Below are 41611 nucleotides of genomic sequence, written 5' to 3'. Positions count from 1 at the left end.
GGGCGGGCTGCCGGGAGCCACCCGGGCCGGGGACTGCTGGGGCCTGGTGGGGGCGTCGGTGTCGTCGGGCGTCGTCGCGGTCGGCCGCGACCATCTCTGCCGGGCGCTCTCTCCTCGGCGCGCGGGCGTGGGGGCGCGGGCGGAGGAAACTCCCCGGCCACAATGACGCGGTGAACGCCGATCACGCCGGGCCGGGGCGCGAGCTGGTGACGTTCGGTCATGGCACGGCCGGGCCGTCGGAGCTGGCCGCACTGCTGGGGGCCGCCGGTGTGACCGCCGTGGTCGATGTGCGGGCCGCGCCGGGCAGCCGTCGCCGGCCGGATCTCAGCCGGGACGAACTCGCCCGCCGGCTGCCGGAGCACGGCATCGCGTACCGCTGGGAACCGGCGCTGGGGGGCTTCCGGAAGGCTCCCGCCGACTCGCCCGACGTGGTCTGGCGCAATGCCTCCTTCCGCGGCTACGCCGCGCACACCCGGACGCCCGGCTTCGTCGCCGCGATGGACACCCTGCTCGACCAGGCCGCCGCCGTGGCCGGGACCGCGGTGATGTGCGGCGAGGCGGTGTGGTGGCGCTGCCACCGGCGGCTGATCGCCGACTTCGCCGAGGTGGCGCGCGGCGTGCCCGTACGGCATCTGATGCCCGGCGGGGGCCTGGCCCGGCACCGTCCCACGCCGGGCGTGCGGCTGCGCGACGACGGGCTGCTGGTCTACGACGACACCGAGGCCGCCGGCCGCCGCGGCTGAATCCCGGTCCGGCACGGTCCGCCACGGGCCCGCGCTCCCCCGGCGCCCGGTGACCGGCTGCGATGCCCCACCGCTGTCCGTTGTCCGTCGCTGCCCCGGCCCCGGCCGCCGGGCAACCGGGGGGACCTCCGGCGCCCCCCGGGAGGGGCGGACTCCGGCGCAGGTCCACGCGGGCGACGCGCGACGGAGCGCGGCGTCCGGGGCCGCCTCCGTGCTCACAGCGTCCTGAGAACCGCTTCGGTGGTGTCGCACAGCGCCTGCACCGCGCGGCGCAGGGACTGCCAGGAGGCCAGCCACAGCACGGCCCCGACGGGTGCCGCCGGCCACCACCACGCGCCGAGGAGGACGACCGCGGCGCTCCACGCGAGGGCCTCGCAGGCCGCGTCGTAGGCGTCGCGGGCGTCGCTCAGCGCGGCGCGGGAGGTCTCCGGGGCCACGAGCAGCAGCGCGGTCCACTCGCCCGCGATCTCGACGCCGGTCTCCGCCCTGACACGGGCCTCGGTGGCGCGGAACCGGTCGCCGGACCAGGTGGGCGAGCCGGGCCGGACCGGCGCCGTCCGGGCCCGGCGCGCGTCGAGGCGGTCGGCGCGCAGCTCCCGTCCGGCGGCCCGGGCCCGGACGGCCTCCCGCCCGATGTCGTCGGGCGGCATCCACCGCCGCTCCCGCCGGGCGGTCAGCCGCCGGCCCAGCGGCATCAGCCACCACGGCCAGGCCCCCGACGCGAGCGCGCCGATCGCGTTCGCCGCGAACGGCACCGCGAGCGCGGCGGCCACCACCGCCACCGCGACCAGCACCAGCGACGCCGCCGCGTCGGCGGACAGGCCGCCGCCGTTCCGCAGCGCGCCGGCGATCCGCTCCCGCGCGAGCCCGAGGTCGTCCCAGCGGCGGTGGCCGAGCTGCCCGCCCGCCACGATCGCGACCACGACGAAGAGCGCGGCGGGCAGCAGGCGGCGCAGGAACCACCGGTCGGGGATGCGCTTCTGCAGCTCGACGAGGAGACCCACGGCCCTCAGCCGCCGACCAGGCGGAGCGGCCGGCCGGCCAGGGCGCAGGTGGGTGTCTCCCGGGCGGAGTCCTCGCGCAGGTCCACGCGGGCGCAGCGGCCGGTGGGACAGACCCAGCCGACCGACCGCGGCGTCGGGGCGGACGGCCAGTCGCCCACGCCCATCGTCGCGCCCAGACCGAGCCCGCCGGGGATCCCGGCCGCCTCGGCCGCGTGGTGCAGCTCGCGCACCGCGTCCCGCCACGCGGCGGTGGCGGGGTCGCCGGTCCGGACGACCGCGAGGGGAGCGTCCAGGAGCCCGGGGCCGATCAGCTCGCGCAGCGCGTCGACGTTGCGGCACAGGTACTCGACGGCGTCCTCGTAGACCCGCCGCGCCTTCGCCTGGTTCCCCACCGCGGACTCTCCCACGTCCCGAGCATCACCGAATCGTTGCCCCCCGTGGCCGGGGATCCGATTACCCTACCGTTTGATGACTGAGCTTCAGGAACGCGTGGTCGCACGGCTCGTCGCGGCCCGGAATGCTCAGGACCCCGCCCCGCTGCGCGGTGAGGACGCGGTGCGCGACGCGCTGGCACTGCTGCGCGAGGCCGCGCCGTCGCCCGGGGCGGAGATCGGCCTCGACGCGGTCGCCGCCGTCTTCTGGACCTTCTGGATGCGGCACCAGGGCCCGGAGGACCCGGAGGCGCAGCGGAACACGACAATCGCGCTGAGCACCTTCGGGTTCCTGTGCCCGCGGGTGCCCGCCGGGGCCGCGTTTCCCCAGCCGCTGCGCGACGGCTACGACCCCGCCGACCCCTCGCACGAGGCGCGGTTCGCCTACCTGGTCAGCTCGGCCCACGCCGAGGCCGTCGGCGAGGCGGTGGCGGCCGGGGAGCCCGTCCCGCCGGCCGCGCTCGACCGCGCGCTGGCCTGGTCCGACACGGCGCACCGCCTCCTGCCGGACGGCCACGAGGGGGCCGTCGAGCTGGCGTTCCACGCCCACGAGCTGTACGTGACGCGGTTCCAGTTCGCCGCCGACCCGGACGCGCTCGCCGCCGCGGCCCGCCACGCGCGGGTGCTGTGCGAGCGGCTGCGCCCGACCGGTCCCGAGGAAGCCCAGGTGGCCGCCGGCGCCCTCAGGACCGTGATCGACGCCGCGCGGCTGCTGGGCGAGCCCCGACTGCCCGAGGTCGACCGGCTCGTCGCCGCCGCCCCGGCCGGCACCCTCACGCCGGAGGCGGCCGAAGGGCTGCGCGGCCTGCGGGAGATCCACGCCCTGCCCGTCACCTGGCCGGGAGAACGCGACCTGCGCGTCGGCTCGCTGATCGCGGAGGCGGGCGCGCGCGAGCACGACGCGGGCCGCATCGCCTGTGGCGTCCGGCGCCTGCGCGCGGCCCTCGCCCGCACCCCCGACGGCCACCCCGCGCGCCCCGGTGCCACCGCCGCCCTGAGCCGGGCGCTCGACGCGTTCGCCCGGGAGCGCGGCGACGACGCCGCGGCCCGGGAAGCGGCCGAGTTGGCGGCGGGCCTGCTCGCCGCCGCCGACGGGGCCCGCCCCCCGGACCAGGGCGACGCGGAACTTCTCACCTCCTACCGGGAGCTGGCGGAGCTGGCGGCGAGCGACGACCCGGCGCACGCGGAGCGCGCCGGGCCGTTGCTCCGCCGCGTCATCCAGCAGACCAGGGCGCGTGCCGCGCGGGACGGCGCGGCCCCGGACATCGACCTGGAGGTCGCCGACCTGGCCCTCGCTGCCGACTCGGGCGCCCTTTCCGACGTTTCCGGGGAACGGATCGCCCGGTACCGCGCCGCCCTGGCCGGGCTGCCCGCCGACCGGCCGCTCCGCTACGCCTACGTCGCCGTGCTCGCCGCCCTCACCGGGGTCCGGGCGCAGACCCTGCGGGCGGCCGACCCCGCGAGGGCGGCCGAACTCGCCGCCGAGGCCCGGTCGTTGACCGACGAGGCGGCGGCCGGAGCGCCGGCCGGGTTCCCGCCGCTCGGCCTGCTGCGCCTCGAACTCTTCGAGGCCGCACTGCCCGTGGCCGCCATGGTTGCCCTGGCCGGCGGCCGGGACGGCATGCCGGAAGGGGAATGGGCGGAGCTGTCCGAGCTGGTCGCGCTCGTCTCCCGCATGCACGACGTCCGCCTCGACGGCCCCGAGCACCTGGACTCCGACATCGCGATCCTGCGGGAACTCCTCGCGGGCACCGGGGAGATCACGGGGGAGGACGCCGGGGAGGACGGTGGTGGGCATGCCGGGCGGGACGGCCTCGTCCCGCGGGCGCTGCTGGCCGCGTCGCTGGGCGGCGCGCTCTCCGCCCGCGCCGCCGAGCAGGGCGACCCCGCCGCCTTCGAGGAGGTCGTCACGCTGCTGCGCTACGCGCGCTCGCACGAACCCGACCTGCCCGCGTCGTTCGACCGGATGCAGGCGTTCGCGCTCACCATGACCTCGCTCGGGCGCTTCGACGCGGAGGCGGCGCGCGAGGCGTCCGTGCTGCTGGCCACGGCGACGGCCGGGGAGGCGGGCAAGGGGGCGGGCGAGGGGACGCCGGCCGGGCCCGGCGAGGTGGTGCTCGCGGTCCGGACCGAGCTCCACAACGCCCTGCAGAACTACCTGTTCGGCCACGAACCGGGCCAGCTCGCCCGCGCCCGGCGGCTCGCGCGGCACCTGAAGGAGCTGACCGGCGAGGCGGCCACCGGGACCGGGGAACTGCCGCCCGGCTTCGACGTGATGGGCGACTACTACGTCAACCTGGTGGAGACCATCGGCCCGGGCGGCGGCCCCCGGAGCGACCTCACCGACGCCCACGTCGACGCGTGCCGGCGCACGTTCGCGGCCTGCCCCGCCGGTCACCCGGCGCGGTTCCTCCTGGCGACCACCCTCCTGCGGGCGCTCGTGCAGCGGGCCGTGGCGGTGCGCGCCGCCGACCCGGAGCGCGCGGCGAGCCTGGTGGCCGAGGCCGGGGCCGTGGTCCGCACGGCCGAGCAGGGCGCCCCCGACGGCTGGGCCGACCTGCTGCGTCTCCTCACCGGCCTGCCCGGTGTCCTGGCGGCCGGTGCCACGGGGCAGGGACGCCCCCTGCCTCTCCCCCAGGACCCGCCGTCCGGGACCCGCCCGGCCGCGATGCGGGCCGTCGAGGACATGCTGGCGCCGCTCCTCACCCGCCTGTCCGCCGGGCCCGCCGACCCCGCCGCCTGGCGCGACCGCGCCCTCCCGCCGTGGATCCGGGCGCACGGGGCGCTCGCAGCCGCCGCCGGCGCGGTGGGCGGACCGGGCGGCACCGGCCTGGCTCTGGCCCACCTCGACACAGCCGTCGAGGCCATGGCCGCCGTCACCGACCGGGGCAGTGACCAGCAGTCCGCCGAGCACGGCCTGACGACGTTCGACGGCGACATCCGCGCGGTCGTCGAGCTGGTCCTCACCCGCCTCCTCGTCGACGCGGGAGCCGCCGTGCTGACGGACCGCCTGGCGGCCGTGCGGCGCGCCCTCGCGGCCTTCCGCGACGCGGGGCGTCCGCCGGACTCCCTCCCTGCCCTGGCCCCGGCGTCCGACCCGGCGTCCGACCCGGCCGGGCGCCCGCGCACCGTGGACGGACCCGACGTCGACCGGGCCGCCGCCCTGCTGGAGCGCGGGCGCGGCCTGCTGCTGTCCCGGCGGATCGAGGCGCGGGCCGACCTCGGCGAGCTGCGGGCGGCCCACCCCGAGCTGGCCGCGGAGTTCGAGCGGCTGACCGACCTGCTCGCCGCCGAGCCCGGCCCGCCCGGGCCCGCCCCCGCCGGTCACGCCGAACGGACCCGGCTCGCCCGGCTCCGCGCGTCGCGGGAGCTCGACGCCCTGGTCGAACGCGTCCGCGGCCACGAGGGGTTCGGCGGCTTCCTGCGCCCGCTCTCCGCCGGGCAGCTCCGCGCGCTCGCGGCCGACGGCCCGATCGTCGTGCTCAACCACGCGCGGCGGCACTGCCACGCCCTCGTCGTCACCGCCCGGTCGATCACCGCCCTGCACCTCGACGCCACGGCCGACGACGTCACCGGCCGGGCCCGGCGGCTGCGCGAGGCCATCGCCGCCATCAACGCGCACGGCCCGTCGCGGCCCGCCCCCGCCCAGCTCGTCGCCGCGGCGGCCACGGTGCGCCGGACGCTGGAGTGGACCTGGCACACGGTCGTCCGCCCGGTCCTCGACCTGACCGGGCTCGCCGGGCCCGTTCCGGAGGGCGGCGTGTGGCCGCGGATCTGGTGGATCCCCACCGGCGCGTTCAACGCCCTCCCGCTGCACGCCGCCCAGTGCGCGCGGCCCGACTGCCCGCTCGACGGCTGCGGCGCCGCGCTCGACGCGGTGGTCTCGTCGTACGTGCCCGGCTTCCAGACCCTGGCGCACGCCCGCACCCGGGCCCGGCACCGCTCCGCCGCGGACGGCGGCGGCGTTGCCCTGCTGGTCGCCGAGCCCGACGAGGAGCTGCCCGGCGCCGCGGCGGCGGCCGGCTACGCGGCCGGGCTGCTGGGCGCGCCCGAGCCGCTGATCGGCGCCGCGGCGACCCGCGAGGCCGTCCTCGCCGCGCTCGGCACCACCCGGTGGGCCCACTTCGGCTGCCACGCCGCCACCGACCCGCTGGAGCCGTCCGGCGCCCTGCTCCACCTGCCGAGCGGCGAACCGCTCTCCGTCCTCGACATCTGCCGGGCACGGCCACGGCTGGCCCGCCTCGCGTTCCTCACGGCCTGCGGCACCGCGCGCACCTCCGACCGGCTCGCGGACGAGGCCATCCACATCACCAGCGCCTTCCTCCTCGCCGGGTTCCCCACCGCGGTCGGAACGCTCTGGGAGATCGACAGCGCCCACGCGGACCACGTCACCCGCGACTTCTACCGCCGCACACCGGGCGACGGCACCGCCGCCGCCCGGGCCCTGCACGACACCATCCGCGCCCTGCGCCGCCGCCTGCCCGACCGCCCCCACATCTGGGCGGCCTACGTCCACGCGGGCACCTGACGGCACCGACCGGGACGACCACGCGGATGGGTCGCCGTGCGCCGCGCCCGATGATTTCGCGGCTCGGGCGCGGTCCACCCCGCACGACCGAACGCTCACGACGCATGCCCGGAAGGGATTCGACGATGCGCAAGCTGATCGTCTGCAACGTCATCTCGCTCGACGGCTACTTCGAAGGCCCGGGCAATGACGTCATGGCCATGCCATTCGACCGGGGATTCTCCGAGTACAAACGCCGAGCGCCTGCGGGCGGCCGACACCCTGCTGCTCGGCCGCACCTCCTACGAAGGGTTCAGGAGCTACTGGCCCGCGATCGCCGACGATCCCGACGCGCCACCGCTGGAGCGCGAGATCTCCCGCCGCAACAACGCCATCGACAAGGTCGTCGTCTCCGACACCCTGACGCCCGACCCGGCGGCACCATGGCAGAACACCCGCGTCATCGGCCGCGCCGACGCACACCAGCGGATCGCCGCGCTCAAGCGCGACCCCGGCCGCGACATCCTCGTCTTCGGCAGCCACACCCTGTGGAACGACCTGCTCGCCCACGGCCGCGTCGACGAACTCCACCTGATGATCGGCCCCGGCGTGCTGGCCGCGGGCACCCGCGCCTTCGAGAGCCGACCACCGGTCTCCCTGCGACTGCTCGGCACCCGCACCTGGGACGGATCGGGGCTCGTACTCGTCCAGTACGCCGTCGAACCCGACCGGGCCGAGTGACGCACGCCGCGTCAGCAGGAAGAACGCGGATACGGGCAGACCGGTCCGGCGAGATCACCGCCGACGTGTCATGGACGCCGAGGCCGCACCTGACGCCCTTTCCGTCCACGGGAGGCCGGGCGGGTGGCTAGCAGCCGTCGAGCGGGTCCACCCGGTAGATCAGCGAGGACGACACCCAGCCGGTCACCCCGGTGGTGTTGTCGGTCAGGTAGTACCAGGCGTGGTTGGGCTCCGGTGCCACAAAGCAGTGGACCGTCACCGAGTGGTCGCGGTAGCCGAGACCGGCGACCGCGTACTGGGTGCCGGGGCCGGTGCGGATCCGGACACCGTCCTCCCGGAACTCGCCCCAGATCGCGGCGGACACCTCCGTCGTGGAGACATCGGCGGTCACCGCGGTGGGCGCGGCGGGAGTGGCCGCCTGCCCGGTGCCCGCCGTCAACAGCACGGTGGGCACGGCCAGGCCGATGGCCAGCAGGAGACGCGAGACATGGCGTCGCATGAAGAGACCCCCAGAGTGATGCGCAGAGCCGGTCGGCCGGATGAAGCCGCTCGCGGGACGGCGCCCCCCTGAACCCCTCCTGGTGCGCCATCGCGACGGCCGCCAGGCCGGACGGGTCGGAGTCTATGGATCACACCAGTTGAGTGCCACACCTTTCGGCCCAGGCTGAATTCACCTCACCCTCATGAACGCTCGGGAAGTGGGCCGTCTTCTTCCCTTCCCTGCGGAGCCGGCATGCGCGATCCGGGCAGCCTCGGTGACGGCGCCTTCCGCGCCGGTCGCGGCGGGCGCTGGTCCGTGGGCCGTGGCCCGGACAACGGGGTGTCGCGTTCGAGGACGTGGATGGTGCCGCCCCCGGCGCATCGGGGGATGCGTCTGGAGGCCAGTCACTCCCGGCTGCCGGTGGAGGACGCCCCCGCCTCGCCCGGCCGTGTCACCGATCGGCAGCACGTCCGAGTCAGCTTTCGCGCAGGACCAGGCGGGTGGGCACCGGGGACTCGGCCCGCATCTGGCGCACCACGACCGCCACCAGCAGTTCGCCGACCTTCGCGAAGTCCTGGTGGACGGTGGTCAGCGGTGGGAGGAACGCGCCATCTGGTCGTTGGCCGTGAACACCGCCGTGCAGCCCCGCTCGCCGGCCAGCCGCAGGCCCGGCCCGGTACCCGGACTCCGCCGTCCGGTCGCCGCGCACCAGCGGCGGCACCCCCGGCCCGGCCTCGCGCAGCGCCGCGTCCCACGCGTCGACGCGGACCGGGACCGGGCCGGCGTCGTCCGTGTGCCGGGCCCCGGCCGGGCGTGTGACCTGGGTCTCGGTGCGAACGGGCGTGCTTGTTGGTCTCTGAAACCGCTTCCATAATGAACACGTCTTCATCACTCCGACGGCACGACCCCGCCGTGGCGATGTGAGCGCGGAGCCCCCATACCCGCCCGAGAATGAACGACTCTGGCCGACGGCGTCCGGATCACCACCACCGGTACTGCCAGGAGAGAACATGACCATCCGTGACGTAGCGGCCCGCGCGGGAGTGTCGCCCGCGACCGTATCCCGGGTCTTCACGCAGCCGCACGCCGTCGCGGGCGCCACCCGGCAGCGGGTGCTGGCCGCCGCCGAGGAACTGCGGTACACGCCCAACCCGGCCGCCCGCTCGCTGGCCCGGGGCCGGTCGGGCAACCTCGGGCTGATTGTGTCGGACATCGCGAGCCCGTTCCAGGCCGAGGTGATCAAGGCCGTCCAGCGACAGGCGCGGTACGAGGGCTACGCGCTGTTCGTCGCGGACCCCGACGAGACGGCCCGGGACGAGGCGCGGATCGCCGCGGCCATGGCCGGACAGGTGGAGGGACTGCTCCTGTCCCGGCCCGGCATGGCCGACGAGCAGGTGTACGAACTGGCCGCGCACACGCCCCTCGTGCTGATCAACCGCGAGGTCGACGGGATTCCCGCCGTGCTCACCGACCCGACCGACGCCACCGTGCACGCCGTGGAGCACCTGCACGCCCTGGGGCACCGCGAGGTGGTCTACCTCTCCGGCCCGGCGGGCTACTCCAACGAGATGCGGCTGTGCGCGGTGCGCGCCACCTGCCGGCGGCTGGGTGTCGGGCTGGCCGAACGCGGCCCGTTCGAGCCGACCCTGGCGTCCGGGGTGCGGGCCGCCGACCTCGCGCTGGGCACCTCCGCCACGGCGATCGTCGCGTTCAACGACGAGATCGCGGTCGGGGTGCTGGGCCGGCTCGCGGACCGCGGGCGGAGTGTGCCGGGGGACATCAGTCTGGTCGGCTTCGGGGACACCTCCCTCGCCGAGGTGGTGACGCCGAAGCTGACCACGGTGCGGTTGCAGAAGTCCGCGGCCGGCACCGCGGCCGTGCGCATGCTGCTCGACATCCTCCGCGGCGATGCCCCGGGGACATGGGCACCGGTCACGCTGCCCGCCGAACTGGTGGTCCGGGCCAGCGTGGGCCCGGCCCCGGCCGGAGTGCCGGTCGCCTGAGCGGCCCACCCGGCCGCCGCGCCGTGCGGTGAAAACGGTTTCAGCATCACTGAAAACGTCCGCGAATTCACTGGAACCGTTTTCGCGCACAAACCGGAGATTGACGAATATCACATCGCGCGCATAGTCTTGCCCGCAACCGAACGGACTCCTTTCGGAAATGTGGCGCCAATGGAGGTGCCCCGCGACGGCATGCACCATGCGGCGTGCGCCCTCCATGCGCCGATTGCCTGCTGGTTTTCGATTTCGTGGAAGCGGAAGGAGCACGGTAAATGATGGACGTCTCAAGTGTGCTCGCCATCGTCCTCGCCGGCGGGGAGGGGAAGCGCCTGATGCCGCTGACGGCCGACCGCGCGAAGCCGGCGGTCCCGTTCGGCGGCACGTACCGGCTGATCGACTTCGCGCTGTCCAACCTGGTCAACGCGGGCCTCCGGCGGATCATCGTGCTGACCCAGTACAAGTCGCACAGCCTCGACCGGCACGTGTCGCTCACCTGGCGGCTGCCCGCGCTGCTCGGTGACTTCGTGACCCCGGTCCCGGCCCAGCAGCGGACCGGTCCCCGCTGGTTCGAGGGCTCGGCCGACGCCGTCTATCAGTCTCTCAACCTGATCTACGACGAGCGGCCCGAGAACGTCATCGTGTTCGGCGCCGACCACATCTACCGCATCGACCCCAGACACCTGCTGGCCGCGCACGCGGCCTCCGGCGCGGCGGTCACCGTCGCCGGCATCCGCGTGCCGCGCGCCGACGCGCACCGCTTCGGCGTCATCGAGACCGACCCCGGCGGGCAGTGGATCACGTCGTTCCGGGAAAAGCCGGCCGATGCCGCCGGGCTCCCGGACGCGCCCGACGAGGTCTTCGCCTCCATGGGTAATTACGTGTTCCGGACCGACGCCCTGGTGCGTTCGGTGAAAGAGGACGCCCGGAATTCTTCGTCGCGGCACGACATGGGCGGCGACATCATTCCGTCATTCGTCGAGGAGGGCACCGCCGCCGTATTCGATTTCGCGGACAGCACCGTGCCCGGCGCCACCGAACGGGACCGTGGCTACTGGCGCGACGTGGGGAGCATCGATTCCTATTACGAGGCCAGCATGGACGTCATCGCCGACGATCCCGTGTTCAATCTCTACAACCATCGCTGGCCGATCCTCAGTTACCAGCCCTCGCGGCCCCCGGCCAAGATCGTCCCGGCCTACGGCCTGACGCCCGACGTCCAGAACTCGGTGCTGTCGCCGGGCGTCATCGTGGCGGGCGCCCGCGCCCATCGCTCCCTGCTCTCGCGGGATGTCCGGGTCGCTCCCGGCGCCGACATCGAGGGATCGGTTCTGTTCGACAATGTGCAGATCGGCGCCAACGCGATTGTCCGCAACGCGATTCTCGACAAGAACGTGATCGTTCCCGAGGGGGCCAGGATCGGCGTCGATGGCGAAAAGGACAGCGCCCATTACTCCGTGAGCCCGGGCGGCGTGGTCGTGGTCGCCAAGCACCAGACGATCGTGCCGAGCTGACAGGCAGGAGAGCCCCCATGCCGATCCATCCACGGGCGGGAACGCCCGCGCTCGCCGGCGACCTTGTCGACGTCGCGAGCCTCACCGACGCCTACTACCGCGGCCCCGACCCGTCGGCGCCCGAGCAGCGCGTCGCCTTCGGGACGTCCGGGCACCGCGGTTCCAGCCTGCGCGGCGGCTTCAACGAGGCGCACATCCTGGCGATCGCGCAGGCCCTGTGCGACCACCGGGCGGCGCAGGGCATCACGGGCCCGCTGTTCCTGGGCCTCGATCCGCACGCCCTGTCCGAACCCGCCGGGGTCACGGCGCTGGAGGTGTTCGCCGCCAACGGCGTCACCGTGCTGATCGACGACCGGGACGGCTACACCCCCACCCCCGCGGTGTCGCACGCCATCCTGTCCCACAACCGTGGCGGCACGGCCCACCGGGCCGACGGTGTCGTCATCACCCCGTCGCACAACCCGCCGTCCGACGGCGGGTTCAAGTACAACCCGCCGCACGGCGGGCCGGCCGACACCGCCGTGACCCGGTGGATCCAGGAACGGGCGAACGCCCTCCTCGACGACGGTCTCGCCGGTGTCCGCCGCGTGCCCTGGGCGCGCGCCAAGTCCGCCGATACCACCGGACGTTACGACTTCCTGGGGCACTACGTCGACGACCTGCCCGCCGTGGTCGACCTGCGGAGCGTCAAGGAGTCCGGCCTGCGCGTCGCCGCCGACCCCATGGGCGGCGCCAGCGTCGCCTACTGGGCCGAGATCGCGAGCCGGCACGGCCTCGACATCACGGTCACCCAGCCCACCGTGGACCCGACATGGCGGTTCATGCCCCTGGACCACGACGGCAGGATCCGCATGGACTGCTCCTCGCCGTGGGCCATGGCGGCCCTGGTGGAGCGGTCCGCCGGCTTCGACCTCGCGGTCGGCAACGACCCGGACGCCGACCGGCACGGCATCGTCACGCCCGACGCCGGGCTGATGCGGCCCAACGACTACCTGGCCGTCGCCGTCGACTACCTGATCGGGCACCGGCCCGACTGGCCGCCGGCGGCGGTCGGCAAGACCGTCGTGTCGTCGTCCCTGATCGACCGGGTGGCCGGGCACCACGGCCGTCCTCTCGTCGAGGTCCCCGTCGGCTTCAAGTGGTTCGTGCCCGGCCTGCTGGACGCCACGCTGGTGTTCGGCGGCGAGGAGAGCGCCGGCGCCGCCATGCTGCGCCGCGACGGCACGGTGTGGACCACCGACAAGGACGGCATCGCGCTGTGCCTGCTCGCCGCCGAGATCACCGCGACGACCGGGACGACGCCCGCCGAGCGGTACGCGGTCCTCGCGGAGCGGCTGGGCTCCCCGCTGTACGAACGGACCGACGTCCCCGCGACCGCCGACGAGAAGAGGCTCCTCGGGCACCTGTCGGCGGACCGGATCCCCGCCACCGAGCTGGCCGGCGAGCCCATCACCGCGATCCTCACCGAGGCACCGGACTCCGCGGCACCCATCGGCGGCCTGAAGGTGTCCGCGCCGTCGGGCTGGTTCGCCGCGCGGCCGTCGGGCACGGAGGACGTCTACAAGATCTACGCGGAGTCCTTCCGCGGACGCGACCACCTCCGGCAGATCCAAGACGAGGCGCGGACGTTCGTGTCCGCCGCCCTGAACGACAGGTAACACCCGTGCGAGCTCATCGACTGATCACCGTCCCGCTCGACCTCCCCGCCGGGCTCGCCCCGCTGCGGGAGCTGGCGACGAACCTGCGCTGGACGTGGCACCCGCCCACCCGCGACCTGTTCGCCGAGGCCGCGCCCGAGCTGTGGACACGCGTCGGGGAGAACCCGGCGCGTCTGCTGACGGCCCTGTCCCCGGGCGAGCTCACACGGCTGGCCGGCGACGAGACGTTCCTGGCGCGGATGCGCGAACGCGCCGCGGACCTCGCCGCATACCTCGACCGGCCCCTGCCGTCCGGGCCCACCGTGGCGTACTTCTCGCCGGAGTTCGGCATCACCGCCTCCCTGCCCCTGTACTCGGGCGGGCTCGGGATCCTCGCCGGCGACCACCTCAAGTCGGCTTCCGACCTGGGCATACCGCTGATCGGCGTCGGCCTGCTCTACCGCTCCGGCTACTTCGCCCAGTTCTTCGACGACGACGGCTGGCAGCGGGAGCGCTACCCGCGGTTCGACGCCGAGGCGGCCGGTCTCAGCCCGCTGGCCGACGCCGACGTGCACCTCGCCCTCCCGGACGGCGGGGACCTGTTCGCCCGCGTCTGGGTGGCGCGGGTCGGCCGGGTGCCGCTGCTGCTGCTCGACAGCGACGACGAGCGCAACACCCCGGCGGACCGTGCCCTCACCGACCGGCTGTACGGCGGGGACACGCTCACCCGGCTCCGCCAGGAGCTGCTGCTCGGCATCGGCGGAGTGCGGGCCGTCCGCGCCTACTGCGATCTGAGCGGCAGCGTCGAGCCGGACGTCTACCACACCAACGAGGGACACGCCGGCTTCCTCGGCCTCGAACGCGTCCGCGCCCTCATGGACGAGGCCGTCCTCGGGTTCCCCGAGGCCCTGGCGGCCGTGCGCGCCGGAACGGTGTTCACCACGCACACGCCCGTGCCCGCCGGCATCGACCGGTTCGACGCCGCCGCGGTCGCCGCCCACCTGGCGGCCGCGGTGCCCGGCGTCCCCGTGGACGCCTGTCTCGAACTCGGCGCGGAGGCAGACCCAGGCGTGTTCAACATGGCCCACATGGGTCTGCGGCTCGCCCAGTGGCGCAATGGCGTCTCCGCGCTGCACGGATCGCTGAGCCGCTCCATGTTCGCCCCGCTGTGGCCCGAACTCCCCGTGGACCAGGTGCCGATCGGCCACGTCACCAACGGGGTGCACGCCGCCACCTGGGCGGCCGGCGGGCCCGCCCCCGACCTCGGCGACGACGCGCTGTGGGCCGCCCGGCGCGAGCTGCGCGCCGGCCTGGTCGAACGCGCCCGGCGGCGGCTGCGCGCGGCGCACTCCGGCTCCGGTGCCGGCTCCGCCACGCAGACCGCCTGGGTCGACGACTGCCTCGACCCCGACGTCCTCACCATCGGGTTCGCCCGCAGGGTCCCGACGTACAAGCGGCTGACCCTGATGCTCAGCGACCGCGACCGCCTGCGCCGGCTTCTGCTCGACCCCGACCGGCCCGTGCAGCTCCTCGTCGCCGGCAAGGCCCACCCGGCCGACGACGACGGCAAGAAGCTGATCCAGGAGCTGCTCTGGTTCGCCCGGGACCCCGCGCTGCGCCGCCGCATCGTCTTCCTGCCCGACTACGACATGGCGGTCGGCGCCGAACTGGTCGCCGGCTGCGACGTGTGGCTGAACAATCCGCTCCGGCCGCAGGAGGCGTGCGGCACGTCCGGCATGAAGGCCGCGCTCAACGGCGGGCTCAACCTGTCGATCGGCGACGGCTGGTGGGAGGAGTGCTACGACCCGGCCTACGGCTGGGCGATCCCCTCCGCCGGCGGCACCGACGGCGGCCCCGGCCGGGACGAGACCGAGGCGAACGCCCTGTACGACCTGCTGGAGACGAAGGTCGTGCCGCTGTTCTACGACGACCGGCCCGGCTGGCTGCGCATGGTCCGCGCGGTCCTGCGCGACCTGCGCCCCCGGCTGCTGGCCGACCGCATGGTCACCGACTACGTCGAGACGCTCTACCGGCCGGCGGCCGAGGCGTCCGAGCGCCTCGCCGCCCACGACTTCGCCCCCGCGCGCCGGCTCGCCGCCTGGAGCGACACGGTGCGTGACGCCTGGCCCGGGGTCCGCGTGGACCGCCTCCAGGCCCGAACGGTCACCCTCCTGCCGCACGACGGCCGTCTCGTCGGGCTGCGCGCGGAGGTCGAGCTGGGGCCCCTGTCCCCCGAGGACGTCGGGGTCCTGGCCTACTGCGGCCCGGTCGACGACGCCGGGGAACTCGTCGACCCCGTGTCCGCGACCATGACCCCGACGGCCGACGGCACGGCGTACGAGGCCGTTCTCACACCGCCGCACAGCGGTGTCCTCGGCTGCTCCGCCCGCGTCCTGCCCCGGCACGAACTGCTCGGCCCCGACGGGCTCGGCCTGGTCCGCGACTCCGCCCCCCGGTCGGATCAGTGAGCGACGAAGGGACACCGATGACCGAACGCGTGGGACTGCTGACCCGCGAGTACCCGCCCGACGTCTACGGCGGCGCGGGCGTCCACGTCGCCGCCCTGGTACCGGAGCTGCGCACCCGCGTGGACGTCGAGGTGCACTGCTTCGGCGAGCCACGGCCCGGGGCCCGTGCCCACCGGCCGGATCCCCGGCTGCGCGACGCGGGCGCCGCGCTGTCGACGCTGTCCACCGATCTGTCCATCGCCGCCGCGGTGGGCGACGCGGACCTCGTCCACTCGCACACCTGGTACGCCAACTTCGCCGGGCACACGGCGAAGCTGCTGCACGGCATCCCGCATGTGGTGACGGCGCACTCGCTGGAGCCGCGTCGGCCGTGGAAGGCGGAGCAGCTCGGCGGGGGATACCGGCTGTCGTCGTGGGCCGAGCGCACCGCCTACGAGGCGGCCGACGCGGTCATCGCCGTCAGCGACGGCATGCGGGCCGACGTGCTGGACTGCTACCCGGCGCTCGACCCGGCCCGGGTGCACGTCGTGCGCAACGGCATCGACACGGTCCGGTTCCAGCCGGTGCCCGGCGGCGACGCGCTGCGTGCCGCCGGCATCGACCCGGCGCGGCCCATCGTGGCGTTCATCGGGCGGATCACCCGGCAGAAGGGCCTGGACCACCTCATCGCCGCCGCCCACCTGATCGACCGCGACGCGCAGATCGTGCTGTGCGCCGGCGCCCCCGACACGCCCGGGATCGCCGAGGAGACGGCCGTCGCGGTGGCCGCGCTCGCCGCGGCCAGGTCCGGCGTCGTGTGGATCGACCGGATGCTCGCCCACGCGGAGGTCCTTCAGGTCCTCTCCCGGGCCACCGTCTTCGTCTGCCCCTCGGTCTACGAGCCGCTGGGCATCGTCAACCTGGAGGCCATGGCCTGCGGCACGGCCGTGGTGGCCTCCGATGTCGGCGGCATCCCGGAGGTCGTGGCCCACGAGGTGTCGGGACTGCTGGTCCACTACGACGAACGGGACCGGGAAGCCTACCGGCGGGACCTCGCCACGGCGGTCAACTCCCTGCTCGGCGACCCGGACCGGGCGCGGGCCATGGGCGAGGCGGGCCGGGCGCGGGCGGAACGGGAGTTCGGCTGGCGTTCGGTCGCGGAGGAGACCGTGAAGGTGTACCGCTCGGCGCTCGGGAGCCGGTGAGAGTGAGGAAGCAGGGCATGATCAGGAGACGCGGTGCCGCCGGAGCCCGGATAGGCATCCACGACGTCGGTCCGGTGGTCGGTGGCGGCGATTTCCCGTCGAAGGCCGTGGTCGGCGAGTTGATCACGGTCGGGGCGACCGTGTGGCGCGAGGGACACGACGCGGTCGGGGCCACCGTGGTGTGGCGCGGGCCGGACGACACGAAGGCGCGCACGGCCCGGATGACGTCGGCCGGCGTCGGCACCGACCGCTGGACGGCGCCGATCGTCCCCGACGCCGAGGGCGTGTGGACGTTCCGCGTCGACGCCTGGGGCGATCCGTGGCTCACCTGGCGGCACGCGGTGCTGGCGAAGACCGAGGCCGGACAGGACGCCGACGAGCTGGCCAACGACCTGGAATCGGGGGCGCGGCTGCTGCACCGGATCGCCCGCGCCGTCCGTGGCGACGACGCCAGGACGCTGCTCGCCGAGGCCGCCGCGGACCTGCGGGACGCCGGCCGGCCACTGGCGGTCCGCGTCTGCCGGGCCCTGTCCGAGCCGGTGCACCGGCTCGCCACCGAGCACCCGGTGCGGGAGCTGCTGACCAAGGGCCGCACCCACCGGATATGGGTGGAGCGCCGCCGGGCGCTCACGGGTGCCTGGTACGAGTTCTTCCCGCGCTCCACCGGTGGCCGGCACGCCGACGGCACGCCCGTGCACGGCACGCTGCGCACCGCCGCGGCGGAGCTGGACCGGATCGCGGCCATGGGGTTCGACGTGGTGTATCTGCCGCCGGTCCATCCCATCGGCGGCACCCACCGCAAGGGCCGCAACAACGCGCTGACCGCCGCGCCGGACGATGTCGGCTGCCCCTGGGCGATCGGCTCCGCCGAGGGCGGCCACGACGCCGTCCACCCCGCGCTCGGCACGCTGGACGACTTCGACGCGTTTGTGGCGCGCGCCGCCGAGCTGGGCCTGGAGGTGGCGCTCGACCTGGCGCTTCAGTGCTCCCCTGACCACCCGTGGGTCAAGGAGCACCCGGAGTGGTTCACCACCCGGCCCGACGGCTCGATCGCCTACGCCGAGAATCCGCCCAAGAAGTACCAGGACATCTACCCGCTCGACTTCGACAACGACCCGGCCGGGCTGTTCGGGGAGGTCCTGCGGGTGGTGCGGCACTGGATCGACCACGGGGTGCGGATCTTCCGCGTCGACAACCCGCACACCAAGCCGCCGAACCTGTGGGCGTGGCTGATCGAGACGGTCAAGAAGGAGAACCCCGAGGTCCTCTTCCTCGCCGAGGCGTTCACCCGTCCCGCCCGGCTCTACGGCCTGGCCCGGCTCGGCTTCAGCCAGTCCTACACCTACTTCACCTGGCGCACCTCCAAGCAGGAGCTCACCGAGTTCGGCACCGAGCTCGTCGCGCACGCCGACGAGGCCCGCCCCAACCTGTTCGTCAACACGCCGGACATCCTCCACGCGTCGCTCCAGCACGGCGGGAAGGGCATGTTCGCGCTGCGGGCGGCGCTGGCCGCGACGCTCTCCCCGACGTGGGGCGTGTACGCGGGCTACGAGCTGTTCGAGCACCGGGCCGCCCGCGAGGGCAGCGAGGAGTACCTCGACTCCGAGAAGTACGAGCTGCGCCCCCGGGACTACGCCGCCGCGCTCGCCGCCGGCGAATCGCTCGAACCGTGGCTCACCATGCTCAACGCCATCCGCGCCCGGCGCCCGGCGCTGCGGCAGCTCCGCACGCTGCGGTTCCACGGGATCGACAACGACGCGCTGATCGCGTACTCGAAGCAGGATCCGGTGACCGGCGACACCGTGGTCGTCGTGGTCACCCTGGATCCGCACCACGCCCAGCAGGGCACGCTGCGGCTCGATCTGCCCGCGCTCGGCCACCCCTGGGACGCGTCGCTCACCGCGCGCGACGAGGTGACCGGGCAGACCTGGCAGTGGGGCGAGACCGCCTTCGTGCGGCTGGACCCGGCCCACGCGGTCTGCCACATCGTGCGGCTGGACCCGCCGCCCGTGCGGCCCGGCGGCGAAGCGTGAGCGCCCAGGACGCCGCGCCGGCCCGGGAGGACGTCGACCGGCTCCTCGGCGGCGCGCACAGCGACCCCCACGCCGTGCTCGGCGCGCACCCGCACCCCTCGGGCGGGACGGTCGTGCGGGCGTACCGGCCGGACGCGGAGGCCGTCGCGGTCCTGACGGGCGGTGCCCGGATCCCGATGTCCCGCGTGACGGGCGGGCTGTTCGCCGCCGTGGTGGACGGTCCGGCGGGCGACTACCGGCTCGAGGTGCGCCACCGCGAGGGCACCGTCGTGCTCGACGACCCCTACCGGTGGCTGCCCACGCTGGGCGAGCTGGATCTGCACCTGATCTCCGAAGGCCGGCACGAGCGGCTGTGGCACGTGCTCGGGGCCCACGTGCGCCACTACGACACCCCGTCGGGCCGGGTGACGGGCACGTCGTTCGCGGTGTGGGCGCCGACCGCTCGCGGCGTCCGGGTGTGCGGCGACTTCGACGGCTGGTCGGGCGAGGCGTACCCGATGCGGTCGCTGGGCCGCTCGGGCGTGTGGGAACTGTTCGTGCCGGGTGTCGGCGCGGGCACGGCGTACAAGTTCCGCCTCCTCGGCGCCGACGGCACCTGGCACGAGAAGGCCGATCCGCTGGCGTTCCGCGCCGAGACCCCGCCCGCGACGGCGTCCGTGGTCTTCACGTCCGCGTACCGCTGGAACGACGCCGGCTGGCTGGCCGCCCGCGCCGCGTCCGCACCGCACCGCGCACCGGTCAGCGTCTACGAGGTGCACCTCGGCTCCTGGCGCCAGGGCCTCGGCTACCGCGAGGCGGCGGCCGAACTCGCGGACCACGTCACGCGGATGGGCTTCACCCACGTCGAGCTGATGCCGCTGGCGGAGCATCCCTTCGGGGGCTCCTGGGGATACCAGGTGACCTCCTACTACGCGCCGACGTCCCGGTTCGGGACACCCGACGACCTGCGTCATCTGATCGACACCCTGCACGGCCACGGCATCGGCGTGATCCTGGACTGGGTCCCCGCGCACTTCCCGCGGGACGTCTGGGCGCTGGCCCGGTTCGACGGCACGCCGCTGTACGAGCACGCGGACCCGCGCCGGGGCGACCACCCCGACTGGGGCACTCACGTCTTCGACTACGGCAGGCCCGAGGTCCGCAACTTCCTCGTCGCCAACGCGCTGTACTGGTTCTCCGAGTTCCACGTCGACGGACTGCGGGTCGACGCCGTCGCGTCGATGCTGTACCTGGACTACTCCCGGCCCGACGGGGCCTGGCTGCCGAACGCGCACGGCGGCCGGGAGAACCTGGACGCCGTCGGCTTCCTCCAGGAGCTCAACGCGACCGTCCACCGCGAGCATCCCGGCGTCATGATGATCGCCGAGGAATCCACGTCGTGGCCGGGCGTCACACGGCCGACGGAACACGGCGGCCTCGGCTTCGGCCTCAAGTGGAACATGGGCTGGATGAACGACACGCTCCGCTACAGCGGACGCGACCCCGCACACCGGTCGTACCACCACGACGAGCTGACCTTCGCCCTGACCTACGCCTGGAGCGAGAACTTCATGCTCCCGCTCTCGCACGACGAGGTGGTGCACGGCAAGGGCTCGCTGTGGGACCGCATGCCGGGCGACCGGTGGCACAAGGCCGCGGGACTGCGGACGCTGCTGGCCTACACATGGGCCCACCCGGGCAAGCAACTTCTCTTCATGGGTGGCGAGTTCGGCCAGCCCGGCGAATGGTCGCACGAGCGGTCGCTCGACTGGGACCTGCTCGGCGATCCGGCACACGCGGGGATCGCGGCCCTGGTCGGCGACCTGAACCGGCACTACCGCGCGACTCCCGCCCTCCACGCGGCCGACCACAGCCCCGATGGGTTCTCCTGGATCGAGGCCGACGACCGCGCCGGCAACGTGTTCAGCTTTCTCCGCCTCGACCCGGCCGACCCCGGACAGCGGGTGCTGGCCTGCGTGGCGAACTTCGCGGGCACCGCGCACCAGGACTACCGGATCGGCCTGCCGGCCGCCGGTGCCTGGCGCGAAGTCCTCAACACCGACGCCGAACACTACGGCGGGTCCGGCACGGGCAACCTCGGCACGGTCACCGCGACCGACCGGCCCTGGCACGGCCGTCCCGCCTCGGCGGTCATCCGGGTACCGGCGCACGGCACGCTGTGGCTGGAGCCGGTGGCGGCCACGCCGCCGGGGAGCCGCCCGTGAGGCGGCGGCCACCGGGCTTCGTCCGGGCACCCGGGTCTTGACGGCCCCTGGGGCGCCGTACGAGCAGCGCATCACCGGGGCGTGAACGGCCGGGGCCGCGCCCGGCCGGGATCCGAGACTCCGGCTGCGAGCCCGCGGTGAGAGGTGAGGGCGGTGGCCCGGACCGGTGCCTTGCCTGGTCCGAGGGGGTAGTCGCCGGACCGGATCGCAACGAGCTCTAGTGTCTCCCCTGTGACGGAACTTCCCTCGTACCTCGCGGCGACAGTGGATGCCTACGACGCCATCGCCGTTCGCTACGCCGATCTCATCCGTGACTCGCTCGACCATCTGCCCCTGGATCGCGCGGTTCTCGCCGCGTTCGCCGAGTTCGCGCGAGCCGCTGATGCCGGGCCCGTCGCCGAACTGGGGTGTGGCCCCGGCTATGTGACGGCCCATCTGCGGGACTTGGGGCTGGACGTTTTCGGTGTCGACCTGTCGCCGGTGATGATCGGCCTGGCCCGCGAGGCTTACCCGGACCTGCGGTTCGAGGTCGGCTCGATGGATGCCCTGGACCTGGCCGACGGCGCTCTGGGCGGCATCGTGTCCTGGTACTCGGTCATCCATGCTCCGCCGGAGGACATACCGTCCTACTTCGCCGAGTTCCGCCGGGTCCTGGCCCCGGGCGGCGCCCTCCTGTGTGGCTTCTTCGAGTCCGGGGGCGGGCCGGTGGCCGCGTTCGACCACAAGGTGACGACGGCCTACCGATGGCCGATCGACGACCTCGCCGGGCTGGCCCGCGAGGCGGGATTCGCCGAGGCCGGCCGGATGCTGCGCGAGCCCCACGAGGACGAGCGGTTCCGCCGGGGGCATCTGCTGATGCGGGCGCGGTAGACACGCCGGGGCGCGCCTCGTCGCCCGGTGACAAGCCGGTGCGCGCGCGCCGCGAAGGCCGTGATGAATCCGGGGACACCGGGTGCGGGCCCATGGCCTTCCGGCGCACCGCTCCCGCACAGTGGAGGCCGTTGGCAGCGGTGTGCGCGCGGAGGGGTGGACATGGCCGCAGGGAACGGGATCAGCAGACGTTCGGTGGTGGCGGGAGCGTTATGCGCGCCGCTGCTGGCGGGAGCGGGGGCGGGGGCCGCGCGGGCGACGGCGCCTCGGGTGACGGCCCCGGGGGTGACGGCGACGCCGCTGCGGTCGGCGGACGGCACGCTGTGGATGGCCACCCCCTCGGGGATTTCCGGCGGGCGGGTGCTGGGCCTCGCCATCGACGAGGAGGACCACACCCGCAACTACTACGCGCTGTGGTCGGAGCGGGAGGGAATGGTACCGGCGGTCCCTCCGGTGGACGGCGTGCGCCCCACCGTGACGGAGATCAACTCCCGGGGGGCGATGGCGGGTCACCGGACGTCGGCGCCCGGCGCGGACGACGTCACGGCGATGGTGTGGGGTCCGGGCGGAACCCGGCCGAGGGAGGTGGGCGGCCCCGGCTCCACGGCCGGGACCGTGAACGAGGTGGGGCAGTTCACCGTTCAGCAAGTGGTCGAGAACGAGGACGGCACCACGGGCGCACGCCTGTACCTGTACACGGGGACACGCCGGCAGGCCATCGAGCCGCCCCTCCCGGCGCCGGACTACCAGCCGTTCGCGCTGGGGCTCAGCGACCTGGGACACGTCTTCGGCATGACGGCGCCGGAGTACGACCCGTGCGACACGGACGCGGAGTGCCCGCCGTACCGCGCTCCCACGGCCTTCTTCTGGCACCGGGGGCAGGCCACGGATGTCACTGGGATCGCCCCGGACGGCCGCGTCCCCCTCTTCCGGGCGATGAACGGCTGGGGAACGGTCATCGGCGAGTACACGGGGGGCTCCGGGAGGAACCAGGTCTTCGTCTTCCGGGACGGGCAGGCGAGCACGGTGTCCAGCGCCGGGGGCCTGGAGCTCGGGCTCACCGGACGCGACTGGCTGATCAACCGCTGGGGGGATTTCGTGGGGTACCGGCGGCCGGGGTGGAGCGACGGTGCGCAGCCGTTCCTGTGGTCCGGGGGCGAGATGTCGTTCCTCCCCGTCCCCGACGGGTACAGCGCGTCGGGGAGCGCCGTGAACAGCCGCCGGGACGTCGCAGGCTGGTGCCGGGACCGGGCGGGGGTCAAGCGCCCGGCGCTGTGGCGGAACGGGCGGCTGGTCGACCTGGGCCTCCCGGACGGCTTCGGCGCGGGCGAGGCCACCCATGTGACGGAGGACGGCCAGGTGTTCGGCTGGGTCGAGACCGAGCCGAATCATCGGTTCGGCTTCCACTGGCGCGTCGACGGCTGAGGCCCGCGGGCTGTCGCGGCGACCGCCCGCGGACCGGCGGGCCCGGGCGGGGCACGGCGCGCACGGACGACGGTACGTGACCGCCCGGCCACAGCAGGTGCGGTTTCGGTGGGGCCCGTCCGGGATACTCGCCGCAGCGGCGAGCCTCCGCGGGCTGGCCTGGGAGGTTCGATGCCCACCGCAGCCATCGAGGACTACGCGCTGATCGGCGATCTGCGGACAGCCGCCCTGGTCGGCAGGGACGGCTCGATCGACTGGCTGTGCCTGCCCGACTTCGACTCGGCGGCCTGCTTCGCGGCCCTGCTGCACGACGAACGCGCCGGACGCTGGCGGCTCGGCCCGCGGCGCGGAGGGCCGGCCACCCGCCGGCGTTACCGCGGCGACTCCCTGGTGCTGGAGAGCGAGTGGGACACGCCCGAGGGCGTGGTGCGCGTGGTGGACTGCATGCCGCCGGGCCGCGACGCGCCCGCCGTGGTCCGCATCGTGGAAGGCGTCTCCGGCAGGGTGCCGATGCGCACCGAGCTGTGCCTGCGCTTCGACTACGGGCACATCAGGCCGTGGGTGACCCGGGAGGACGGGGACCTGCGCGCGGTGGCGGGCCCCGACGCGGTATGGCTGCACACCCCGGTCGGCACGCACGTGCGGCCCGACACGACGACCTGGGCGGACTTCACCGTCGAGGCCGGGCAGCGCGTCCCGCTCGTGCTGACCCACCAGCGCTCGCACCTGCCGGCGCCCGAGCCCGCCGAGGGGCTGAAGGCGGTGGCCGACACCGAGCGCTTCTGGACGTCCTGGATGACGGCGTGCGACTACGACGGGGAGTGGGTGGCCGAGGTGCGGCGCGCCCTGGTGGTGCTCAAGGCGCTCACCTACGCGCCGACCGGCGGCATCGTCGCCGCCGCCACCACCTCGCTCCCCGAGCGCCTGGGCGGTTCGCGGAACTGGGACTACCGGTACTGCTGGCTGCGCGACGCGACGTTCACCCTGCAGGCGCTGCTGGACACCGGCTTCGTGGCCGAGGCGTGGGCCTGGCGCGAGTGGCTGCTGCGCGCGGTCGCCGGCGACCCGGCCGAGCTGCGGATCATGTACGACCTCGACGGCTCGCGGCGGGTGCCCGAGCAGACCCTGGACTGGCTCGACGGCCACCACGGCTCGGCACCGGTGCTGATCGGCAACGCCGCCGCCGATCAGCACCAGCTCGACACGTGGGGCGAGGTGCTGGAGAGCCTGCACCTGGCCAGGGAGACCGGGCTGGCCCCGTCCGAGTCGGCCTGGAACCTCCAGCGCGCGCTGCTGGAGCACCTGGAGGGCCACTGGGACCAGCCCGACAACAGCCTGTGGGAGGTGCGGGGCGACCGCCGGCACTTCGTGCACTCGAAGGTGATGGCCTGGACCGGGTTCGACCGGGGGGTGCGGGCGGTGCGCGATCTGGGCCTGCCCGGGGACGCCCGCCGGTGGGCGGCGCTGCGCGACCAGGTGCACGCCGAGGTGTGCGAGCGGGGGTACGACAGCGAGCGGAACACCTTCACCCAGTTCTACGGCTCGCGGGGGGTGGACGCCGCGCTGCTGCTCCTGCCGCGCACGGGCTTCCTGCCCTGGAGCGACCCGCGGATGCGCGGCACGGTGGACGCGGTGCGGCGCGAACTGGGCGAGAACGGGCTCGTGCGGCGCTACGCCAACGAGGCGGACGGCAACGTCGACGGCCTGCCGGGCGACGAGGGCGCCTTCCTCGCGTGCAGCTTCTGGCTGGCCGACGCCCTGCACGGGACCGGCCGCACCCGTGAGGCGCGGGAGCTGTTCGAACGACTGCTGTCGCTGCGCAACGACGTCGGCCTGCTGAGCGAGGAGTTCGACGTGCGGGCGGGGCGGCAGCTCGGCAACACCCCCCAGGCGTTCAGCGCCGTCGGCCTGGTCAACACCGCCCGTTACCTCTCCGGCAGCCCCATCGCCACCCTCGCCGACGGGAAGTGAGCGTCCGGCAGCTGTGCGGGCATGAGGGCACGCACATCGCGCACGCCAGGACCGTCGCGGTGCCCCTTCACCCGCGGCGGCGCGACCGGCGTCATCGCGTGGACGTCCCGCCCCGGCGCCGAACCGGCGAAGTCCGGTGCCGCGGTCCGGGGCGCGACGGATCCGCCCGGAGCCGCCCTGCGACCCGCACCGGCTGGCGGGCACCCGCCCGGTACGAGGTGCGGGAGTGGCCGCGGACGATCCGGCCTCGGTCCGCGTCGGCCGGTTCCCGGCCCATCCGCCGCGGGCGTGACGCGCGCTCGCGGAGCCGGTCTCGATCGCGCGGTGACTGATGCCCGGCGGCTGCCGTCCGGACACCGGCGACCCCGCGCGCACGCCGCGCATTGGACGGCGCGAGGCCCACGCCGGGTGACCGTGATCGCCCCTTGCCCCGCGGGCAGGGCCCTGTATATCGTCATGAAAATCATTCCCATCATCACATCCGGCGAAGGGCTTCATCAGTCCTGCCCGGATCCGTCACGGCCGCCGCCCGGTGATCCGTGCACACCGAGCGCGAAGGAAGCCGCCGTTGTCCGTCAGCAGACCGACCGCCCGCCGGTTCCCGCGGGTGCTGACCGGTGTCCTGGGGGTCGCGATCCTGGGCACGTTCCTCGTCTCCGGCGCGACCGGCCCGGCGGAGGTGCCGTTCACCGACGTGGCGCGCATCGTCGCCGGGCATCTGATACCCGACGCGCCCTGGATGCGCGACGGGTCGGTCACCCGGCTCCAGGACCAGGCCGTCTGGCAGTTCCGGCTGCCCCGGACGCTGCTGGCCGGGCTGGCCGGGGCCGGGCTCGCGCTGGCCGGGGCGCTGATGCAGGCGGTGGTGCGCAACCCGCTGGCCGAGCCGTACGTCCTGGGCGTCTCCGCGGGCGCCGGCGTCGGGGCCGTCGCCGTGATCACCCTCGGCTCCGCCGCCGTGGCCGGACTGGCGCTCAGCAGCGCCGCGTTCGCCGGCGCGCTGGCCGCGACCGCCGCGGTCTACCTGCTGGCCCGGCAGCAGGGCCTGCTGGCGCCGACCCGCATGATCCTGTCCGGTGTGGCGCTCGGCTCCCTGCTCAGCGCCGTGACCAGCTACCTGACGCTGACGACCGAGGCGCAGAACGTCTTCAGCGTGCTGTTCTTCCTGCTGGGCAGCGTCTCCGCGGCCACCATGGGCCAACTGGCCGTCCCCGCCGTCGCGCTGACCGCGGTCACCCTCTACGCCCTGGCCAACACCCGGGCGCTGAACGCCCTGTTGATCGGCGACGAGAGCGCCACCGCGCTGGGTGTGAACGTCAGCCGCCTGCGGACCCGGCTGATGGTCGCCGCCTCCCTGCTGACCGGTGCCATCGTCTCGGTGAGCGGCGGCATCGGCTTCGTCGGGCTGGTCGTCCCGCACACGGCCCGCATCCTGGTCGGCGCGGACCACCGCCGGATGCTGCCGGTCGCGATCCTGGGCGGGGCGCTGTTCCTGATGGCCGCCGACCTGCTGGCCCGGACGGTCGCGGCCCCCACCGAGATCCCGCTGGGCATCGTCACCGCCGTCGCGGGCGCCCCGTTCTTCCTCTGGCTGATCCGTCAGGGTCGTGCCGCCCGGGCGGGGATGCTGCGGTGATCGTCGAATTCTCGGACGTCGGCATCGCGATCGGCGGCAGCGGGATCGTGCACGGCGCGACGTTCCGCGTCGAACCCGGGCAGGTCGCCGGGCTGATCGGCCCCAACGGCAGCGGCAAGTCCACGCTGCTGCGCAGCCTGTACCGGGTCGCCCGGCCGCACACCGGGACCGTCCGGGTCGGCGGGGAGGACGTGTGGCGGCTGCCGCCCAGGACCGTGGCCCGGCGGATCGCCGTCATGACGCAGGAGACCACCGCCGACTTCGATCTCGGGGTGCTGGACGTCGTGCTGCTCGGCCGCCTGCCGCACCAGCGCGGCTTCGGCGGCGACTCCCCGCACGACCTGGCGCTGGCCGAACGCGCCCTCGCCCGGGTCGGCGCCACCGCGCTCGCCGAACGTCCCTTCGCCGCGCTGTCCGGCGGCGAGAAGCAGCGCGTGCTGCTCGCCCGGGCGCTGGTCCAGGAGAGCCAGGTGCTGGTGCTGGACGAGCCGACGAACCATCTGGACATCGCGTTCCAGCTCGAACTGATGCGCATCGTCGGCGACCTGGGGCTGACCACGCTCGCCGCGCTGCACGACCTGAACCTGGCGGCGGCCCACTGCGACATCGTCGCCGTCCTGCGGGCCGGGCGCGTCGTCGCCCACGGCCCGCCGGCGCGGGTGCTGACACCCGCGCTGATCCGCGAGGTGTTCGGCGTCCGGGCCCACCGGCTCACCCACCCCGGGACCGGCAGGCCGCTGATCGCCTTCTCCTCGCCCCCGCCTCCGGAACCCTCCGGAACTCCCGGACCACCGCACGACCGCACCACCAAGGAGCACGCGCCATGACCCACTCCCCCCGCCCCCGGCCGCGCACGGCCACCGGCGTCCTTCTCGCGCTCGGCCTCGCCGGCGCCCTGACGGCCTGCGGATCGGGAGTGACCGAGCCGGCCGACGACCAGCGGGAGGACGACGGCCGGGCCGCGACCACGGTCCGCAACTGCGGCCGGGAGATCACCGTCTCCGGCACCCCGGAGGCGGTCGTCGGACTTCACCCCGCCCAGACCGAACTGCTGCTCCGCCTGGGCCTGGGCGAGCGGATCGCCGGGCAGGCGCAGACCGACGCCGCGCCGCTGCCGGAGGACCTGCGGGCGGCGGCCGAGTCGATCCCCGTGCTCAGCGACGAGGCCCCGCCGACCCGGGAGGTCCTGCTGGGCGCCGCACCGGACTTCGTCTTCGCGCCCACCGCCTACGAGTTCACCGCCGAACAGGGCTTCGCCAGCCTGGCGCAGCTGGACGACGCGGGCGTCGACGCCTACATCGCCACCGGCGGCTGCGCCGACCGCCGCATGACGGGCACCGTCGACGACCTCTTCACCGACCTGGAGAACCTCGGCCGTGTCTTCGGCGCCGAGGACGCCGCCGCACGCCTGGCCGACGAGGCCCGCGCCACGCTGGACGACACCGCGCGACGGCTCGAAGGCCGGGAACCGCTGACGGTCGCCCAGGTCTACGTGGAGGGCGACACGCTCTCCGCGATCGGCGCCGGCATCGAGTACGACATCGTCCGGCTCGCGGGCGGCGACAACGTGTTCGCTCCCGAGGACCCGGCGTTCGCCGACTTCTTTGCCGCGCAGATCAACCCCGAGGTGCTGGCCGAACGGGACCCGCAGGCGCTGGTGTTCACCGTCAACAGCCCCGAACACGAGCAGGCCACCCGCGACTTCCTGACCACCACGTTCCCGGACCTGGACGCGGTGCGGAACGACCGGCTGATCGCGGTGTCCGGCCCGGACGTCTTCCCCGGCACGCTGGGCAACGTCGACGCGGTCGCCGCGATAGCGCGCGGTCTGTATCCCGAAGCGTTCTGATCCCCGGTGCTGCACGGCCGACTGCTCCGGCTCGCCGGCGCGGTGACCCTGCCCGTCCTGGCCGGCGCCCTGATGTCGCTGGGCGTCGCCGCGGCCTCCGTGGGGCACGCCGTCGCGGTGGCGCACGCGCTGGGGCACCTCTTCTCCGGCGCCGGGGACGCCGCGGTGACCGCGCTGGTGTGGGCGGCGGCGTTCCTGGTGCTGCGCGCCGCCCTGCTCGGGCTGGCGGAGCCGCTGCGGGTGCGGTGCGGCATCGCCGTCCGGGTCCGGCTGCGGGACCGGCTGGTCGCCCGGCTCGGGGAGCTGGGCCCGGCGTACGCGGCCGGGTCCCGGGCCGGGCGCGTCCAGGCGACGCTGGTCTCCGGGGTGGAGGGGCTGGACGCCTACTACTCCCGTTACCTGCCGCAGCTCCTGGTCGTGCTGATCGTGCCGCCCGCCGTCGTGGCCTGGCTGTGCACCCTCTCGGTGCCCGCCGCCGCGGTGCTCGCCGGCGCGGTCGCCGTCGCCGTGATCGTGCCCCGGTTCTGGGACGCGACGCTGCTGCGGCGCGGCCGGGACCGCTGGGCGGGCCTGACCCGGCTCAGCGCCGACTATCTGGAGGCCACCCAGGCGATCCCGACCCTGCGCGTGCTCGGCGCGGGGGAACGCGTCGGCGGCCGACTGGCCCGGCAGGGGCGGCGGCTGTACCGGGCGACCATGGCGCAGCTCCGCACCTCGCTGGTGGAGGGCGGGCTGAGCGCGCTGGCGGTCCACGCGGGGACGGCGGCCACGCTCGTCGTGGTCAGCCGGTCCGCGCTGACCGGCACGGCCCCGCCGGCGCACGCCTTCCTCTTCCTGCTCGGCGCCCGCGAATGCTTCCGGCCGCTCGCGGACCTGTCCTCGGCGTGGCACGCCGGCTACCTCGGCCTGACCGCCGTGGACGGCATCGACGAACTGCTCACGGCCGCGCCCCGGGTCCGCGACACGGGCACCCGCCCCCTCCCGACGGGGGGTGCGCGGCCGGAAGGCCCGGAGATCCGGTTCGACCGCGTCACCTACGCCCACCCCGGCGCGCCCGGTGCGGCGCGGCCGGCGCTGGACTGCCTCACCCTGCGCTGCCCCCCGGGCGGCCTGCTGGGCATCGTCGGGCCCTCCGGCGCGGGCAAGAGCACCCTGGCCCGGCTCCTGCAACGCCTCGACGACCCCGACGACGGCCGGGTGCTGCTCGCCGGCCACCCGCTGCCCGGCTACTCCCTGGCCGCGCTGCGCGCCGCGGTCGCCGTCGTGCACCAGGACCCCTATCTCTTCCACGCCAGCGTCGCCGACAACCTCCGTCTCGCTCGGCCCGACGCCACCGACGAGGAGCTGCGGCACGCGGCCCGCCTCGCGCAGGCCCACGCGTTCATCACCGCGCTCCCCCGGGGCTACGACACCGTGCTCGGTGAACGCGGCAGCTCGCTCTCCGGCGGCCAGCGCCAACGCCTCGCCCTGGCCCGGGCGTTCGTCACCACGGCGCCGGTCCTCGTGCTGGACGAGGCCACCTCCCACCTCGACGCGCCGACCGAACGGGCGATCACCCGGGCGCTCACCACGGAGCTGGCCGACCGCACCCGTGTCGTCATCGCGCACCGGCTCGGCGCCGTCCGCGACGCCGACGTGATCGCGGTGATCGCCGACGGGCGGGTGGCGGAGACCGGCAGCCACGACCAGCTCATGGCCCGCCCGTCCGGCCTCTACCGCGCCCTGGTGCGGCGCCAGGAAGCCGCGTGACGGCCCTGCGGCGGCTGCTGCCGCATCTCGCCCGGCACCGCGCCGTGTTCCTGTGGACCCTGGCCGCCAACCTCGCGGTGCAGCTCGGGGTGCTGGCGCTCGGGCTGCTCGGCGCCCTGACGCTCTCCCTCGCGCTGCGCGGCGAGGCGTCCGCCGTGGGACCGCTGTCGGCCGCGCTGGTGCTGACCGCCGTGCTCTGCGCGCTGGCCACCTGGCGCGAGTCGTACGTCGCGCACGATCTGGCCTACCGGATCCTGGCCGACCTGCGGGCCCGCGTGTTCGCCGCGCTGCGCCAATCGCTGCCCGCCCGCCGGGACCCGCGGCGCAGCGGCGACCTCGGCGCGGTGGCGCTGTCGGACGTCGAGACGCTGGAGTGGCTCTTCGCGCACACGGCCGCCCAACTCCTGGTCTCCGGCGTGCTGCTGGCCGTCACCACGGCGTTGTCGCTGCTGCTCGCCCCGTGGCTGATCCTGGCCTGGCTGCCGTGCCTGCTGCTGATCGCCGCGCTCCCCTGGCTGTTCGGCCCGGCGGCGGCCCGCCGCGGCGCGGCGCTCACCGCGGCCAACGCCGCGCTGCACGCCGACATCGTCGACACCGTGCAGGGCATGCGGGAGCTCGCGGGCGCCGGCGGGGACGCCCTGGAACGGCGGCGCGCGGCCCTGGCCGGCGCGACCCGCGCACTGACCCGCGCCCAGGCGCGCACCGCCCGGCTGAGCGGCGCGGAGGCGGCGCTGTCGGACCTGGCCGTCGCCGCCGCCGGCACGACGGCGCTGGCTCTCGTCGCCGGACGGACGGCCGGTCTCGACCCCACGCTGGCGCCGGTGGCGTTCACGCTGGCCACCGTGGCGCTCGGACCCATCGGCCAGATCTCCGCGCTGCTGCGGAACGCCGGAACGCTGCGCGCCGCCGCCGCACGCGTCGCCGAGGTGCTCACCACCCCACCCGCCGTGCCCGAGCCCGCGCGCTCCCCCGGCCCGGCGCGCGGGGCGCTCGTCTTCGACGGGGTCGCCTTCCGCTACGCCCCGTCCGGGCCGGCGGTGCTGGAACGGGTCAGCTTCACCGTGCGGCCGGGCGAGACGGTCGTCCTGACCGGGCCGTCCGGGAGCGGCAAGTCCACCTGCGTGAGCCTGGCCCTGCGCCTGTGGGACCCCGACGACGGCACCGTCAGCATCGGCGGCGTGGACCTGCGCGACCTGAGCGACGCCGACCTGCGAGCGAGCATCACCGCCGTGCCGCAGCGGATCGACCTGCTCACCGGCACCATCGCCGACAACGTGCGGCTGGCGCGGCCCGACGCCCCGCCGGAGCGCGTCCGCGAGGCCGCCGCCGCGGCCGGGCTGCTCGACCCGGCGTGCGGCCTGCCGCAGGGGCTCGGCACCCCGGTCGGCGAAGGCGGGAACGGGCTCTCCGGCGGCCAGCGGGCCCGGGTCGCCCTGGCCCGCGCCCTGCTCACCGACGCCCCGGTCCTCATCCTCGACGAGGCCCTGGCGCACCTCGACGCGCACGCCGAGGCCGCCGTGCGCGCGGCGCTGCGCCACCGGGCCGACGGGCGGGCGACGCTGGTGGTGGCCCACCGCACCGCCACCATCCGGGCGGCGGACCGGGTGCTGGTGCTCCGGGACGGCACGATCGAGGAGGCCCGGCCGGGGGTCACTGACCGCGCGGCTGGGTGAAGCGCAGCATGTTGCCGGAGGGGTCGCGGAAGGCGCAGTCCCGGACGCCGTAAGGCTGGTCGGTCGGCTCCTGCAGCACCTCGCCGCCGGCCGCGCTGATGCGCTCGAAGGTGGCGTCGCAGTCGTCGGTGGCGAAGATGACGCCGCGCAGGAGGCCCTTGGCCAGCAGCTCCGCCATGGCCTGCCGGTCGGCGGGTGAGGCGTTCGGGTCCGCGAGGGGCGGTTCGAGGACGATGTTCACATCGGGCTGCGACGGCGCGCCGACGGTCACCCAGCGCATGCCCTCGAACCCGACGTCGTTGCGTACTTCCAGGCCGAGGATGTCCCGGTAGAAGGCGAGAGCCTTGTCGTGGTCGTCGACGGCGATGAAGCACTGGGAAAGGGTGATGTCCATGTGCTTCACGCTACGGGCGGGGCCGGGGTTTCGCTTCTCCGTTCCTGACCGGTCGCGTGTGGATCTTGGCGACGCAGGCCGGGATGGCGGCGCCCTCGTCATGGGAGCGGGCCCGGTACGCGCTCGGGCTCTCGCCGACCAGCTCGGTGAACCGTGAGCTGAACGACCCCAGCGAGGTGCAGCCGACCGCGAAGCAGACCTCCGTCACCGACAGGTCGCCGCGCCGCAGCAGCGCCTTGGCCCGCTCGATGCGGCGCGTCATCAGGTAGCTGTACGGCGTCTCCCCGAAGGCGGCGCGGAAGCTGCGGGAGAAATGGCCCGGCGACATCAGCGCGGCGCGCGCCAGCGCCGGAACGTCGAGCGGCTCGGCGTACGCGCGGTCCATCAGGTCACGGGCCCGCCGCAGCCGGACCAGGTCCTCCAGCTTCACCCGACCACCATCCCACACCGCCCCGCGCGGCCGGGACGTTCCCCGTGGCGGGAGCGGAGCCGATCACCGTGCGGGGGCCCGCTGTTCGGACGGGCCGGCCGGTTAGCATGGGCTGATGAGCGAGTCACCCGTTCCCTCGGCGCTGCAGGCTTTCGCGCGGGTCGGGCAGCGGCTGCCGAGTCGGCACGGCCTGAGCCGGGAGGAGGTGGAGGCTTCCCAGCGCGCCCGTCTCCTGGTCGCGTTCCTGGAGACCACGGCGGAGAAGGGGTACGCCTCCGTGACGATCGGTGACATCGTGGAGCGCGCCAGCACGTCCCGGGAGGCGTTCTACCGCCAGTTCCCCACCAAGCAGGCGTGCTTCCTCGCCGCGTTCCGGGAGGGCGCCACGGCCGGGCTCAGCCAGGTGGCCGGTCCGCTTCAGGAAGTGCCGTACACGGACTGGCGGACCGGGGTGCGGGTGTCGCTGCGGGCCTACCTGACGTTGCTGGCGGCCCACCCCAAGGCGGCCTGGACGTTCATGATCGAGGCCCTGGCCGCCGGTCCCGAGGTCGCCGCGCTGTACACGAGGCGGTCGACGCGCATCGCCGAGCTGTACCGGCTGACGTACAACCACGTGGTGCGCGGTGCCGACCCGAGCCGGCCGGAACTGCCGGACGACGCCTTCGACATCCTCGTCGGCGGCATGGCGGAGCGCATCCGCCACTGCCTCCACACCCGGGGTGCCGAGGCGATCCCCGAGCTGGAGCCGGCGTTCCTGGCCACGATCTTCGCGCTGTTCGGCGAGAAGCCCGAGCGGCGGCCAGGCGACACCTGAGCGTGCCGGGGGCGGCGGCGCGTTCGGCCGAGTCCGCCGGGTCAGCCGAGCACGAACGGGATCCTCGCGGCCAGTTCGCCCAGCGCGGCCCTCTCGGCGTCCGTGGGAGCGCGCCGTCCCGTGCCGACCAGCAGCGCGTCCCGGTCGGAGAACGACGCCGGAAACGGCGCCCCGGCGATCTTCTCCAGCGACGCGCGGGCGGCGGCGAGCGTCTCGGCGGGCGGCCCGGCGGCCGAGGGCAGGTGCGCGATCAGGTCGAGGTGGTGCACCGTCCACTCCATGACGTACGCGGACAGGTAGTCGCCGGCCGTCAGCACGTCGTCGCGGGTGCTGACGCGGACGCCCGGGTCGGCCAGTTCGGCGGCGCGCCCGGCGGCGGAGCCGACGTCGTCGAAGTGGAACGCGAGCCACCGCGGCTCGCCGTACGCGGCGGCCAGCCGGGGAATCAGCGCGTCGAGCGGGTCCTCGCCGGTCGGGGGCTCCACCAGGCGCCAGTAGGTGACCGCGTCCACGGTCGGTTCGGCTTCGGTGGGCGTGACCAGCGTGATCAGGACGTCCTGGGCGTCGATGACCAGGTGGCACACGAGGTCCCGCACGAGCCAGCCGGCGCACCCGGAGGGCCGTTCCCAGTCCTGGTCGGAGAGGGCGCCGACCGCCGTGCGCAGCGCCGTCCAGGAGCGCGAGAAGAGATCCACTCCGGCACGCTAGCCCCTCACCGGAACGGCGGACAAACGCTGTGGGGCGGCCGGCCGGTTCGCCCGGCCCGCCTCAGGCGGTGGAGCCCAGGTAGGGCTCGGACTCGCCCAGGCCCTCGTCGCTGGTGCGGGTCCCGGCGCGCACCCTGTCCTTCTGCTTCTTGCGGAGCTCCGGGTGGGCCTCCGAGGGCCTGTCGTAGCCGTAGCGCTGCCGGGCCTCGGCGGGGGTGAGCGTCTCCGGGGTCCGCGGCGGGAGGCGCAGCAGCATCGGGCCCGCGATCGGCACCGTGCGCGGCGAGAGCACGGCGAGCAGGATCAGCTCCAGCCGCCGGCTCAGATGGACGACGCGGAATCCCACGCGCATCACGGGCACGAGCAGCGCGTCCACCAGGCGGGACTGGCGCAGCCCGGCCATCTCGCGCATCCACCGGGGCATGGTGGCGATGGTCGCCTTGTCGATCACGGCGGAGACGATCTCGGCCACGAACCCCATCGGCCACCGCATGTCGGGCAGCATGACCTTGCTGTCCAGCAGGTGATTCATGGCGTGGCGGGCCATCTCGGAGCCCACCAACCGCGGACGCGTCGCCTCGAAGTACTGCCGGATGCCCGCACGGGTCCGGGGCACGTCGGCCGGGTCGCAGGTCTGCAACTCGGCCGCGACCGCGCACTCCTCCCAGTAGCGGGCCTCCTCCTCGGGCGGCAGCCTGCCCGGCCCGTACTTCTCGTACGCGTACAGGATCGAGTGCCAGGCGGTGAGGAGGATCCACAACTGGGAGTGGGGGTCGTTGGCGTCGTACTCCTTGCCGCTGAGCGGTTCGGTGCCGACGGCTTTGGAGTGCACCTTCACCAGCACGTCGGCGGCCTTGGCGGTGGTGCGGGTGTCGCCGAACGCCACCAGGGCGAAGTAGGTCAGGGTGCGGCCGTAGCGGGTGCGGGGCCGCCGGAACATGTCGTAGGTGGCGGTGACGGCGGTGACCAGGGCCGGGTCGAGTTCCTCGATGACCACGGCACGCTGGAAGCCGACGGTCAGGGAGGTGGGGTAGCTCCACACCTTCCAGGTGACCGAGTCGGGTCCGAAGAACCCGTAGTCCTCGGCGGGCTGGATGTCCTTCCGGCGGGGGAGGGCGAACTTTTCGGTCATGGACTGCGCTCCTAGGTGTGCGGGGCGGAGGACGCCAGCGCGCCGGTGGGTGCGGGGACGGCCACCGGCGTGGGCGGGAGCGGACCGGGGCGGCACGGCCTCGACGAGGGACGGGAACGGGTGCGCGTGCCCACTCCGTCCCACGGCCGGACTTTCAAGAACTCGGCGGTTCTCCAAAAACGCTAGGCTTCCCCTCCGGGCGCGTCAACGGTCGTCCCACGGGCCGGTCGTTTCCTGACCGCACGTGACAGCCCGGGCCGAGCGGCTTGTCACCTCCCGCACGCCCCTTCCGGCCCCGCCGCGCCGCCGGTCAGTGCGGCGAAGCGGCCCCTCGGACCTCCGCCCCCGTTGAGCCGCCCCGGCGGCCCCGGCCGGGAGCGTGAGACATTGAACCGTGAACAGCCGGGAGAGGGAGAGAACGGTGAGCGGCGCGACGACCGGTGTGCGACGGGGTGGTGCGGTGCGGCGGACCATGCGGGGGCGTGACCCGGAGGAGGAACATCGCGCCGCGACACCGCTGGAGCTGCTGTTCGACCTGACCTTCGTGGTCGCGGTCGCCCAGGCCGCCGCCGAGTTGCACCACACGCTGGCGGAGGGGCACGTCGGCACGGCTCTGGCCGGGTACGCCTCGGTGTTCTTCGCGGTGTGGTGGGCCTGGATGAACTTCACCTGGTTCGCGTCCGCCTACGACACCGACGACGTGCCCTACCGGTTGCTGACCCTGGTTCAGATGGCCGGGGTGCTGGTCCTGGCCGCGGGCGTGCACGACGCCTTCGTGGACGGTGACTTCACCGCCGTGGTGGTCGGCTACGTGATCATGCGGGTGGCGATGGTCTCCCAGTGGCTGCGGGCCGCCGCGGAACACCCGGGGGGCCGGGCCGCGGCCCTGCGGTACGCCGCCGGGATCGCCGTGGTGCAGGCGGGCTGGATCGCGCGGCTGTGGACGGACGGCGCGTGGGCGTGGGTCACGTTCCTGGTGCTGGTGGCCGCGGAGCTGGCGGTGCCGGCCTGGGCGGAGTACCGCGGCCGGGCCACCGGCTGGCACCCCGGCCACATCGCCGAACGGTACGGGCTGTTCACCATCATCGTGCTGGGCGAAGTCATCCTCGCCGCGCTCGCGGCGGTCCGGTCCGCCGTGACCGACCGGGGCCTGTCCGGAGAGCTGCTGATGATCGTCGTGGGCGGGCTGCTGCTGGTCTTCGGCCTGTGGTGGATCTACTTCACCGGCCAGGACGTCGCCCTGCCCGGCCTGCGTACCGCGCTGGGCTGGGGATACGGCCACTACCTGGTGTTCGCCGCGCTGGCCGCCATCGGCGCCGGGCTGGGGGTGGCCCTGGACGCCACCGAGCACCACGCCCACCTGAGCGACCGGGGCGCCGGGCTGGCGGTGGCCGTGCCGGTGGCGATCGTCCTGGCCGCCCTGGAGGTCCTGCACCGCCTGACCGGCACCGGCGCCGTCGGACACCCGCTGCTGGTGGTCGTCGGCACGTCGGCCGTTCTGGCGCTGGGCCTGGCCGCGCCGGCCCTCGGGGTGGGCGGCGCGGTGCTGGGCATGGGCCTGGCCGTCGCCGCCACCCTGGCCGCCCAGCTGATCACCGTCCACCGCCGCACCGCCGGTCGAGCGGTGACCTGACCGGCGGGAACCGACGCCCCCGACGCCGCCCGCGAAGGAAACGCGTCGGCGGGAGACTTACGGGGCGCGGCGGATGGTGAAGCCGTCCGCCGGCGTGCCGGAGAAGAGGTCGGGGAGCCGGCCGTCGATCACGTACGTGCCGTACGGGGTGACGGCCGCCGTGGTGGGGAGGGGGTCGGGCCAGGGGGCGTGCTGTGCCACGGCCGTGGCGGTGGCCCGGCCGGGGAACGCGCCAGCCACGGCCACGGCGCCCAGCGCGGCGACCGCCGCGCGGCGCGCGACCGCGCGGCGGTCTCCGTCTCGACCGGGTGCGGTCATCGGATCCTCCCCACGTCGGCCTGCCCCGCGTTCCCTTGCTGAACGTCCGGACCGCCGCCCGGGGTGCCCGCGTCGGCGGGACGGCCGACCGGTGGGGTGGCGCACGCGGCCTCCTACCATGGGGACCTCGAACGCTGCGGGAAGGAACTCGGCTGTGCGGCCACTGGGGAGCGTGGGGCGGAGTGCGCGGCCCGCGGGCGCCGCGCCTCTCGGCGGGTGCGCGGTGACGCTCCCGTGACGCGGGACGCGTCGTCCCCCGGGGCAGCACCGGCCCCGGCCGTGTCGGTCGGCCCCCGTCGCGGTGTGCCGTGGGTCGCGGCGCGGGCCGCGACGTCACCCTGGGGCCGTCTGGTGCTGCTCGCGCTGTTCCTGGCCGTCGCCGCCTGTGCGGTGGTGGTGATCGGGCCGGACCGTCTGCTCCGCCCGCGCACCGGCGGGTGGTCCTGGCCGCTCTTCGTGGCGGTCTACGCGCTGGGCACGCTGGCGTTCGTGCCGAAGCCCGCGCTCAGCGCCGCCGCCGGTGCGCTGTTCGGCGTCGGCCACGGGGTGCTCCTGGCCGCCGCGGGCACCACGCTGGGCGCCCTGCTCGGCTTCGCCCTCGGACGCCTCCTCGGGCGCGACGCGCTGCGGCCGGTGCTGCGCTCCGGAATGCCGGCCGCCCTGGAACAGCGGCTGTCGGACCGCGCCTTCACCAGCGTTCTGATGCTGCGGCTGCTGCCGGTCATGCCGTTCGCCGTCGTCAATCTGGGGGCGGCCTTCTCGCGGGCGCGGTGGCTGCCGTTCGCCGTCGCGACCCTGCTGGGCACCCTTCCGGGCAACGCGGTCTCGGTGCTGACCGGCGCGTCGGCCGCCACGCCGTCCTCCGCCTGGCTCTGGGCGCCCGCCGCCGCCTGGGGTGCGCTGCTGGGAGCGTGGGTCCTGCGGCGCGTGGTCCTCCGTCGTACGGGACGGGCCCGCGCCGGTGGAGCGCCGGACGAGCACCGAACGGCTCCCGCCGTCCGGTGAACGCCCGGCCGTCGTCCCGGGATGGGCGGAGCCCGTCCGGGCCTCGCGGTCACGACGGAGGGTGCGCCCCCGGAGGAGACGCGGGTGCCGCGCCGCGCGCCTCCCGCTCCACCGGCCCAGATTCGACATGCGTCTATGTTGACAGGCGTCGATACGGGTGCCAAGGTGCGTTGTATCGATGGATGTCGATCCACCGGACGCAGAGCGAAAGAGCGAAGGAGTCACCCATGTCCGAGCCCACCGGCCTGCCCGTCGCCGTCATCGGTGCGGGTCCCGTCGGCCTGGCCGCAGCCGCCCACCTCACCGGGCGCGGCATCACCCCGCTGGTGCTGGAGGCCGGCCCCGTGGCCGGCGCCGCCGTGCGGGAGTGGGGACACGTCCGCCTGTTCTCCACCTGGGGCGAACTGGTCGACCCCGCCGCCGAGAAGCTGCTGGCCCCCACCGGCTGGACCCGCCCCGGGCCCGGCGGTTACCCGACCGGCGCCGAGTGGGCCGAGCGCTACCTCCAGCCGCTGGCCGACGCGCTCGGGGACCGGGTGCGGTACGGCGCCCGCGTCACCGGCGTGGCCCGCGCCGGGCGCGACCGCGTGGTCGACTCCGGTCGCGCCGAGCAGCCCTTCACCGTCCACCTGGCGACCGGCGAGCGCGTCACCGTCCGGGCCGTGATCGACGCCTCCGGCACCTGGGCCACGCCCAACCCCCTGGGCGCGGACGGCTGTCCGGCCACCGGAGAGGCCGCGGCGGCCGACCGCCTGGCCTACCGCGTCCCCGACCTCGACGACCCGGCCGTCCGGGCCCGGTACGCCGGGAAGCGCACCGCCGTCGTCGGCGCCGGTGCCTCCGCCTTCACCGCGCTCGCGGCCCTGGCCAGCCTCGCCCGCGACGAGCCCGGCACGCACGCCGTGTGGGTGCTCCGCCGGGGCATCGGCGAGGGCACGTTCGGCGGCGGCGAGGCCGACCAGCTCCCCGCCCGGGGCGCCCTGGGCCTGCGGGCCAAGGCGGCGGTCGAGGCGGGCCACGCCTCCTCGGTCAGCGGCTTCCGCACCGCCGCCGTCGAGCGCGACGGCGACCGGCTGGTCCTGGTGGCCGAGGACGGCCGCCGCACCGAGCCGGTCGACCAGGTGATCGTGCTGACCGGCCTCCGCCCCGACCTGTCGTTCCTCTCCGAGGTCCGGCTCGGCCTGGACGAACGGCTCTCCGCCCCCGTCGCGCTGGCGCCGCTGATCGACCCCAACGTCCACTCCTGCGGCACCGTGTACCCCCACGGCGTCAAGGAGCTGGCCCACCCCGAGGCGGGCGTCTTCCTCGCCGGAATGAAGTCCTACGGCCGCGCCCCGACGTTCCTCGCGCTGACCGGTTACGAGCAGGTGCGCTCCATCGCCGCCGCCCTCGACGGCGACCACGAGGCCGCCGCCCGCGTGGAGCTGACCCTGCCCGAGACCGGAGTCTGCGGCGGCGCGGGCCTGTTCGACGAGACCGGCGCCGAGAGCGCGGGCGGCTGCTGCGCCCCGGCCCCCGCCCTGGTCCAGCTCGGCACCCGGCCCGGGCCCCCGGACCCGGACCCGGCGGTGAGGTGAGCGCTCGGGGGCGGGTACCGGCGGGACCCGCCGCCTCGGCGACGCCCTCCCACGGGTGGTCCGCGCCCACGAAGGGGCGTGCGCCCACGCCCTCGCGCCGTTCCGGGGTGTCGCGTGCTCCGGTCGCTCCCCGTGCGCCCGTCTCGCCGCGGCGGCAGCGGGGCATGACCCGCACACGTCACCACCCTGGCGACGACGAGGAGGAACACGCACCCATGAGAGAGAGACATCGGCCCGCGCGCGGAACCCGGGTGTCACGGACCGGCCCGCGCGGGCGCCTGATATCCGTGGCGGGATCCCTGCTCTGCCTGCTCGCCCTCCCCCTGACGGCCGCCGCCCCCACGGCGCGGGCCGCCGACGCCCCGGCCCCCGCTCAGGCGCTGTTGTGCCGGGGCACGGTGACCGTTTCCTACGATCCCCCGCTGACCTCCGTCCCGAAGCCGACGCGGGTGTCCGGCAGGGAGGACTTCGTCTGCCTCAGCGGCGGCGTCACCGGAGGCTTCGCGGCCGACAGCTACGGGACCACGGCGGGCTGCACCTCTCTGCGGCTGTTCACCGTGTCGACCACGACGTACTTCTGGGACACCGGGCAGACGAGCCACGTCACCTACACCACCACCGCGATCGAGCGACTCGTCAACGGCACCGTGCTGGTCACCGAGCAGGGCACCGTGACCGGCGGGCTGCACCAGGGGCGCACGGCCGTCTACCAGATGGTCCTGCCCCAGCCCGACCTCCTGGCCTGCCTGGGCGACGGCGTGAGCCACCTGAGCGGAACCGAGGTGCTGACCTTCGTCTGAGCGTCGGCCGTCCGCCCCTGCGCCGTCCACGCCCGGCGCCCGTTCCCCCGCACGACCCGCGCGGGGGAACCGCCGGTGTACCGGGCACGGCCTCAGTTCGTCGAGGGCCGCGACGTCGGCGACCTCGGCGGCGCGGATCAGCGGGTCCTGGCGGGCGGAGCGGCAGGGCCGGCGAAGTGGACCCGTTTCTCCGGGTCGCGAGGGCCCCCCGCGTGCCCGTCGTCAAAGTCACGTCAAGGGGGCGGGACGGAATCCGGGCCGGGGAGTAGGGTGGGCGAGGTTGTACGGAAGGCACCTCGTTCGGTGAGGCGTCTGCACGGACACAGGCCACTGATCCCACCCGTCGAGAGACGCTCCGGATCAGGACAGGTCTCCCCGGCCCAAGGGGTGACCCCAAGTGGCTTCCCGGCTCGCCGGCCGGGATCACGCCGTGCAGTGCCAAAGCTCTGACGAGTTGGGGTGAACCAGCCGTTCCCGGCTCCCCGGGACTGGTCCCCCTGCCGCGTCGATGACGACACCGACCGTCGTCGGTGTCACCGGCCGGAAGGAGGCGAGTGATGGACGGCAGTAGTCCGGGCCATGAGCGGCTCTGTTCCGCCGTGCCCGTCACCCGCCCCGCCGCCGCTGCCGGTACCGCTGGTCCCGCGCCCGCCGGCCGGTAACCGCCCCCCTTTACCCCCC

The 41611-nt window shown here is 74.8% G+C and carries 31 protein-coding genes, 1 pseudogene and 1 riboswitch; of the genes and pseudogenes, 23 read left to right on the top strand and 9 right to left on the bottom strand.

Going from position 1 to position 41611, the window contains the following annotated elements; genetic code table 11:
* The first annotated feature begins 170 nt into the window (after positions 1-170).
* Positions 171-743, top strand: coding sequence for a DUF488 domain-containing protein (locus tag ACSNOC_RS11355; RefSeq protein WP_436747222.1), 573 nt, complete (start codon positions 171-173; stop codon positions 741-743).
* Between the two features lie 215 nt (positions 744-958).
* On the opposite strand, the gene ACSNOC_RS11350 is transcribed toward ACSNOC_RS11355, so the two are convergent.
* Together ACSNOC_RS11350 and ACSNOC_RS11345 are read right to left on the bottom strand one after the other, a co-directional pair.
* A complete protein-coding gene (locus ACSNOC_RS11350; protein ID WP_436747221.1) occupies positions 959-1747 on the bottom strand; it encodes a hypothetical protein in 789 nt (262 codons plus the stop codon).
* 5 nt (positions 1748-1752) lie between these two features.
* A complete protein-coding gene (locus ACSNOC_RS11345) occupies positions 1753-2154 on the bottom strand; it encodes a hypothetical protein (protein ID WP_436747220.1) in 402 nt (133 codons plus the stop codon).
* Between the two features lie 61 nt (positions 2155-2215).
* On the opposite strand from ACSNOC_RS11345, the gene ACSNOC_RS11340 reads away from it, so the two are divergent.
* Both ACSNOC_RS11340 and ACSNOC_RS11335 read left to right on the top strand, forming a co-directional pair.
* Entirely contained in the window at positions 2216-6706 is a 4491-nt protein-coding gene (locus ACSNOC_RS11340; RefSeq protein WP_436747219.1) for a CHAT domain-containing protein, read from the top strand.
* A 186-nt stretch (positions 6707-6892) separates the two neighbouring features.
* Entirely contained in the window at positions 6893-7426 is a 534-nt protein-coding gene (locus ACSNOC_RS11335) for a dihydrofolate reductase family protein (protein ID WP_436747218.1), read from the top strand.
* 127 nt (positions 7427-7553) lie between these two features.
* On the opposite strand, the gene ACSNOC_RS11330 is transcribed toward ACSNOC_RS11335, so the two are convergent.
* Positions 7554-7925, bottom strand: coding sequence for an SH3 domain-containing protein (locus ACSNOC_RS11330; RefSeq protein WP_436747217.1), 372 nt, complete (start codon positions 7923-7925; stop codon positions 7554-7556).
* Positions 7926-8382: 457 nt separating this feature from the next.
* Positions 8383-8697, bottom strand: a pseudogene (locus ACSNOC_RS11325) (LacI family transcriptional regulator); the annotation flags it as partial.
* Between the two features lie 220 nt (positions 8698-8917).
* Between ACSNOC_RS11325 and ACSNOC_RS11320 the strand changes: the two are divergent.
* From ACSNOC_RS11320 to ACSNOC_RS11250, 15 genes are all read left to right on the top strand, one after another.
* Entirely contained in the window at positions 8918-9910 is a 993-nt protein-coding gene (locus ACSNOC_RS11320) for a LacI family DNA-binding transcriptional regulator (protein ID WP_436747216.1), read from the top strand.
* A 272-nt stretch (positions 9911-10182) separates the two neighbouring features.
* The gene (gene glgC / locus ACSNOC_RS11315) at positions 10183-11421 is read left to right on the top strand and encodes a glucose-1-phosphate adenylyltransferase (protein WP_436747215.1); all 1239 of its coding nucleotides are present in this window, start codon (positions 10183-10185) and stop codon (positions 11419-11421) included.
* A gap of 17 nt (positions 11422-11438) precedes the next feature.
* The gene (pgm, locus tag ACSNOC_RS11310) at positions 11439-13079 is read left to right on the top strand and encodes a phosphoglucomutase (alpha-D-glucose-1,6-bisphosphate-dependent) (RefSeq protein WP_436747214.1); all 1641 of its coding nucleotides are present in this window, start codon (positions 11439-11441) and stop codon (positions 13077-13079) included.
* A 5-nt stretch (positions 13080-13084) separates the two neighbouring features.
* A complete protein-coding gene (gene glgP, locus ACSNOC_RS11305; RefSeq protein WP_436747213.1) occupies positions 13085-15526 on the top strand; it encodes an alpha-glucan family phosphorylase in 2442 nt (813 codons plus the stop codon).
* 17 nt (positions 15527-15543) lie between these two features.
* Entirely contained in the window at positions 15544-16710 is a 1167-nt protein-coding gene (gene glgA, locus ACSNOC_RS11300; RefSeq protein ID WP_436747212.1) for a glycogen synthase, read from the top strand.
* A 17-nt stretch (positions 16711-16727) separates the two neighbouring features.
* Positions 16728-18743, top strand: coding sequence for an alpha-1,4-glucan--maltose-1-phosphate maltosyltransferase (locus ACSNOC_RS11295; RefSeq protein WP_436747211.1), 2016 nt, complete (start codon positions 16728-16730; stop codon positions 18741-18743).
* On the top strand, positions 18740-20947 hold the full coding sequence (glgB, locus tag ACSNOC_RS11290) for a 1,4-alpha-glucan branching protein GlgB (RefSeq protein WP_436747210.1): 2208 nt from the start codon (positions 18740-18742) through the stop codon (positions 20945-20947). Before ACSNOC_RS11295 ends, glgB begins: the two co-directional genes overlap by 4 nt.
* Before the next feature lie 231 nt (positions 20948-21178).
* On the top strand, positions 21179-21817 hold the full coding sequence (locus ACSNOC_RS11285) for a class I SAM-dependent methyltransferase (protein ID WP_436747209.1): 639 nt from the start codon (positions 21179-21181) through the stop codon (positions 21815-21817).
* Positions 21818-21979: 162 nt separating this feature from the next.
* Positions 21980-23242, top strand: a complete 1263-nt coding sequence (locus ACSNOC_RS11280) for a hypothetical protein (RefSeq protein WP_436747208.1) — start codon at positions 21980-21982, stop codon at positions 23240-23242.
* A 171-nt stretch (positions 23243-23413) separates the two neighbouring features.
* Entirely contained in the window at positions 23414-25213 is a 1800-nt protein-coding gene (locus tag ACSNOC_RS11275; RefSeq protein ID WP_436747207.1) for a glycoside hydrolase family 15 protein, read from the top strand.
* Positions 25214-25781: 568 nt separating this feature from the next.
* A complete protein-coding gene (locus tag ACSNOC_RS11270) occupies positions 25782-26849 on the top strand; it encodes a FecCD family ABC transporter permease (protein WP_436747206.1) in 1068 nt (355 codons plus the stop codon).
* Positions 26846-27676: an ABC transporter ATP-binding protein gene (locus ACSNOC_RS11265; protein WP_436747205.1), complete on the top strand. Its 831-nt coding sequence runs from the start codon at positions 26846-26848 to the stop codon at positions 27674-27676. Before ACSNOC_RS11270 ends, ACSNOC_RS11265 begins: the two co-directional genes overlap by 4 nt.
* Positions 27673-28698, top strand: a complete 1026-nt coding sequence (locus tag ACSNOC_RS11260; protein WP_436747204.1) for an ABC transporter substrate-binding protein — start codon at positions 27673-27675, stop codon at positions 28696-28698. The genes ACSNOC_RS11265 and ACSNOC_RS11260 overlap by 4 nt, the downstream gene beginning before the upstream one ends.
* Positions 28699-28704: 6 nt before the next feature.
* Positions 28705-30447 carry an ABC transporter ATP-binding protein/permease gene (locus ACSNOC_RS11255; RefSeq protein WP_436747203.1) on the top strand — a complete coding sequence of 581 codons (1743 nt, stop codon included), beginning with the start codon at positions 28705-28707 and terminating at the stop codon, positions 30445-30447.
* Complete coding sequence (locus ACSNOC_RS11250) at positions 30444-32120, top strand: ABC transporter ATP-binding protein (protein ID WP_436747202.1); 1677 nt, start codon at positions 30444-30446, stop codon at positions 32118-32120. Before ACSNOC_RS11255 ends, ACSNOC_RS11250 begins: the two co-directional genes overlap by 4 nt.
* On the opposite strand, the gene ACSNOC_RS11245 is transcribed toward ACSNOC_RS11250, so the two are convergent.
* On the bottom strand, positions 32098-32514 hold the full coding sequence (locus ACSNOC_RS11245; protein WP_436747201.1) for a VOC family protein: 417 nt from the start codon (positions 32512-32514) through the stop codon (positions 32098-32100). The genes ACSNOC_RS11250 and ACSNOC_RS11245 overlap by 23 nt on opposite strands.
* Before the next feature lie 10 nt (positions 32515-32524).
* On the bottom strand, positions 32525-32944 hold the full coding sequence (locus ACSNOC_RS11240; protein WP_436747200.1) for a helix-turn-helix domain-containing protein: 420 nt from the start codon (positions 32942-32944) through the stop codon (positions 32525-32527).
* Between the two features lie 115 nt (positions 32945-33059).
* Here ACSNOC_RS11240 and ACSNOC_RS11235 point away from each other — a divergent pair, with 115 nt between their 5' ends.
* Positions 33060-33758 carry a TetR/AcrR family transcriptional regulator gene (locus tag ACSNOC_RS11235; RefSeq protein WP_436747199.1) on the top strand — a complete coding sequence of 233 codons (699 nt, stop codon included), beginning with the start codon at positions 33060-33062 and terminating at the stop codon, positions 33756-33758.
* A gap of 41 nt (positions 33759-33799) precedes the next feature.
* Here ACSNOC_RS11235 and ACSNOC_RS11230 read toward each other — a convergent pair whose 3' ends face one another.
* On the bottom strand, positions 33800-34453 hold the full coding sequence (locus tag ACSNOC_RS11230) for a maleylpyruvate isomerase N-terminal domain-containing protein (protein WP_436747198.1): 654 nt from the start codon (positions 34451-34453) through the stop codon (positions 33800-33802).
* A gap of 73 nt (positions 34454-34526) precedes the next feature.
* Complete coding sequence (locus ACSNOC_RS11225) at positions 34527-35597, bottom strand: oxygenase MpaB family protein (protein ID WP_436747197.1); 1071 nt, start codon at positions 35595-35597, stop codon at positions 34527-34529.
* Positions 35598-36069: 472 nt separating this feature from the next.
* On the opposite strand from ACSNOC_RS11225, the gene ACSNOC_RS11220 reads away from it, so the two are divergent.
* Positions 36070-37230 (top strand): low temperature requirement protein A, encoded by a 1161-nt coding sequence (locus tag ACSNOC_RS11220; RefSeq protein WP_436747196.1) that lies wholly within the window; start codon positions 36070-36072, stop codon positions 37228-37230.
* Between the two features lie 57 nt (positions 37231-37287).
* Here ACSNOC_RS11220 and ACSNOC_RS11215 read toward each other — a convergent pair whose 3' ends face one another.
* The gene (locus tag ACSNOC_RS11215; RefSeq protein WP_436747195.1) at positions 37288-37548 is read right to left on the bottom strand and encodes a hypothetical protein; all 261 of its coding nucleotides are present in this window, start codon (positions 37546-37548) and stop codon (positions 37288-37290) included.
* Positions 37549-37851: 303 nt separating this feature from the next.
* Between ACSNOC_RS11215 and ACSNOC_RS11210 the strand changes: the two genes are divergently transcribed.
* The 3 genes from ACSNOC_RS11210 (at position 37852) to ACSNOC_RS11200 (ending at position 40930) form a co-directional block, all read left to right on the top strand.
* Positions 37852-38553, top strand: coding sequence for a TVP38/TMEM64 family protein (locus tag ACSNOC_RS11210; RefSeq protein WP_436747194.1), 702 nt, complete (start codon positions 37852-37854; stop codon positions 38551-38553).
* Positions 38554-38780: 227 nt separating this feature from the next.
* On the top strand, positions 38781-40130 hold the full coding sequence (locus ACSNOC_RS11205; protein WP_436747193.1) for an NAD(P)-binding domain-containing protein: 1350 nt from the start codon (positions 38781-38783) through the stop codon (positions 40128-40130).
* Positions 40131-40417: 287 nt separating this feature from the next.
* On the top strand, positions 40418-40930 hold the full coding sequence (locus ACSNOC_RS11200; RefSeq protein WP_436747192.1) for a hypothetical protein: 513 nt from the start codon (positions 40418-40420) through the stop codon (positions 40928-40930).
* 288 nt (positions 40931-41218) lie between these two features.
* A riboswitch (M-box (ykoK) riboswitch) is annotated at positions 41219-41396 on the top strand.
* Positions 41397-41611: the final 215 nt, after the last annotated feature.

The organism is Streptomyces sp. URMC 129 (assembly GCF_051386415.1).
In the GTDB taxonomy this organism is placed as follows: Bacteria; Actinomycetota; Actinomycetes; order Streptomycetales; family Streptomycetaceae; genus Streptomyces.
This window is presented reverse-complemented; position numbering and strand designations above follow the sequence as displayed.

Coding starts and splice junctions, on each gene's coding strand:
- ACSNOC_RS11340 (WP_436747219.1), top strand. CDS start 2,216: ATGACTGAGCTTCAGGAACGCGTGGTCGCACGGCTCGTCGCGGCCCGG.
- ACSNOC_RS11335 (WP_436747218.1), top strand. CDS start 6,893: ATGACGTCATGGCCATGCCATTCGACCGGGGATTCTCCGAGTACAAAC.
- ACSNOC_RS11330 (WP_436747217.1), bottom strand. CDS start 7,925: ATGCGACGCCATGTCTCGCGTCTCCTGCTGGCCATCGGCCTGGCCGTG.
- ACSNOC_RS11320 (WP_436747216.1), top strand. CDS start 8,918: ATGACCATCCGTGACGTAGCGGCCCGCGCGGGAGTGTCGCCCGCGACC.
- glgC (WP_436747215.1), top strand. CDS start 10,183: ATGATGGACGTCTCAAGTGTGCTCGCCATCGTCCTCGCCGGCGGGGAG.
- pgm (WP_436747214.1), top strand. CDS start 11,439: ATGCCGATCCATCCACGGGCGGGAACGCCCGCGCTCGCCGGCGACCTT.
- glgA (WP_436747212.1), top strand. CDS start 15,544: ATGACCGAACGCGTGGGACTGCTGACCCGCGAGTACCCGCCCGACGTC.
- ACSNOC_RS11295 (WP_436747211.1), top strand. CDS start 16,728: ATGATCAGGAGACGCGGTGCCGCCGGAGCCCGGATAGGCATCCACGAC.
- ACSNOC_RS11280 (WP_436747208.1), top strand. CDS start 21,980: ATGGCCGCAGGGAACGGGATCAGCAGACGTTCGGTGGTGGCGGGAGCG.
- ACSNOC_RS11275 (WP_436747207.1), top strand. CDS start 23,414: ATGCCCACCGCAGCCATCGAGGACTACGCGCTGATCGGCGATCTGCGG.
- ACSNOC_RS11260 (WP_436747204.1), top strand. CDS start 27,673: ATGACCCACTCCCCCCGCCCCCGGCCGCGCACGGCCACCGGCGTCCTT.
- ACSNOC_RS11245 (WP_436747201.1), bottom strand. CDS start 32,514: ATGGACATCACCCTTTCCCAGTGCTTCATCGCCGTCGACGACCACGAC.
- ACSNOC_RS11235 (WP_436747199.1), top strand. CDS start 33,060: ATGAGCGAGTCACCCGTTCCCTCGGCGCTGCAGGCTTTCGCGCGGGTC.
- ACSNOC_RS11225 (WP_436747197.1), bottom strand. CDS start 35,597: ATGACCGAAAAGTTCGCCCTCCCCCGCCGGAAGGACATCCAGCCCGCC.
- ACSNOC_RS11220 (WP_436747196.1), top strand. CDS start 36,070: ATGCGGGGGCGTGACCCGGAGGAGGAACATCGCGCCGCGACACCGCTG.
- ACSNOC_RS11215 (WP_436747195.1), bottom strand. CDS start 37,548: ATGACCGCACCCGGTCGAGACGGAGACCGCCGCGCGGTCGCGCGCCGC.
- ACSNOC_RS11205 (WP_436747193.1), top strand. CDS start 38,781: ATGTCCGAGCCCACCGGCCTGCCCGTCGCCGTCATCGGTGCGGGTCCC.